46 protein-coding genes and 2 pseudogenes are annotated in these 57,671 nt (G+C 65.9%); 28 read left to right on the top strand and 20 right to left on the bottom strand.

The window, feature by feature from the left end; translation table 11 throughout:
* Positions 1-107 precede the first annotated feature (107 nt).
* From AC6CH3_RS21010 to AC6CH3_RS21000, 3 genes are all read right to left on the bottom strand, one after another.
* A complete protein-coding gene (locus AC6CH3_RS21010; RefSeq protein ID WP_494036633.1) occupies positions 108-257 on the bottom strand; it encodes a hypothetical protein in 150 nt (49 codons plus the stop codon).
* Between the two features lie 173 nt (positions 258-430).
* A complete protein-coding gene (locus AC6CH3_RS21005) occupies positions 431-3,136 on the bottom strand; it encodes an ATP-dependent RNA helicase (protein ID WP_498134262.1) in 2,706 nt (901 codons plus the stop codon).
* 62 nt (positions 3,137-3,198) lie between these two features.
* Complete coding sequence (locus AC6CH3_RS21000; RefSeq protein ID WP_498134261.1) at positions 3,199-3,579, bottom strand: VOC family protein; 381 nt, start codon at positions 3,577-3,579, stop codon at positions 3,199-3,201.
* A 259-nt stretch (positions 3,580-3,838) separates the two neighbouring features.
* Between AC6CH3_RS21000 and AC6CH3_RS20995 the strand changes: the two are divergent.
* The 4 genes and pseudogenes from AC6CH3_RS20995 to AC6CH3_RS20980 all read left to right on the top strand — a co-directional run bounded on the left by AC6CH3_RS20995 (position 3,839) and on the right by AC6CH3_RS20980 (position 7,927).
* Positions 3,839-4,836: pseudogene (locus tag AC6CH3_RS20995) on the top strand (IS481 family transposase).
* A 145-nt stretch (positions 4,837-4,981) separates the two neighbouring features.
* A complete protein-coding gene (locus AC6CH3_RS20990) occupies positions 4,982-6,325 on the top strand; it encodes an HNH endonuclease (RefSeq protein ID WP_498134265.1) in 1,344 nt (447 codons plus the stop codon).
* 156 nt (positions 6,326-6,481) lie between these two features.
* Positions 6,482-7,066 (top strand): hypothetical protein, encoded by a 585-nt coding sequence (locus AC6CH3_RS20985; protein WP_498134260.1) that lies wholly within the window; start codon positions 6,482-6,484, stop codon positions 7,064-7,066.
* A gap of 42 nt (positions 7,067-7,108) precedes the next feature.
* Entirely contained in the window at positions 7,109-7,927 is an 819-nt protein-coding gene (locus AC6CH3_RS20980) for an alpha/beta fold hydrolase (RefSeq protein ID WP_498134259.1), read from the top strand.
* 12 nt (positions 7,928-7,939) lie between these two features.
* Here AC6CH3_RS20980 and AC6CH3_RS20975 read toward each other — a convergent pair whose 3' ends face one another.
* A complete protein-coding gene (locus AC6CH3_RS20975) occupies positions 7,940-10,429 on the bottom strand; it encodes a PEP/pyruvate-binding domain-containing protein (RefSeq protein WP_498134258.1) in 2,490 nt (829 codons plus the stop codon).
* 211 nt (positions 10,430-10,640) lie between these two features.
* Between AC6CH3_RS20975 and AC6CH3_RS20970 the strand changes: the two genes are divergently transcribed.
* Positions 10,641-11,225, top strand: a complete 585-nt coding sequence (locus AC6CH3_RS20970; RefSeq protein WP_498134257.1) for an alpha/beta fold hydrolase — start codon at positions 10,641-10,643, stop codon at positions 11,223-11,225.
* 32 nt (positions 11,226-11,257) lie between these two features.
* Here the strand turns inward: AC6CH3_RS20970 and AC6CH3_RS20965 are convergent, their stop codons facing one another.
* Together AC6CH3_RS20965 and AC6CH3_RS20960 are read right to left on the bottom strand one after the other, a co-directional pair.
* On the bottom strand, positions 11,258-12,457 hold the full coding sequence (locus tag AC6CH3_RS20965) for an amidohydrolase (protein ID WP_498134256.1): 1,200 nt from the start codon (positions 12,455-12,457) through the stop codon (positions 11,258-11,260).
* The gene (locus AC6CH3_RS20960) at positions 12,454-13,875 is read right to left on the bottom strand and encodes an MFS transporter (protein WP_498134255.1); all 1,422 of its coding nucleotides are present in this window, start codon (positions 13,873-13,875) and stop codon (positions 12,454-12,456) included. Before AC6CH3_RS20960 ends, AC6CH3_RS20965 begins: the two co-directional genes overlap by 4 nt.
* Before the next feature lie 86 nt (positions 13,876-13,961).
* Here AC6CH3_RS20960 and AC6CH3_RS20955 point away from each other — a divergent pair, with 86 nt between their 5' ends.
* Complete coding sequence (locus AC6CH3_RS20955) at positions 13,962-15,005, top strand: Lrp/AsnC family transcriptional regulator (protein ID WP_498134254.1); 1,044 nt, start codon at positions 13,962-13,964, stop codon at positions 15,003-15,005.
* Positions 15,006-15,142: 137 nt separating this feature from the next.
* On the opposite strand, the gene AC6CH3_RS20950 is transcribed toward AC6CH3_RS20955, so the two are convergent.
* A complete protein-coding gene (locus AC6CH3_RS20950) occupies positions 15,143-16,477 on the bottom strand; it encodes a phosphoribosyltransferase family protein (RefSeq protein WP_498134253.1) in 1,335 nt (444 codons plus the stop codon).
* 136 nt (positions 16,478-16,613) lie between these two features.
* Between AC6CH3_RS20950 and AC6CH3_RS20945 the strand changes: the two genes are divergently transcribed.
* Complete coding sequence (locus AC6CH3_RS20945) at positions 16,614-17,633, top strand: CapA family protein (protein ID WP_498134252.1); 1,020 nt, start codon at positions 16,614-16,616, stop codon at positions 17,631-17,633.
* 13 nt (positions 17,634-17,646) lie between these two features.
* Here the strand turns inward: AC6CH3_RS20945 and ggt are convergent, their stop codons facing one another.
* The 3 genes from ggt to AC6CH3_RS20930 all read right to left on the bottom strand — a co-directional run bounded on the left by ggt (position 17,647) and on the right by AC6CH3_RS20930 (position 21,263).
* Complete coding sequence (ggt, locus tag AC6CH3_RS20940) at positions 17,647-19,473, bottom strand: gamma-glutamyltransferase (protein ID WP_498134251.1); 1,827 nt, start codon at positions 19,471-19,473, stop codon at positions 17,647-17,649.
* A 110-nt stretch (positions 19,474-19,583) separates the two neighbouring features.
* Entirely contained in the window at positions 19,584-20,858 is a 1,275-nt protein-coding gene (locus tag AC6CH3_RS20935; protein WP_498134264.1) for an MFS transporter, read from the bottom strand.
* 120 nt (positions 20,859-20,978) lie between these two features.
* The gene (locus AC6CH3_RS20930; RefSeq protein WP_498134250.1) at positions 20,979-21,263 is read right to left on the bottom strand and encodes a hypothetical protein; all 285 of its coding nucleotides are present in this window, start codon (positions 21,261-21,263) and stop codon (positions 20,979-20,981) included.
* A gap of 266 nt (positions 21,264-21,529) precedes the next feature.
* Between AC6CH3_RS20930 and AC6CH3_RS20925 the strand changes: the two genes are divergently transcribed.
* Positions 21,530-23,689, top strand: coding sequence for an amylo-alpha-1,6-glucosidase (locus AC6CH3_RS20925; RefSeq protein ID WP_498134249.1), 2,160 nt, complete (start codon positions 21,530-21,532; stop codon positions 23,687-23,689).
* Here the strand turns inward: AC6CH3_RS20925 and AC6CH3_RS20920 are convergent.
* A complete protein-coding gene (locus AC6CH3_RS20920) occupies positions 23,686-24,867 on the bottom strand; it encodes an acyltransferase family protein (RefSeq protein ID WP_498134248.1) in 1,182 nt (393 codons plus the stop codon). The genes AC6CH3_RS20925 and AC6CH3_RS20920 overlap by 4 nt on opposite strands.
* A gap of 193 nt (positions 24,868-25,060) precedes the next feature.
* Between AC6CH3_RS20920 and AC6CH3_RS20915 the strand changes: the two genes are divergently transcribed.
* The 8 genes from AC6CH3_RS20915 (at position 25,061) to AC6CH3_RS20880 (ending at position 36,124) form a co-directional block, all read left to right on the top strand.
* Positions 25,061-25,327 carry a DUF1876 domain-containing protein gene (locus AC6CH3_RS20915; protein WP_498134247.1) on the top strand — a complete coding sequence of 89 codons (267 nt, stop codon included), beginning with the start codon at positions 25,061-25,063 and terminating at the stop codon, positions 25,325-25,327.
* 103 nt (positions 25,328-25,430) lie between these two features.
* On the top strand, positions 25,431-25,970 hold the full coding sequence (locus AC6CH3_RS20910; protein ID WP_498134246.1) for a dihydrofolate reductase family protein: 540 nt from the start codon (positions 25,431-25,433) through the stop codon (positions 25,968-25,970).
* 61 nt (positions 25,971-26,031) lie between these two features.
* Complete coding sequence (locus AC6CH3_RS20905; RefSeq protein WP_498134245.1) at positions 26,032-27,339, top strand: SWIM zinc finger family protein; 1,308 nt, start codon at positions 26,032-26,034, stop codon at positions 27,337-27,339.
* The gene (locus AC6CH3_RS20900; protein WP_498134244.1) at positions 27,336-28,790 is read left to right on the top strand and encodes a DUF5691 domain-containing protein; all 1,455 of its coding nucleotides are present in this window, start codon (positions 27,336-27,338) and stop codon (positions 28,788-28,790) included. Before AC6CH3_RS20905 ends, AC6CH3_RS20900 begins: the two co-directional genes overlap by 4 nt.
* Complete coding sequence (locus AC6CH3_RS20895) at positions 28,787-29,893, top strand: ATP-binding protein (protein ID WP_498134243.1); 1,107 nt, start codon at positions 28,787-28,789, stop codon at positions 29,891-29,893. The genes AC6CH3_RS20900 and AC6CH3_RS20895 overlap by 4 nt, the downstream gene beginning before the upstream one ends.
* Positions 29,894-29,897: 4 nt before the next feature.
* A complete protein-coding gene (locus AC6CH3_RS20890) occupies positions 29,898-32,222 on the top strand; it encodes a DUF5682 family protein (RefSeq protein WP_498134242.1) in 2,325 nt (774 codons plus the stop codon).
* A complete protein-coding gene (locus AC6CH3_RS20885; RefSeq protein ID WP_498134241.1) occupies positions 32,204-33,418 on the top strand; it encodes a VWA domain-containing protein in 1,215 nt (404 codons plus the stop codon). Before AC6CH3_RS20890 ends, AC6CH3_RS20885 begins: the two co-directional genes overlap by 19 nt.
* Before the next feature lie 546 nt (positions 33,419-33,964).
* Positions 33,965-36,124, top strand: coding sequence for an amylo-alpha-1,6-glucosidase (locus AC6CH3_RS20880; RefSeq protein WP_498134240.1), 2,160 nt, complete (start codon positions 33,965-33,967; stop codon positions 36,122-36,124).
* Here the strand turns inward: AC6CH3_RS20880 and AC6CH3_RS20875 are convergent.
* Positions 36,121-37,389, bottom strand: coding sequence for a multidrug effflux MFS transporter (locus AC6CH3_RS20875; protein WP_498134239.1), 1,269 nt, complete (start codon positions 37,387-37,389; stop codon positions 36,121-36,123). The genes AC6CH3_RS20880 and AC6CH3_RS20875 overlap by 4 nt on opposite strands.
* A gap of 116 nt (positions 37,390-37,505) precedes the next feature.
* A pseudogene (locus tag AC6CH3_RS20870) lies at positions 37,506-37,613 on the bottom strand (dihydrofolate reductase family protein); the annotation flags it as partial.
* A 44-nt stretch (positions 37,614-37,657) separates the two neighbouring features.
* Between AC6CH3_RS20870 and AC6CH3_RS20865 the strand changes: the two are divergent.
* The gene (locus tag AC6CH3_RS20865) at positions 37,658-38,305 is read left to right on the top strand and encodes a hypothetical protein (protein ID WP_498134238.1); all 648 of its coding nucleotides are present in this window, start codon (positions 37,658-37,660) and stop codon (positions 38,303-38,305) included.
* Here AC6CH3_RS20865 and AC6CH3_RS20860 read toward each other — a convergent pair.
* The 4 genes from AC6CH3_RS20860 to katG form a co-directional block, all read right to left on the bottom strand.
* Positions 38,302-39,627, bottom strand: a complete 1,326-nt coding sequence (locus AC6CH3_RS20860; RefSeq protein WP_498134237.1) for an adenylosuccinate synthetase — start codon at positions 39,625-39,627, stop codon at positions 38,302-38,304. The genes AC6CH3_RS20865 and AC6CH3_RS20860 overlap by 4 nt on opposite strands.
* 59 nt (positions 39,628-39,686) lie before the next feature.
* Positions 39,687-40,661: a hypothetical protein gene (locus tag AC6CH3_RS20855; RefSeq protein WP_498134236.1), complete on the bottom strand. Its 975-nt coding sequence runs from the start codon at positions 40,659-40,661 to the stop codon at positions 39,687-39,689.
* A 16-nt stretch (positions 40,662-40,677) separates the two neighbouring features.
* Complete coding sequence (locus tag AC6CH3_RS20850; protein ID WP_498134235.1) at positions 40,678-41,787, bottom strand: protein kinase family protein; 1,110 nt, start codon at positions 41,785-41,787, stop codon at positions 40,678-40,680.
* A 176-nt stretch (positions 41,788-41,963) separates the two neighbouring features.
* Positions 41,964-44,165 (bottom strand): catalase/peroxidase HPI, encoded by a 2,202-nt coding sequence (katG, locus tag AC6CH3_RS20845; RefSeq protein WP_498134234.1) that lies wholly within the window; start codon positions 44,163-44,165, stop codon positions 41,964-41,966.
* Positions 44,166-44,371: 206 nt separating this feature from the next.
* Here katG and AC6CH3_RS20840 point away from each other — a divergent pair, with 206 nt between their 5' ends.
* The 5 genes from AC6CH3_RS20840 to AC6CH3_RS20820 all read left to right on the top strand — a co-directional run bounded on the left by AC6CH3_RS20840 (position 44,372) and on the right by AC6CH3_RS20820 (position 49,629).
* A complete protein-coding gene (locus AC6CH3_RS20840) occupies positions 44,372-44,986 on the top strand; it encodes a dihydrofolate reductase family protein (protein ID WP_498134233.1) in 615 nt (204 codons plus the stop codon).
* Between the two features lie 153 nt (positions 44,987-45,139).
* Positions 45,140-45,580: a CBS domain-containing protein gene (locus AC6CH3_RS20835; protein WP_498134232.1), complete on the top strand. Its 441-nt coding sequence runs from the start codon at positions 45,140-45,142 to the stop codon at positions 45,578-45,580.
* A 176-nt stretch (positions 45,581-45,756) separates the two neighbouring features.
* On the top strand, positions 45,757-46,698 hold the full coding sequence (locus AC6CH3_RS20830) for a LysR family transcriptional regulator (RefSeq protein ID WP_498134231.1): 942 nt from the start codon (positions 45,757-45,759) through the stop codon (positions 46,696-46,698).
* A 145-nt stretch (positions 46,699-46,843) separates the two neighbouring features.
* Positions 46,844-48,145 carry an aminotransferase family protein gene (locus AC6CH3_RS20825; RefSeq protein ID WP_498134230.1) on the top strand — a complete coding sequence of 434 codons (1,302 nt, stop codon included), beginning with the start codon at positions 46,844-46,846 and terminating at the stop codon, positions 48,143-48,145.
* Positions 48,142-49,629 (top strand): NAD-dependent succinate-semialdehyde dehydrogenase, encoded by a 1,488-nt coding sequence (locus AC6CH3_RS20820; RefSeq protein WP_498134229.1) that lies wholly within the window; start codon positions 48,142-48,144, stop codon positions 49,627-49,629. Before AC6CH3_RS20825 ends, AC6CH3_RS20820 begins: the two co-directional genes overlap by 4 nt.
* Before the next feature lie 367 nt (positions 49,630-49,996).
* On the opposite strand, the gene aztA is transcribed toward AC6CH3_RS20820, so the two are convergent.
* Entirely contained in the window at positions 49,997-50,659 is a 663-nt protein-coding gene (gene aztA / locus AC6CH3_RS20815; protein WP_498134228.1) for a zinc ABC transporter ATP-binding protein AztA, read from the bottom strand.
* 56 nt (positions 50,660-50,715) lie between these two features.
* Between aztA and aztB the strand changes: the two genes are divergently transcribed.
* From aztB to aztD, 4 genes are read left to right on the top strand one after another with little or no spacing between them, the layout of a single operon-like run.
* Complete coding sequence (gene aztB / locus AC6CH3_RS20810) at positions 50,716-51,660, top strand: zinc ABC transporter permease AztB (RefSeq protein ID WP_498134227.1); 945 nt, start codon at positions 50,716-50,718, stop codon at positions 51,658-51,660.
* Positions 51,641-52,861: a hypothetical protein gene (locus AC6CH3_RS20805; protein WP_498134226.1), complete on the top strand. Its 1,221-nt coding sequence runs from the start codon at positions 51,641-51,643 to the stop codon at positions 52,859-52,861. Before aztB ends, AC6CH3_RS20805 begins: the two co-directional genes overlap by 20 nt.
* On the top strand, positions 52,858-53,775 hold the full coding sequence (gene aztC, locus AC6CH3_RS20800) for a zinc ABC transporter substrate-binding protein AztC (RefSeq protein ID WP_498134225.1): 918 nt from the start codon (positions 52,858-52,860) through the stop codon (positions 53,773-53,775). The genes AC6CH3_RS20805 and aztC overlap by 4 nt, the downstream gene beginning before the upstream one ends.
* A gap of 38 nt (positions 53,776-53,813) precedes the next feature.
* On the top strand, positions 53,814-55,034 hold the full coding sequence (aztD, locus tag AC6CH3_RS20795; RefSeq protein WP_498134224.1) for a zinc metallochaperone AztD: 1,221 nt from the start codon (positions 53,814-53,816) through the stop codon (positions 55,032-55,034).
* Between the two features lie 85 nt (positions 55,035-55,119).
* On the opposite strand, the gene AC6CH3_RS20790 is transcribed toward aztD, so the two are convergent.
* Together AC6CH3_RS20790 and AC6CH3_RS20785 are read right to left on the bottom strand one after the other, a co-directional pair.
* The gene (locus AC6CH3_RS20790; RefSeq protein ID WP_498134223.1) at positions 55,120-55,419 is read right to left on the bottom strand and encodes a hypothetical protein; all 300 of its coding nucleotides are present in this window, start codon (positions 55,417-55,419) and stop codon (positions 55,120-55,122) included.
* A gap of 33 nt (positions 55,420-55,452) precedes the next feature.
* Positions 55,453-55,743 carry an ArsR/SmtB family transcription factor gene (locus AC6CH3_RS20785; protein ID WP_498134222.1) on the bottom strand — a complete coding sequence of 97 codons (291 nt, stop codon included), beginning with the start codon at positions 55,741-55,743 and terminating at the stop codon, positions 55,453-55,455.
* Positions 55,744-56,078: 335 nt separating this feature from the next.
* Between AC6CH3_RS20785 and AC6CH3_RS20780 the strand changes: the two genes are divergently transcribed.
* Positions 56,079-57,005 carry an ABC transporter substrate-binding protein gene (locus AC6CH3_RS20780; RefSeq protein ID WP_498134221.1) on the top strand — a complete coding sequence of 309 codons (927 nt, stop codon included), beginning with the start codon at positions 56,079-56,081 and terminating at the stop codon, positions 57,003-57,005.
* A gap of 45 nt (positions 57,006-57,050) precedes the next feature.
* Positions 57,051-57,671 (top strand): amino acid ABC transporter permease (locus AC6CH3_RS20775; protein ID WP_498134220.1); only part of this gene is annotated, 621 nt, incomplete at its 3' end.

Below are 57,671 nucleotides of genomic sequence, written 5' to 3'. Positions count from 1 at the left end.
CGGCCTTGGTAAGTCGATTCGACACCCTGAGACGGCCGGACAGCAATAGGGAGAGGCGTGCCGTTGTGGAACCGGGGGCCGCAGCGGGTCACCTGACCTGTACAGCCCTAGGCGTCGTCGTGCCACCACCCTTCCCAGGCGCTGGACGTCAGCTGGCCGCTGGGAAATTCGGTGGCACTCCTGCCGGCATGTGCCTGGGGCTCGTCGTCATTGGGACGGAAATCGAGAAGGAAGCCGAGGTTACTCCAAAGCATCATCGTTGTGTCCTTTCATGGGGTACCGAGACCACGGTGTCTCAGTACGCATAAGGGTAGCCGGGCAATGTTTCACCGCTTCGACACAACGTTTCGGGTTTGTATCCGGGATCTATCCGGACCTCTCCGGCAGCCGTGCCACCGCCTCCGCCGCCATGGAAAAGGGTGTCCGGGGGTTACATCCGGGCTTTTGTCCGGGCCGTGGCCGGGGCAGACCACGGGTCCTCCGGCCAGGGATGCTTCGGATAGCGGCCCCTCATCTCGGCACGGACCTGTGCGTATGGTCCGGACCAGAATGATGCGAGGTCATCGGTCACCGCGAGCGGACGCCGCGCCGGCGACAAGAGGTGGAACAGCACCGGAACTGCCCCGTCCACCAGCCGCGGCGTCTCGGCCCAGCCGAAGCATTCCTGGAGTTTGACCGCCACAACGGGCCGGCCGCCGTCGTCGCCGACGTCCGGATACTCGATCCGCACGCGCGAACCGCTCGGCACGTCCAGGCCTTCCGGCGCCAGTTCGCCCAGCCGCGCTGCCTCCGGCCACGGCAGCAGCCGGCGCAACGGGTCAGTCAGCTCGATCCTGTTGACCGGCGCTCCTCCGGCCATCGCCTCAAGCTCCGGAGCAAGCCATTCCTCCAGCCGGGACAGCAGTGCCTGCTCGGAGACGTCCGGCCAGGGCGCACCGAGTTCCCGGTGCAGCAGGGCGAGCCGGCGGCGCAGGGCCTCAGCCGCCGTCGACCATCCGATGGTTCCCAGCCCTTCCCGCTCCAGCGCCCGGGCCACGGCGGCCCGCCCCTCCACGGGCGTGGGCCGCACCGGGGTTGAAGAAAGGACTATCGCTCCGAGCCGGCGTTCCCTTCGGGCGGTGACCTTTCCCTGGCTGAACCCGGCTTCCACTGTCTCGCCCAGCAGGTTCCGGGCGGCGGCTTCAGCTGTGCCGGCCGTGAGCGGCGCCGCTGCGCGGATGACGGCGCCGGTCCCGGCGGCATCCCGCCCGCCAGCCCGCGACACCTCGGCGACCGCCAGCCACTCGTGCCCGGACAGCGGGCTGCCGGACGGCAGCCCGGCACGCGTGCCGGAAGTCAGCAGGTAGCGCTCAGGCCCGGGTCCCGGAACGCGGCGCGCAACCCTGTCCGGAAACGCGAGGGCGACGACGAACCCTGGGGTTTCCGCCGACGTCACCGGTGTGGCGGGCCGGGACTGCGCGGTGCCGGCCCGCAGGCCGGCAGCCTCCTGGCGTGCAATAGCCTCCATGCGGCGGGTTTCCTCCGCCCAGCGGCCGGCGGCCGGATCCTTGCCGCCACGGAGCGTGCCCAGCAGGCGCGGAAGGTCTGCGCCCGGCGCACGCTGGTCTCCGGAAACGACGGCGACTGTCTCTGCCGCCGCGCGGGGACCCACGGTGGCGGCACCGTCCAGCAGGGCGCGTGCCAGCCGCGGGTCGGCGGGAATCCTGGCGAGAATCTTGCCGAGCGGCGTCGCATGGCCGTCGGGTTCCACCGCCCCGAGTTCCCGCAGCACTTCGACGGCGTCGTCCATGGCTGCCCGGGGCGGTGCGTCCGGCAGAGCCAGCCCCTGGCCACCGGGCGCACCCCAGCACGCGAGGATCAAGGCGGCGCCGGTCAGGTCGGCCGCAGCGATCTCCGGCGTCGGATGGGCCGGGGCGGCTCCAAAGGTCTTTTGGTCATAGCAGCGGACCACTGTTCCGGGGCCCTGGCGAGCCGCCCGTCCGGCCCGCTGCTCGGCGGATGCCCGGGAACAGGAAACGGTCACCAGCCCTGACATGCCGCGGCTGGCGTCGCGGCGCAGCTCCCTGGACAGGCCCGCATCGATGACCAGCCGGACGCCGGGGACGGTGAGCGAGGATTCTGCCAGTGCCGTGGACACGACAATCCGCGCGGGGCCTCCCGGGTCACGACCGGAGACGGCGCGGTCCTGCTCCGCGGGGCCGGCCTGGCCGTGCAGCTCCAGCACTTCGGCCTTGACCCTGCTGCGCAGGCGGGCTGCTACCTGGGACACCTCCCAGGCGCCCGGCAGGAACACCAGGGCGTCAATGCCAGGATCTGCCTGGAGTGCCTGGGAGTGGGCGGCGGCCGCGGTGTCTGCCACATGGTCGAGGAACGGGCGGGTCACGCCCCGGCTGTCCAGCCTCGGCACCGCCGCGGGCGCCCAGTCCACCGTGAGGGGGTACAGCGCCGAAGGGCAGTCGACGACGGGAGCCGGCCCGCCGCCGTCGTGCTCCCCCGCCGGTGCCTGCTCCACTGGCGCCTGGCCGGCGGGTGGCGACCCGAGGAGGGCGGCGAACCGCGGCGCATCCAGCGTGGCCGACATCGCGACCAGGGTGAGGTCGCCGCGCAGCAGGCGGACCTCGGCGAGCATGCCGAGCAGGAGATCGGTTTCCAGTCCACGTTCATGGACCTCGTCGAGGATCACGGCACCGGTGCCCTCGAGCCCGGGATCCGCGAGCAGGCGGCGCATCAGGATGCCCGGCGTGACGAACTCGATCAGGGTCCCGGCGCCCGCCTGACGCTCGCCGCGGACCGTGTAACCGATGCGGTCCCCGAGCCGGCTGCCGTCCAGCGCGGCAAGCCGCCGCGCCGCGGAGCGGGCTGCGACGCGGCGGGGCTGGGTCACCACAGTGCGCAGAACCGTTCCCCGAGCCTCCGGCTGCGATCCGCCGCAGAGGAGGTTGGCGACCAGCGGGGGAACCAAAGTGGTTTTACCTGTGCCCGGCGGGGACTGCACCACCGCGGTCCCGGCCGGGCTTTCGCTGCGCAGCGCGGCGGCGAGCTGACCCAGTGAGCCAGCAAAGACCAGGCCGGCACCGATGGCCTCCAGGTCGAAGGGATCAGAGGTGCCGGCGGGGTCCAGGGGAACGGTAGTCACCCGTCCATTCTGCACGGATCAGCGGGCTGCCGACGGGTCAGCCAACCGGGCCGGTCACAGAGCTACGGCATCTCGAACAGGCTGAGAATGTTGCCCTCGGTGTCCAGGAACCAGGCAGCCTTTCCGGCGCTGCTCGTGGCGATGCCGTTCTCGGTCTTCAGTCCCGGGAAATCATAGTCCTCAAAGACAACACCCCGGCTCCGCAGCTCCTCAACCTCGCCCTCGAGATTGTCGGTGGCCCAGCTCAGCTGTGTGTTCTTCGCTGTTCCCGCGTTGTCGGTCAGGTACAGCAGGAAAGACGTTCCGTTCCCGCAGCGGTAGACGAGGTTCTCCTCGTCCAAGGTATCCGAGGGTTCCAGGCCGAGGACGTCGCGATAGAAATTCCTGGCCCTGGAAATGTCCTTCGCGGGAAGGACAGCCATAACTTCACGTTCTTTGAGCATGATGAATTCTCCTTCTCACCAGGTCCCCGGGGAACTGCCCGATAGGCACAGCGACATACGGAGGCGTGCCGGAAGGTCCTGTGGGCACCATCGTAGGCTTCAGCGTCTGGGAGTCAATGCCGAAATGCAACGCTGCCCCCTGGCGATGACGGGCGCTGGGCGCTAGTTGTACTGAGTCAGGACGTTGGTTACATCGTGAATGGGTGAAGACCTCTTAGGTTGGTGGTTACCACACACAGCCAACGACTAAGAGGTCTTCATGTCCCACCGTAATGCCCGGCTAACCCCGACCGGTAGGCGGATCATCATCGAGCGTGTCCTGTCCGGCCGGCCGGTGGCGCACGTCGCCAAGGAAATCGGCGTCTCGCGCACCTGTGCCCACCGCTGGCTTAGCCGTTACCGGGTTCACGGCTGGGCCGGACTGGAAGACCGCAGCTCCAGGCCGAAGTCATGCCCGCACGTCACCCCGAAAAAGGTGGTTGCCGATGTCCTGGCCCAGCGAGTGGAGCATCGCGAAGGCCCCATGGATCTGGCACTCCGATGCAGCACCAGCGCCCGGACCGTGTCCAGGATCCTCGCCCGAGCCGGCATGCCCAGGCTGTGGGACCTGGACCCGGTCACCGGAGAACGGATCCGCTCCTCCCGTGCGACCGACCGCCGCTATGAACGCGACGCCCCTGGGGACATGATCCATATCGACGTCAAGAAACTCGGGCGGATCCCTGAGGGTGGCGGCTGGCGGGCCGACCCCGAGCAGAGCCTGGCCAACCATCGCACGTCACACCAGAAACTGGGTTTCGACTACGTTCATGTCGCCGTCGATGACCACTGCCGCCTGGCCTACGCCGAAGTGCTTCCCGATGAGAAGGGACCGACCTGCGCCGGGTTCCTCACCCGGGCAGCGGCCGCCATGGCATCCAATGGAGCACCCGTGAAACGCGTCATGACCGACAACGCCTTCGCTTACCGGCTCTCCCGCGACTTCCACGCAGCGCTAGCAGCACTTGGCGCCAAACACATCCTGATCAAACCCCGGCATCCCTGGCAGAACGGAAAAGCAGAACGCTTCAACCGCACCCTGCAGGAAGGCTGGGCCTACCGGCAACCATTCACCTCCAACCAAGCCCGCACTGATGCCCTGCAGCCATGGCTAGACTTCTACAACAACCACCGGCCCCACGGCAGCCTCGGAGGCAAGCCACCCATCAGCAGATGCAACCAACGTACTGGCTGAGTACAGCTAGTCCCGGATTTTGATTTGCATGCTAATAATGTCTGACCCCTCTGGAACACTGTGTGTATGGACGGCATTGGGGAATCCGATCTGATACTGGCAGCGGCGCCACCCGGCGCCGGCCTTGCCGGCGCCGTCGCTCCGGATGCCGCCGCCCCCAATGCCGAGATGTCCTGTGTCACTGTGGAGGACCTACTCGCCGCGGCGGGGTCGCTGCAGCTGGCCGCCGACGGTGCCGGGCTGATCGACCAGTTGCGCGGGCTGGAGGAGCTGAAGTCTGCGGTCGCCGGTTTGCAGGCGAGGATCGCTGTGGCCTTCGATGCCGCCCAGCGCCGCGCCCAGGCCGAGCAAGGGATCCCAGTTGCGGAGCAGGGCCAGGACGTCGCCGCGCAAATCGCCCTCGCCCGGCACGAATCCCCGGCCCGCGGCTCCCGGCTGCTCGGCCTGGCCAAAGCCCTACTGACCGAGATGCCCCACACCCTGGCCGCCTTGGAGACTGGCCGGCTGAACGAATGGCGCGCCACCCTGCTAGTCAAAGAAACGGCCTGCCTGAGCGCGGCTGACCGGTGCGCCGTCGACGACGAGCTCGCCGCCGACACCGGAACCTTCACCGGTTCAGGCGACCGGGCCATCGTGGCCGCGGCCAAGGCTGCAGCGTACCGCAGGGATCCCCGCTCCGTGACCCAGCGGGCCAGCCACGCAGCGACCGAGCGGTGCGTCAGCCTGCGACCTGCCCCGGACACCATGACCTACCTGACCGCGCTGCTGCCCGTCGCCCAGGGCGTCGCCGTCTACGCCGCGCTCAGACGCCACGCCGACACGCTGCGCTCGAATGGCGACTCCCGTTCCCGCGGCCAGATCATGGGCGACACCCTTGTCGAACGGACCACCGGCGCCCCGGGTGGGATCAGCGGGGTCGAGATCCAGCTCGTCATGACCGACCGCACCCTCTTCCAGGCCGACAGCGAACCGGCCCGCCTCACCGGCTACGGCACCGTCCCGGCAGGCTGGGCCCGCACCCTGATCCAGACAAGTGAGGCTACCGGCGGTCAGGAACCCAACGATGGCGGGAGCACCGCGGGCCAGGAACCCGACCCGGGCGGGGCCACCAGCCGCCAGGCACTCAAGGTGTGGCTCCGGCGCCTCTACACCGCCCCCGGAACCGGTGAGCTGGTAGCGATGGACTCCCGGGCACGGCTCTTCCCGGCAGGATTGCGCCGGTTCATCCAGGCCCGCGATGACACCTGCCGCACCCCGTACTGCGACGCCCCGATCCGCCACCACGACCACATCATCCCCTGGCACACCGGCGGGACCACCAGCCTGGCCAACGGCGCGGGCCTGTGCGAAACCTGCAACCACACCAAAGAAAAACCCGGATGGAAAGCCATCCCACGGCCCGGCCCCCGGCACACTTTCAAACTCCAGACACCCACCGGCCACACCTACCACTCCACGGCACCCCCGCTCCCCGGAACCAGCCAATCGGAACGGCTGCCGCGCGCCTCCTAACCCCGGTCACCGGCGCCCACACAGCCTAGCGTCGTCTCCCGCTTCGGCGATCCGGCGCGCCATGAAGACGATCAATCACACGCGGCAGGGCGCAGGAAATCATGCCGAGGAGGATAATGACACCGGGGTCAACTGCCAGCGCTGAGAGGGGTCCGCATGCATGGGCTTCCGCGGATCACGGTAGAGGTTCCGGTAACGGCCATCGGACCCGGTCCCGCCGCCTATGAGGAGCTGGGCGGTTATGTCATCGGGCTGCGCAGGCAACAAGGCCTGCACCTCACCCTGCTGCACATCGGCATCCTGGCTGACTTCGCACAGGAGATCAGCGAGTGGACCCAAGGGTTCACGAGCGCCGAAGCGGCCACGCGCAGGACGGTCACGTGGCTGAGGGGGCTGCCCATACTGGATGGGTTCTCCGGCACCGCCACACGGCTGATCGTCCTGGGCGGCGGCAATGTGTGCGGACTCGAAGTGGACGTGCCCCAAAAGGTCCGCGACTTTCAGGTGATGCTCGTACAGGCGCTGCACGGGCTGCTGCAGGACCTCCTCGTGGACAACGTCGACGACTTCATTCTTAGCTCGCGCGCACTGGGCTTCCGGTATCCGCGCTGGGTACCCCATGTGGCCATGGGCCGTCCAAAGTCGCGCACCGGCTACTGGGAGATCCAGCCGCTGACGATCGAGTTCGGCGAATCACGGATCAGGAACGGCCAGTACCTCCCGGCTGTCGACGCCGAATAAGGCGCCCTTCCGCTGGAAAACACCGGCACCTAGGCTGGTGGTATGTCCAGGCTCAGCGTCAACGGCGTGGATCTCTACTACGAGGAACACGGTGATGGAATCCCTCTCCTCGGTGTGCACGGGACGCCCAGTTCGGCGGAGCTGTGGGCGGACGCCGCCGAAGAACTGGGCCGCCACGGCCGGTGCATCGTCTATGACCGCAGAGGATTCCACCGCAGTGCCCCGCCGGTACCGTTCGGCACTCTGGACCTGATAGACCACGTCGACGACGCCGCCGGCATGCTGGCCGCATTGCACGCGGGGCCGGCCGTCGTGATCGGGCGCAGCACCGGCGGCCTCATCGCGATCGAACTGGCGCGCCGGTTTCCCGACAAAGTCAAGGCGCTCGTCCTCCTGGAACCGGCCTTGTTCACCCTCGATCCGGATGCCGACGCCTGGGCACGCAGCCTCCGCCTCAGGGTGCTTGGGCAGTCCGCCGGGCAACCGAACCGGGCTGCGGAGGCGGTGATCCGGGAGGCACTGGGCGATGCCGCCTGGGAGTCATTCCCGGAGAACAACAAGCAGATTTTGGCCGAGACCGGGCCGGCCGTCCTCGCTGAGATCAAGGGCCATGGCATGGACCTCAGCGAGGACGCGCTGGTACTGGACGAGGACGAACTGGCAGGGATCCGCCGCCCGACGCTCATCGTCACCGCCGAGGATTCGATCGAGCCCTGCAGGCTGGTGAACGCCAGACTGTCGGGCGCCCTGCCCTATACCCAGACCGTGCTCGTGGCCGGCGGCCATCTCATCAACCCGGCGCATCCTGCGGTCCTGGACTTTGTGGACCGGATCGCCGCCAGCGAAGACGCCTGGGCGTAGAGGTCTCCGGCGTTACCCGGCATCCGAGGCGACCGGAAAGACCCGCCCGGTGGTCCCGTCCACCCTGACCAGGTCTCCGTTCCGGAGCACGCTCGTCCCGGAGCCGGTGCCCATCACGGCCGGTATGCCATACTCCCGGGCCACGATGGCGGCGTGCGAACCGATGCCGCCGGCGTCCACCACCACCGCGGCGGCCCGCTGGAACAGTGGAGTCCAGGACGGGTTGGTGTACGGGCACACGAGGACCTCGCCGCTGCGCAGCAACCCGAAATCGGCCGGGCCACGGATAATCCTTACCTCTCCCGTGGCCTGGCCCCGGCTTGCAGGCACACCGGAAACCAGCGCTCCGGGCGGCCGCCGGCCCGGCGCGAACAGCACAGCCGGGTCCAGCAGCGGAATCCCGTCCAGCTCACGGCGCTTCGCCGCCCTGTCCAGCACCAGCCGGCGGTACCGGTCCCGTTCCGAAGCCGCGAGGGTACCGGCGTCGGCGATTGCCGACAGCTCTTCGTACCGCAGGTGGTGGATCTCCTCCGGATTCGCCAGCACACCGGCCGCACAAAGCCTGCGGCCCAGCTCAAGCAGGGCCCTCCGCAGCGGCGGCAGAACCATGGTGGCGTAAAAGTGGCTGTCCTCGCGGAAGGCCATGCCTGCCTTGGCGGCGTCCACGACGGACAGAAGATGACGGCGCACCGGCGTGAACCGAAGGGCAGGATGCCTCAACAGTTCCGCCAGCGCCGCTCCGGTTTGATCCACTGCGGCCCGGCGCTCCCCCAGCATCGAGGTGATGAGCCCGACGACCACCTCGGGTGCATCGGACCAGGTCGGGGCGCTGCTCAGCACCACACTGACCGTTTCGCGGTGTCCGTACTCGGCAAGGAACGCCCCCAATGCCGCGCGGAACTCTCTGAATTCCTCCTGATCCTCCAGCTGCTTCAGCAGTTCAGCCGGCGGCTGCCCTGTGAAGGCGCGTTCCAGGTTCGGGCTGGACCGCACCTGTTCGGCCAGGGCCTCAAGAGCCCGGTTCGCCTGGCTCGTGCGGGTTTCGGCGCCGGCGATCAGGGCGGAGGCCAGGCGCGGCTTCCCCAGGAGCAGCAGCATCAGGCGAAGTTTGAGCAATGGGACAAACACGCCGGGCAGGTAGGATTTTCTGAGCTCAGTGATCCCCTGCATCGCGTCAAAGGAACCGTCGGCGAGCGCTATGACTTCGCGCCAGGGCAGGGACCTCGGGTCCTCGTCATTGAGCCTCCGGACGCTTTCCAGGAATGCGGCGAACCTTCGGTCCTCCGTCCACCGGGCCGGATGGAACTGCCGTGCCCGGCGTGCCACCAGGAGCGGAGCCCCGAGAGTGCGAAGGGTGGGCCTCGGCACTGGCGGCACGAGCCGGACCACCACACCGTCCTCTTCCGGAAGGATCTCCTCTACCGAGGGAAAGACGACACCGACGCTGCCGGCCATGCCATGGAGCATCGCCAGAATCCCGCGCTGCATCCAGCCCGATACGTCCAGGGGATACGGGCGCTCCTGGAACATCTCAACGAAGAACGGTCCCACCAGCCGCTGGAAGCGGCTGAGCCGCAGAGGCTGCGGCGGAAGGGCCGTCATTGGCCTGGCCTGCAGCAAGTAGAGGCGTCCCCCGGCGATGGCCCACTCCATGTCCTGGGGCCTGCCAAAATGGTCCTGCACCCGGCGCGCCAGCCGCGCCAGCTCTGTGAGCTGCCGCCCATTGAGGGCAGGGCCGGCGCTGTCGGGGCCGGTGCTCTCCTGCGTCCCGCCGGCGGCAGCAGCCCGAATGGCAACTTCCCGGCCGCCTGGGGTGAACGCCCTGACCCGGCCGCTGCCGTCCAGAACATAGTGATCCGGCGTAACGCGTCCCGAAACCACTGCCTCGCCCAGTTCCGGGCTCGCGTCGACGACGATGTCGCCGCGCTCGCCGGTCACCGGATTGGCGCTGAACATGACACCGGCGGTGTCCGCCGGAACCATCTTTTGGATTACGACGGCGATCGTCGCCTCGCGCGGTTCGATGCCCTCCCGCTCCCGGTAAGCAATGGCCCGCTCTGTCCATAGGGACGCCCAGCAGTCAGTGACCGCAGCAAGTACCGCTTGCTCGCCGATCACGTTCAGGAACGTGTCATGCTGTCCGGCGAAGGCTGCACCGGCCTGGTCCTCAGCGGTTGCACTGGAGCGGACCGCCACGGGACCGCCACCCAAGGAGGCGTACGCCGCAGCGATGTCCGCCCTGATCCGCTCCGGCAAGGCGATGCTGGCAAACGAGTCCCGGATCCGGGATCCGTCAGATCCGGATTCGAGCAGCTGGTCCAACCTTCGGCCCAGTCCGGTTTCCTCCAGCACCGCTGCGTAGGCGGAGGTAGGGAGGACGACGCCGGGCGGCACGGGGAAACCGTGGCGCACCAGTTCGCCGAGATTGGCTCCTTTGCCGCCGGCCTGCGGCACGTCTTCCGCACCGAAGTCGGTGAGCGCGCCGGTTATCTTCTCAGTCATCTGCCGCTCCTGGCCCGCGCGAGGGTTTCCTGATGGGGAGAACTGCTTACAGGCTACCCCTCGTCGCCGTGGCGGATCGCGGCACCCCACGGGGATGGCCATGGGACGGGCGCTACAAATAGGCTTTGACACGACCGCCTCCGGATGGAGTCCCGGCAGCCGGTCGCGGAAAACCACCTACACCCAGGGCTATCAAGGGACGGCAGGGGCGATGAGCTACGACGCTGAAGCGGTGCTGCATGACGGTACCAGCATTCCCATCGCTGTGACCGGTTCGGGCCGGGCGCTCCTCATCCCCACGAGGGCGGAGCCCCGTCCCGAGCCAGAGGCAGCGACGATGCGTGCGTGGGGCGCAGACCCGGACCTCGGGCCCAACCTTGTCACGGCCCTCTGCCGGTCGTACCGGGTCATCGCGGCGGATTACGAAGGGCACCGGATGGCCCACCCGGCCCCGGACACCCTCACCCCGGAGAACATCACCGCGGATTTCCTCGCCATCTCTGATGCGGCAGACGCCGGCACGTTCGGGTACTACGGATACTCATGGCTCGCCCTGTGCGGCCTGCAGCTGGCCATCCGCACCGACCGTCTCTGGGCACTGATCATGGGCGGCTACCCGCCCCGCGGCGGACCATACGGGAGCATGCTCGCGGTCACCAGGGCTGCGCACTCCATGGCTGCCAAAGCCCGGGCGCAAGCACCATCGGCGGACGAGGCTCCCGAGCCGGGCGACTGGGAGCGCCGTGGTCGTTCCCCTCATCACGGCCTGGCTCGAAACTGCAGCGCAAAGAAGTAGCTGAGTCTGTCGCGCCGGGGCAGCCCGTTCCATCAACCAGGGCTGCTGCCAAGCAGGCGTGCCCGCTGCCTGGGATCGATTGCCGCCGCGGCAGCGGCCGCCGCCAGACCGAACGCGCCGTCCAGCACGGCCCTGTCGGCAGATGCGGAGGACCCGTAGGCGGCGAACTCCGCCGTGTGATGGGCTGCGCCGCCCACGTCGTAGCCGAGCAGCGGATGGATGCTGGGCACCAGCTGCGAGACGTTGCCCATGTCCGTTGAAGCCACCCGATCCTCGTTGAAGTCGACAGTCCTCCCCCGGGCGGCCATCGCCTCGCGGTACGCCTCAGAGAGGAAACTGTCCTGCCTTAGCTCGGCATATGCGTTGCCGGTAGGGGTGACCTTGACCGTGGCCCCGCTGGCGAGGGCGCCGGCCTCAAGGCAGCACCGTACGCGGTCCTCGATCACCCGCAGCGTCGCCAGGTTGGGCGAGCGCATCTCCACGCTGGCCCGGGCCCGCTCCGGAATGACGTTGACGGCGCTTCCGCCTTCGGTGACGATCAGCGACACAATGGATTCGGACGGAAGCTGCTGCCGGGCCAGGGCAATCGCGGTTTGTGCGACCACAAGCGCGTCCAATGCGTTGATTCCCGCAGCCGGTGCCGCCGCTGCATGGGACGGACGCCCCTCGTACAGCACATCCCACATGCACATGGCCAGGGAGGAACCGCCGATGGCGTCCTCGGCGGCGGCATGGGCCATCATTGCCAGAGACACGTCATCGAAGAAGCCTTCCTTGATGAGATCCGCTTTGCCGCCGGTGCTCTCCTCGGCTGGAGTGCCAAGCACCTTGACGGTGATGCCGAGGTCATCCGCCACGGCGGACAATGCGAGCGCCGCCCCGACGGCACTGGCGGCGTTCACGTTGTGCCCGCAGGCGTGTCCAATGGCCGGCAACGCGTCGTATTCGACGCAGAGGGCCACCACGAGTTCGCCGCTTCCATACCGGGCACTGAAAGCAGTCGGGAGCGTCGGCTGGGCGCCGTCCAGGCTGAAGCCGCCGGCGCGCAGCAGCGTGCTGGCGCGTTTGGCGGCCCGAAATTCCTGGCCGCTGAGCTCCGGATCGGCGTGGATAGCATGGCTCAGGCGAAGAATTCCAGGCTGCCAGCGTTCCACTGCCGAGGAGATGCGGCCCCGCATACCGGCCTCGACAGCAGGGGCAGGGCACGCCTGCAACCGCATTGCCGCTTTCATGCCGCCACCTCCGCGGCCTGCCGCTTCGGATAGCGTGCAGAAGCTGCTGCCGCAACCAGGGCAGCTACCGCGAGCGCTCCCCAGATGGAGACGAGGCCGGCTTCAGTGATGCGCCCGGACGAGGCCGATGACGATGAGAGGAGCTTGACGACGGCGGCACCCACCGCGATGCCGACCGAGAGGGCCAATTCGTTGAGTCCGGCCGCCGTCGAGGTCTCCTCCAGGGGAACACCTTCAACGGACAGCGAGCGCGTCCCGGCCTGGTACATGCCCAGGCTGAGGTTGAACATGGCAAACCCGACACAGTACCCGGCCAGCGATGCGTGCGCCGCGATCATCACCATGAATCCTCCCGCCAGCAGCAGGCCCGCAAAGACCAGCGTGGCAGGCTCGCCGAACGCCCTGAGCGCCCGCGCGGTCAACAGCGAAGACGCGAGTGAGAGCACAGATGCGGCGGCGAGGACAACGGCGATCATGAGCGGGCTGAGGGCAAATCCGTAGCCAGCCTTGTCGGGGTTGGCATGCAGGAAGATGCCGTTGGTGCCGAAGTAGCTGATGGACGCGAAGCCGAAAAAGAAGGTGGCCAGCGAAACGGCGCGGATACGCGGGTTAGCAAGCATGTGCAAGTCCACGAACCTCTTTCCGCGCTCGGGGCCGCCGGCGTCGATCACGGCCCAGACGACCAGCAGCGCCAGGCCCAGCAGCCCGGATCCGAGTGTCCGGGCGTCGAGCCAGCCCCAGTCCGGCCCCATCGAAAGGGCCACGACGAAGCCGATCAGCCCCAGCGAACACGCCATCAGGGGCACCAGGGCGAGTCCCTCGCGGGTGGGTGTTCCGGCGTCGGGCAGCAGGAAAGAGCACACGAGGGCCGCGACGGCGAACGGAACGGCCACCCAGAAACCGAGGGTGGGGCTGCTGACGCCCACGATCCCCGCCAGCAGCCCACCTGCGCCGACCGTGATCATCAGCATGCCGATCATCACGCTGACGCCGGTGCGCGTGTGGGCGGGGCTGCTGACACGCAGGATTCCCATCATGAGCGGGATGAAACCGACAACGCACGTGAGCAGCACGACGCCCACGGTCACCGACCACAGGGACGGCCAGAGTGCCATCATGAGCACGCCCGCAGCCACGGCGGCAGTTGATGAGCGGAGCACCAGCCGGTAGCCGTAGCTGTCTCCGAGCCGGGAGATGATGGGTGTGAGCACCGCAAAACTGACATTGGCAACAAGGAAGATGCCGTTGATCGTCGGATCATCTATCGAAAAGACAGGTCCGAGGGCGGGCAGGATGGGATTCAGGTATCCCTGGGTGACGCCGCTGAGTGATTCGATCACGGCCATGGCCATGATCATCCCGGTGATCGTCCTGCGGGTGACGGCCGCTGTCTCGGGCGGGGCTGTTTTGCTTGTCATATGCTTCCTTGGGATTCGGGGCGCTCGCGCCCGGGGTGAGGCGAGTCACAACGTTAGCCTCGGCCCCATCCGCACCGGGGATATTGATGGAAATCGCCTTTGCATCGCTGAATCTGAAAGAATCAGCCATGATCGCCGAACTGGATCTCGAAATCGTGAATGCCCTGCAGATCAATCCGAGGGCCGACTGGTCCCGCGTGGGCGACGTCCTGGGCCTGTCCGGGCCCACCATCGCCCGCCGCTGGCAGGCGCTCGCGGAGCAGGGACTCGCTTGGATCACGCCGTCTCCCGGGCCGCGCTACCTTAGTGCCGGCTGGTCCGCATTCATCCACTTGTCCTCGGTGCCGGGCCAGCACGAAGCCCTCATCCGGCGTCTCTGTGCCGAGCCCGCTTTCGGGACGGTGTCCTTGGTCTCGGGACCCCACGACCTGTTCGTGGACTGCTTCGCCTCGAGCCATGAGGAACTCATGGCGATTGTCACGGGCTCTTTCGCGGACCTGCCGGGGGTAACGCGCAGGGAGGTCGTCTTCGTCACGCAGCTCTACCGGCAGGCCTCGGAGTGGCGCAGCGGCACCCTGGAACCAGCGAGGGCAAGGCTCATGGCGAAGGAGTCCGCACCCCCACCGCCTGCCTACTCCCCGGACCGGCTGGACGCCTCCCTGCTGGAGGAGCTGGCCCGCGACGGGCGGGCCAGCTGGGCAGAGTTGGGCTCGGCCTCCGGCGTCTCGCCGCAGACTGCACGACGGCGGGTGGAGCGGTTTCTGGCGTCCGGCTACATGACGATGAGGTGCGATACGTCCGTCGCCGTCCAGCAGGGCCTGCGGGAGGTGAGCCTGAGCCTCAACGTTCCCGCGACCGATGTTGACTCCATCGGCCGCTACTTCGCCGGCCTGCCGAGTTGCCGCCTGAGTGCCCAGGTTCTGGGTGCCCAGAACCTGGTAGTGACGCTGTGGGTCCATGACTATCTGGAAGTCCAGGGGCACGAGCGGGAGCTGGCATCCCGGGCACCGGGCAGCACCGTAATCTCGCGGCAGGCAGTGGTGCGAACCTACAAGCGGCTCGGCCACCTGCTGGATGAGTCAGGGCGCAGCCGGGGCGTGGTCCCCTTGCCCCTGTGGCGGGAGGCCTAGCCTGTCTCTCGACCCGAGTCACGCCTGGGATCTAATCACGCGGGCGGCGCCGGCAGAGGCGTGGGCCGGGTGAAGTGCCTCGTCGTACTTCTCGTCCCGCGGTTCGTCGTACGGGAAACCACCGGGCAATTACCGACCTACGTGTCCCGTACATCCTGTTCCCGCCGAAGGTGCTGCACAAACCAGTCCCTGGCCAGTACTGCAGCCTGCTCCAGCGTTCCGGGTTCTTCGAAGAGGTGGGTGGCCCCCTGGACGAGTTCCAGGCGGTTGGGGCAGCGCATCCGCTCTTGAGCCTGGCGGTTGAGCTCCAACACCTGATGGTCTGCGCTGCCGACAATCAGGAGGGTCGGGGCGAGGACACGGGCAAGCCACGGGCCGGCCAGGTCCGGACGGCCTCCCCTTGAGACGACTGCGCCGATCTGCTCTCCCTGTTCGCCCGCCGCCCACAACGCGGCACCTGCCCCTGTGCTCGCGCCGAAGTATCCCACCCGGCACGGGGCCGTATCCGGCCGGCCGGCAAGCCAGCCCGTTGCCGCGGTTAGTCTGCGCGCCAGCAGCTCGATGTTGAACACGTTGGCGCGATCGAGCTCCTCCACGGGGGTGAGCAGGTCCAGCAGCATTGTGCCGAGCCCAGCCTGCTGGAGCATCGAGGCAACGAACCGGTTTCGCGGGCTGTGGCGGCCGCTGCCGCTTCCGTGGGCGAACACCACCACTATGTCCGCCGCCCGGGGAAGATTCACGTGGCCCTGGAGCCGCACCCCGTCGGAGTCGATCTGCACGTCCTCGTCGAGCTGGCCGGGTGCAGGGTCACTGCGGGCTGCCGCCGCTCTCTGTGCACGCTCGGCGGCAGCGTCGAGCAGCCACGCCACTTCGTCGTCGCTCGTCGGGGTGAAGTCACGGTAGTGGTTGCTGACCGCCGTGAGTTGCCGGGGCGTGGCGAGGCACACCACCTCGTCCGCCTCCGGCAACTTGCGGAGGACGTCGGGAGAGGCAACAGGAACGGCCAGAATCACTCTCGCGGCCCCCAGTTTCCGTGCGATGCTGCAGGCAACGCGGGCAGTTGACCCGGTAGCGATGCCATCGTCGACGATTACGGCAGTGCGGCCGTTCAGATCCAGTGGGGCCCTGCCGGCCCGGAATCGTGCCACGCGGTCATCCAGCAGTCGCCGTTCCCGTTGTTCGACAGCCCGCAGGTCTCCCTGTTTGACCCTTGCGAGCGAGAGGACGCGTTTGTCCAGGGCGGCTTCCCCTTCTTCCCCGATCGCTCCCATCGCGAGCTCCGGCTGAAACGGTACTCCCAGCTTGCGCACGACTATCACCTCGAGGGGCGCGTCGAGTGCCGCCGCAACTTCGAAGGCCACCGGAACTCCGCCGCGGGGCACACCCAGAACGACGGCGTCCCCTCCACGCAGGTACTCCAGCCGCACCCCCAGCTGCCGCCCTGCATCAGACCTGTCCGCAAAAATGCCCATCTACTGCTCCTGTTCCAACTATCCCTCACGAATCCGGGCCCCGCGAGGCCTTTTTGGGCAGGGAGCCGGACCACTGGCACCATGCCAACGGGCGGTGCATCCTGATAGCAAAGGCCTGGCAGGTTGGAGGTGGAGCATGCAGATCGCGCTCCTGGGGGACGTCATGCTGGGCCGGCTCGTCAACGACCGGCTGAGGGTGGCCGATCCCGCCTTTCCCTGGGGCGATATCCTGCCCATCCTGAGACAGGCCGACATCAGGTTCGCCAACCTCGAATGCGTGCTGGCGGAGGACGGAACACCTGTGCCCGGCAAAGTGTTCCACTTCCGCTCGGACGTCAAAAATGTGGAGTGCCTGAAGTCCGCGGCGATCGATGTGGTGGCGTTGGCCAACAACCATGTGCTGGACTTCGGAGTTGAGGCGCTACGGGAGATGTTAGCGGCGCTCGATCAGCACGGGATCCTGCGGGCGGGGGCAGGGACCGACCTGGCCGCGGCCCGGCGGCCTGCGGTCCGGCGGGTGGGGCCACATGCGGTCGGCTTCGTCGCCTTCACTGACAACCAGCCGGACTGGGAGGCCACCGCCCGCGCTCCGGGCATCCACTACGTCCCCGTGGATGACCCTGGGGACCGCCGGGCCACGGAATTGCTGGACTTGGTCCGGCGGACGAAGGCCCGGGTCCAGTTACTGATCGTTTCGGCGCATTGGGGCGCCAACTGGGGATCCGAAGTCCCGCCCGGGCATCAGAGTCTGGGGCGGGCCCTGATAGAGGCGGGCGCCGACGTCGTGTTTGGGCATTCCGCCCACATTTTCCGCGGCGTCGAAATTTACAAGAACAGGCCCGTTGTCTACAGTGCCGGCGACTTTGTGGATGACTACGCCGTGGACCCGGATGAACGCAACGACCAGTCATTCATCTTCCTCCTGCACACCAGGGGCAGCATGCCCCACATGTTGCGGCTGCATCCGACGGAAATCACCCGACTGCACACCGGACTTGCCCGACGGAACGCGCGGAAAATCGCGGACCGGATGCAGTGGCTGAGCGCACAGCTCGGCACGCCCAGCAAGTGGATCGAGGACGACGACGTCCTGGAGATACCGATCGGCACAGCCCCGGCGCCCGGTGCAGAAGGGCTGGGCAGCCAGGGCACCTGATGCCTGTCGGGCCTCACCTCGACGGATGGACCACCATGGCCGAGCCGCCACCACGCCTCGCGGGCTCTGCCGCGGCGACCATCCTCCCGTCGGCCTTGAATTCGATCGCTGTGGCCGCGCCGATCTCCGCCGCCGATGTGAACGCGTCACCCGCGGGCGTCAGCTGATGGCCGTACGGCGCCAGCCGTTTTTCATAGGCCTTGATGAAGTCCGGCTCGGCGGTGACGTTGGCTGTATTCCGCTGCGCGGCCCGTGGTGCGGCGATGGCCTCGGAAATGCTCATGCCCCGGTCCACGCGGTTCATGATCGTCTGCAGGACGGTGGTGATGATGGTTGACCCGCCTGGTGATCCGAGCGCGAGGAAGGGATCCCCGTCCTTGAGGATGATGGTCGGCGACATCGAGGAGCGCGGACGCTTTCCCGGTTCGATCCGGTTCGGATCCTTGGGGTCGAACACGGTCGAGAAATCGGTCAGCTCATTATTAAGCAGGAAGCCCCGGCCGGGGACCACGATGCCGGAACCGCCGGTCTGCTCGATGGTGAGCGTGTACTCGACCACGTTCCCCCACTTGTCCGCGACCGTCAGGTTGGTCGTCGAGATATTCTCGGTGTCCTTCTCGTGGGCGGGCGCTGCGGCGGCAGCCGGGCACACGCCGTCGTAATTGGACACGTCACCGGGGGCGACGGGCTTAGCGGCCGCGCTCTTCGGGTCGATCCGGCATGAGCGCTCCTTGCCGAACAGCGGGTCCGTCAGGGCGTCCGTGGGAACGTCGACAAAGGCGGGGTCGCCGAGGTACTTGCCGCGGTCCGCGAACGCGAGGGCGCTGGTCTCGAGGTAGTGGTGCAGGGCGTCGGGCGTGGACATTTCGGAAAGGTTGAACGTGTCCAGGATGTTCAGCGACTCGCCCACCGTGGTGCCGCCGCTGCTGGACGGTGCCATGCCGTAGACGTCCAGGCCCCGGTACTCCACGTGCGTGGGCGCCTGGTTCAGGGCGCTGTAGGCGGCGAGATCCGCCGTCGTCATGTGTCCTGTCGGGACGGGCAGTTCTGTGGTGGCAGTCTTGGGCGGCGCCTTGACTGTGGCCACGATCTCTTCAGCGAGCGGGCCGTGGTAGAAAGCGCGGGTGCCCTTGTCCGCGAGGAGCCGGTACGTCTTGGCAAGGTCGGGGCTCTTAAAGACGCTTCCGACGGCGGGTGCGTCACCGCCCGGGAGGAAGAGTTTGCTCGTGGACGTGAACGCCGCAAAGCGGATCTTGTTATCGAGGGTCTGCTGGCGGAACGTTTCGTCGACCAGGAAGCCGCGGTCCGCCACCTCGATGGCAGGCTCCAGGGCATCGTCAAGGTCCAAAGTGCCCCAGCGCTTGAGGGCGCGCTCCCAGGTGGCCGGGGTGCCGGGCACGCCTACGGAGACTCCGCTCGTGACGAGATCGGGCGTGAACTTGTAGGGCTCTCCGGTCTCCGGGTCGATGAACGCGTCGGTCGGCATTTCGGCCGGTGCAGTCTCGCGGCCGTCGATCGTGCCGACCTTGCCGGTCTTGGCGTTGTAGAACAGGAAGTAGCCACCGCCGCCGATCCCGGCACTGTACGGCTCAGTCACGCCCAGGGTGGCGGCGGCGGCGACGGCGGCGTCGGCGGCGTTGCCGCCATCGCGGAGGACCTCGATCGCTGCAGCGGACGCCTCCGGGTCCACGGTGCTCACTGCCCCGCCGTATCCCGTGGCGGTCGCGGTCTTTTTAGTCACCGGCGGATCGGCGAATGCGGGGCTGATGACGGCTCCGCTGGTCACACTCATGGCCACGGCCGCCGTAACGGCAGCCAGGCGACGTCTCACATTAGGCATGGTCGCTCCCGGGTTGGGGTGGTGCTGATTGACGGTATTGCCACGCTACTCCGCCGCGGTAGAAACTCTCAATACCGAAGTTGTCCGCAGAATCGACCCCTCGATACCGTCTACGACGGCCGGGATTCCGGGTTTGCCGCGCTGGGCGCTGCGCTGGCCAGATCTGCCGGCGGGCCCTGCCGCCGGCTCGCCAGCAGGAACGGGACGGCGACAAGCTGGATGACGCCGCCAAGCGCCAACGAGGCGGGGTAACCGTATACATCGGCGGCCCGGCCGAGCAGCGGCTGGACCACAACGCCGCCGCTTGATCCGATAAGCGAGTCGAAGCTGAGGACCGTTGCCCGCTGCTTTGAGGCGATCATGTCGTTCAGGTAGGCCTGCCGCACCGGGACGCCCGCTGCGTCGACCAGCGCCCAGAGGGCCAACAGCACCAGCGCCACCCAGAACACCTGGGTGAAGCCGAGCACCACCAGGATCACTGCGCTCACGCCGCCACTCAGAATCAGCACCGTGGTGCGTTTGCGGACACGGCGCCGGATGCGGGGCGCCACCCATCCGCCGAGCACTTCGGCCCCGGCCACGATGGCGGCCGCGAGACCCGCCACGGAGTACGCGCGCGGGTCGCCGAAGAGCTCGAGCAGATAGGGCTGCAGGGCGTAGAACACATAGATCCCGACGCCGGCGCTGAACGGAGCAGCCAGCATCACATAACGTACGGGCGGATTCTTCAAACCGTTCTCGATCGAGGCAGAGAGTACGGCACGGGTCGCCCGAAGAGGGTGGGTGGACCGCTCCGGCGTGAACCCGACGTCGTGCATGAGCCAAAAGGCAACCATGAACATGGCCAGCAGCACACCCACGCGCAACAGAAACGGCACACCGAGATCGGTGACCTGCGCGATCACGCCGCCGGCCACAGAGCCGATGAGCATCGCGATGCCCGACACCATTACTCCACGCCCGAGCACTGCCTCCAGGCCGCCTTCATACCCCGAGAAGCGCAGCGCATCCACAAGCCAGGCCTCGACTGCACCCGAGAAGAAAGTGAATCCCAGACCGAGCAAAACCGACACCACCGCCCAGGTCCAGAACGGGGCGGAAAACTGCCAGAGCAGGTAGTAGAGATAGGTCGACCCGGCCAGGGTTACAGTGCCGAGCAGGAATGAAACGCGGCGCCCCCACCCGTCGGCAATCACTCCGGTTGGCACCTCGAACAGCACCATGCCTGCCGTAAAGAATGCATTCGCTGCGAAGGCCTCGAGGTTGCTGAGCCCGGCATCCAGGAGAAAAAGTGTGTTGATCCCCCAGATGAATGAGGCCGCAAGGGTATTGCCCAGCGTCAACGTGAGATAGGTGCGCTGGATCTTTCGGGCGTCGGCGTTCATCGCGTCTACGTCCCCGCGGGGGCGACGAGGGTGCACCAGCCTATTGTCGCCCCACTGGTCGGAGCCCGCCAGAGCAGGCTGCTCGCGGGCGCTTATTTCGCTGGGAGGCGCGAAGCCCGTCTACTCCTTGTGTCGCTCGGTCAGAACTTCAAATTCCTCTACGTTAAGGATCTCCATTTCCTGTTCCCGGCTGGTTTCGGAGCGGATTCTTCCCGCGGGCTCCTGGCTTCCGACGAGGGCTTCCTGCGTATTCCACAGCGTGATGGACAGGGACTTGTCGTCATTGCCTTTCAGATAGTAGAGGCCGGTGCAGCCGGGCAGGTCGAGCACGCGCTTAACGGTTTCGTCCGAGGGTTTCCCGGTGGTGCCGGGGCTGGTTCTGTAGGTGCTGACTCGAGCAAACATGGTCCCTCCGCATTCGGTTGTTGCAGTATGGCGGCGCCGATGGGACACCTGGCCACCGGCATCTCTGCCTGTTTGGCCGGACCTCCCATCACCTAGTAACTACCGGCAACGGCACTGGCGCAAGACCAAATGCTGCCTGGCATCAGAGTCCCTAGCATCAAGCGGAGCGCAAGCGTAGCCTCAATCACACAGAGCAAGGCGGCAATCCACGTGGACGCGGATTCACACTGTGCCGTCTCGGTCTTGGGCCGTTGAAGGAGGCGGTGATGACTGGCTGGAACGCTGACACGGCAGCCGGGCCGGTGGGGTCCGGCACGGTCACCTTGGTGGAGGGCTCATCCTTCTGTATTTCATTGGCGAACGGGGACATTCATCCGGAATTCCCACACGGCGTATTCCATGAGGACACCCGCATCCTGTCCCGCTGGAATTTGAGTGTCAACGGCCAGCCCCTGGAACCGCTCACGGCGGCCATCAAGGAGCCCTATCGGGCCCTGTTCATTGGCCGGGTTCCCCGTTCGGATGGCTACGCGGACAGTCCCCTGATCGTGGAACGCCTGCGCGAAGTAAGTGCCGGGCTCCGGGAGGAGGTCAGCATCCGGAACTACTCCGGTGAGGCCGCCGAATGCGTGGTTTCCCTCAACGTCGAATCTGACTTCGCGGACCTGTTCGAAGTCAAGGAAGCCCGTGTCCAGCGGCGCTGGGAAGAGTCGCGGCAGCCGGACGGCGACTCGCTGGCCATTAGGGCCGTCTGGCAGGGCGTCCGAAAGGGCGTCATCGTCAAGGCCGACGGCGCCGACGTCGCCTCCGATGCCCTGACCTACCGGACCGTTGTACCGGCCCACGGGCAGTGGACCACGCTGCTGAGCGTGGTGCCCGCCGTCGACGGCGCCGCCGTGCCGGCGGTTTCGTTCGTTCGTCCTGCGCCCGGTGAAATGTCCCGGAGCGACCGCCGCCGCCAGGAGTGGGTGGCGAAAATTCCCAGGCTGCATATGGGCAACCGCTCCATCGAACGGACCTTGCGGCGCAGCTACGACGACCTGGGAGCACTGCGCATCGAGGACCCTGACCATCCGGAGCGGATCGTGGTGGCCGCCGGCGCGCCGTGGTTCATGACACTGTTCGGCCGGGACTCTCTCTGGGCCTCGGAAATGGCGCTGCCGGTGGACCCTTCCCTTGCCCTTGGCACCCTGCAAACCCTCGCTGACCGCCAGGGGAAGATCGTGGATCCGATGAGCGAGGAGGAGCCGGGCAAGATCCTGCATGAGGTGAGGCTTGGCGTCTCCAGCGGCCTGGCCTTGGGTGGAAAGTCCGCCTACTACGGCAGCGTGGACGCCACCCCGCAGTTCGTGATGACGCTCGGATCAGTGAGCCGCTGGGGCTTTGCCAAGGACACCATCGCCGCGCTGCTGCCTCATGCGGACCGTGCACTGGACTGGGTCCGGAACTACGGCGACAAGGACGGCGACGGGTTTGTCGAGTACGAGCGCCTCAACGACCAGGGGCTGATCAACCAGGGCTGGAAGGACTCCTGGGACGGCATCAACTTCGCTGACGGCACGCTCGCCAAGCCACCGATCGCACTCTGCGAAGTCCAGGCCTTGGCATACTCGGCCTTTCTGTCCCGCGCCTGGATGGCGTACGACGCCGGCGACACGTCTTTGGCCTCCCAGCTCGCCGATGAGGCGGCACGCCTAAAGAAACGCTTCAACGACGAGTTCTGGCTGCCGGACCGCGGCTATTACGCCGTTGCCCTGGACCGCGACAAGCGGCCTGTCGACGCGTGCGCGTCCAACATGGGCCAGTGCCTGTGGCACGGCATCATCGACGAGGACAAGGTACCGTTGGTGGCCGAACGCCTGATGTCCCCCGAGATGTTCAGCGGCTGGGGCGTGCGGACCCTCGCCAGCGACATGGGTGCATACAACCCCGCCAGTTACCACAACGGGTCCGTCTGGCCACACGACAACGCGGTCATCGCGGCAGGCCTGCTGCGCTACGGCTTCGTGGAGGAGGCGCAACGCATCGCAGATGCCCTGCTGGAAGCGGCGGACTACACCGACGGCCGCCTTCCGGAGCTGTTCTGCGGCTTCAGCCGGGACCAGGTCCCCCAGCCTGTGCCGTATCCGACGGCATGCTCGCCCCAGGCCTGGGCAGCGACTACACCGATCATGCTGGTCACCAGCCTCATGCGGTACGACGCCCACATTTCCCGCGGCGGTCTCTGGATGGACCCCGTGCTTCCGAAGTCCTACGGCGACCTGCACATCACCAATGCACCGATGGGCAACGGCCGGATCACCATCGACATCGCCGGTTCCGAACCAACCGTGCAGGGGCTGCCCGACGGCATCGCCTTCCACCGGGAGCACCGGCCCTGGCTGACCGAACTGCTGGAAGAGGCCGAACTGCCGGGCAAGCCTTAGGGGCACCGCGCTCTATTGCTGCCTGACCGCTGGTCCGGATAGCGACTGTCGAAGCGTTCGCGCGCGACTCGTCCCAGCCTTTCCACGGTGTGCCAGCTGATGGCCGCCATGAGCAGGGTCAGCAGGATGGCCGATACGGCCACCAGCGGCGGCAGGTCTGCGGTCGATCCGCCGTTGAGCCAGAGGATGACGATGTAGTTCCAGAGGTAGGCGGCATAGGAAACTGTCCCCAGCGCCTGGAACGCACGGGACCATTGCGGCATTGCGCCGGTACGGGAGGCCGCCAGGACCACCAGGACAGCCGCGGCAACCATGGCCAGAGGGCCTCCGACGAAGAAGAAGGCCGGGGATTCGTTGGCCTTGGGGAAGAAGACCAGGGCGGTAAGGACAAGGATCGAGACGGTCAGGGCCGCCAGTCTGAGCCGGCGGCCGGAGAACCAGCTGAACACGTGGATCCTGTAGAGGCGCAGTGCCGAACCGATGATCAGCCCGAGGCCCCACGTCGTCGGCAGCGCGTAGACAAGCGAGTGAAGGTGCGGAGCAAGGATGAGCATCGCCAGGACACTCGCCGTCATCAAGGAAAGGACGACGGCGGCTGACCACCAGATTAGTCGCGCCTGACGGTTCCACCGCAGGGCGAGGACCAGCAGTGCGGGCCAGACGAGATAGAACTGTTCCTCCACGGCCAGCGTCCAGAGCGGTCCGATGGCCATGCTGACATCGAATGGCAGCGGGAGGTCTTTGAGGTGGCCAAGACCGGCGAGGAGGGTATAGCCGATGATCCCCTTGGACCGGTCCCCGAGGACGTCGGCCGTCAATTCAACTATGGCGTACACGCCAAGAAAGGCGACGAGTGCCGGCACCAGGCGGAAAGCCCGATGGGCGTAAAAACGGCCGTAGCGAATTTTGCGGTGCCGCTCAATGTCCCTGAGCAGCACGCCAGTGATCAGGTAACCGCTCAGCACGAAGAAGACGATGACTCCCACAATGCCGGCACCTTGAAATATCCCGGGCCAGGAATGCCCCAGCAGAACGGCACCAACGGCAGCACCGCGAAGAACATCCAGGCCGCCAAGCCTTGGGCGTTCTGCAGTTTGCCTGACGGCCATTCCACCAGCCAGCAACGTCACGGTACCTCCGGAGCCTGTATCGGCCGGTTCCGTCGTCAGGTGACTCACGGAAACGGCCCTTGCGTGTCGACATGAAGGTGTGGTGGGAGGGTCCCAATCACACGCCGTATCCCAGTCTGCCAAACTTGGCTGGACGAAACCTGACCCCCGCACAGCCTCCTGAGTAGAGGGTAAATGCGGACCCTTGACGGGTTGCAGCGAGCTTGACATTGTTGAATTCTCATCTGAGGAGGCGACCACCATGCGTGAAAAAGGTTGGTCCGTGAACATCATCATCGACGAACACGAAGGCCAAACACGGGCGAAGGCGCAGTTGAACGCCGAAAACCGCTCCGACCTGGTAGGGATGGGTCTCGCCAGGCTGAATCCGAGGGACTCGGATGTCCCCCTGATCGGTGACGAACTGGCGACGGCACGGGCACTGGCGGACTTGGCGCATCAGCTCATCGAGGCCACCGCTACCGACATCGAGAGAGTCACTAACGAAACGGCGCATCTCCGCGCTTAGCCTGTATACCGATCGACTAGTGGCGATGTGGCACATCGCCAGGGACCACTGCGCGACTTTCCGGCCTTGACCCTGACGTCAGGGCTGGATAGCGTCTGCGGTCATGAGCACCGTTTTCGGTGGTATGGCGGTCAGCCTCGACGGATACATCCGTTCTGAGAGCGGGGACCTGTCCTGGCTGAACGATGCCATGGCGGAGGATGAGGACTACGGTTTTGAGGCCACTGAGCGCAGAACCGGAGCCTACGTCATGGGGGCCAATACGTACCGCGAAGTGGCGGGAATGGGCAGCGGGGGCTCTGCCGTTCCGACCCACGTTGTCACCCACGACGAAACGCTGGCCACCTCAGGGAAAACGGAGCTGTTCTCGGGCGATCTGGGCGAACTTGTTGGCCGCATCAGATCCTCCATCCCGGCCGATAAGGATATCTGCGTCTTTGGCGGTGGCCAGCTCATGACCGAATTCATCGAGCTGGGCCTGCTGGAGGAGCTGGGCGTGGCAGTCGTGCCGGTCATCCTCGGTGGCGGAGTGCCTTTCTTCGGCAGGATCAGCCGGTGGAGCAAACTGGCGCTCCTGGAGTGCCGCCCGTTCCCCTCCGGCATAGTGCTGCTGACATACGGACTGAAACGGCTTCCCGCCTGAACACGTTGCCCGCCGCCACACCTGCCCTGCCTCTCTTGCGGCCCCCGAGGCATCGGGCACAATGAGCATCATGGTGCGCTGGAGCGAGGAGAGAGTGATCGGCGCCGCCCCCGACGGACCTTCCGTGGCGGCTGCCCGCAAGCTGGCACGTCCGGGTCCGTGGTCCGATACCGGCAGCAACGACGTCCTGGTCTGGGGCAAATGTCAGGGCAGCGGCAAGACCCCGTATCAGGTGAGCGTCGACATTGCCGCGCCGGCATACCGGTGCTCGTGCCCAAGCCGGAAGTTTCCTTGTAAGCACGCGCTCGCGCTGCTGCTCCTGTGGTCCCGGGGCGAGGCTGCAGAGGACGGCGTGGAGACCGCCGATTTCGCGCAGGAGTGGGCGAACCAGCGGGAGGACCGCTCCGCAGCCCGGGAGCGGCGCCAGGCAGAGCAGCCGACGGACCCTGTTGCGCAGGCCAAGCGGCTGGCCAGCCGGCTTACGCTCATGGATGCGGGCATCTCCGACTTTGCCCGGTGGCTGACGGATCTGGTGCGGACTGGGCTGGCTGCCGCCCGCAGCCAGCCCTATACCTGGTGGGACGGTGTAGCTGCCCGCCTGGTGGACGCCCAGCTCCCGGGTCTGGCCGAGCAGGTGCGGGCGATGGGATCGGATGTGCACGCCCGCGCCGACTGGGCCGACCATCTGCTGCTGCACGCGGGCCGCTGGTGGGCCTTGACCAAAGCGTGGGGCAGGAGGGACGAGCTGACTCCAAACGAACTTGCCGATGTCCGGGCGGCCGTAGGCTGGCCGATGGCATCGGCCGATGTCCAGGGCACCGAGGCTCTGCCCGGTCCATGGCTGGTGCTCGGCGCCTACCGCGGCGATGACGGGCGGCTCCAGCAACAACGCACCTGGATTCGCGGACCCGACGGAACGGTCGCGGTCGTCCTCGATTTCGCTGCCCGGGGTGAAGCGCTCGCGACACCCCAACTGGCCGGGGCGGAGTTGGACGTTACCGTGGCGCGTTATCCCGGCTCCGCGCCGCAGCGGGCGATGTTCACAGGTCCTGTTGCCCCGCGCGGGCTCGCCCGGAGCCTCGGTGAGGGTTGCAGCATCGCCCAGGCGCTGGAACTGGAGTCGGCTGGGGTCGCTCTCTCGCCCTGGCGCGAGCGTCACCCGGTGCTGTTGGGCGGCGTCCGTGTCCTCCCTGGCGATCGTGGCTGGCTGCGGGACGGTTCCGGTGATGCCCTCCCCATTGTCGACGCGCCCTTAATCTCGCTGCTGGCACTGACCGGCGGCCATCGTGTCGACCTGTTCGGAGAACTGGAGGAGGGCCGCGTGCGGCCCCTGACCGTCGTCGTCGGCGATGCGGTGGTGACGCCGTGACGTGGCTGGCCGACCTCCGAACCTCGGCGCTCCTCGGAACGGGACGGCGCGCAGCGCCACTTCCGCCCACGGATCTGGATTTTCGCCCGCCGGATGGCCTGTCCCGCGAGGAGTCCCTGCTGGACCAGGCGGCCCTGGCCGACGTCGTTACGCGCGCTGTCCGCCGCCCGCGCATCCTGGACACCGCTGACCTGCCTGATCCGGCCCCAGCGGACGACGCCCCGGAATCCCGCGGTGAGGCGGCCCGGCTCCTGGACCTGCTGCTTACCCAGCCCCCGGTCGGTGCGGAGCTCCGCTCCCAGCTTGTGACGGACTGGCTGCAGCTCGCCGGAGCGTCCGGACTGCGGGTTCCGCACCGCTCAATCCCGGCGTTGCTCGCCTTAGCCGACACACATCGGGGCATGGCTGCGCATTTACATCCGGCCATCGGAGCCCGCGGTCGCTGGCTCCAGTCCCTCACTGGGCCCAGGGATTCCGGTCCGCATCCGGAGACGACGATCGACTGGACCGGGCTTAGGACGGCTGAGGCCACAGCGGAACTGGAACGGCTCCGGCGCAGCGACCCGGCGTCCGCCCGTGACCTGCTGGCCACGCATTGGGATACGCTCAGCGCCCGGGAACGCGCCGCCTATCTGGGCGTCTTCGGCACCAACCTCCAACCCGCCGACGAGGATCTCCTGGAACGTGCACTGGACGACAAAGCCAAGAGCGTGCGGGACGTCGCGGCCGCCCTGCTGGACGGACTCCCCACGAGCGCCCGCGCCCAGCGGATGGCCGCCCGGCTGAAGCCTCTGGTCCGTGTGAAGGGCCTGCTGCGCAAGCAGTTCGAGATCGACCTGCCGCCGGATCCGGACCCCGCAGCCGTGCGCGACGGGATCGCCCCGGCTCCCCGCGCGAGCGAGCCTGACCGGTTGGGGCGGCTGGAGACGATCATCCGCGGCGCGCCGCTCGACGTGTGGGAAAGCATCGCCGGCCGCAGCCCCGCCGCCACGCTGGCGCTGCTTGACGGCGAACCCCGTGTGATCGACACGATGCTGGCCGCCGCGGTCCTCCGGGCCGATGCCAGGTGGGCCCGCGCGCTGCTGGATGTCCGCACTGATGCGCGGCTGTTGAGTTGTTTACCGACGGCGGAACGGGAGCAGGCGCTTCTGCGCCACATCCGCGGCGGCACGGCACAGCCCATGGCGCTGGTCCCCCTGCTGCGGGACGTGCCGAGGCCGTGGGGCCTGGCATTGGCTGACGCGGTCCTAGAGCTCATTGCCGCTAAGAACGGCGGCCCGTTGGCGGGAATGGTTGCAGAGTTCCTGCCCATGGCGCTGCCGCTCGACTCGGCAGATCGCTGCCGCCGCTTGCTGCAAAGTTACGACGACGACGCCCCGCGGCGCCGCGTGTTTCGTGATGCGGTGCAATACCAATCGTTCCGACAATCGCTGACGGAGGCCTTCCGATGACCGATGCCCAGACCGCCCCGGACATTCTCCGTGCCCATGCGGAAACCGCGTACGCCGATGAACTCCAGGCACTGGCCGCCGTCGACGACCGTCCCCGACCGCCCAGCTGGCGGCTGTCTCCCTGGGCCGTCGCCACCTACGTCCTTGGCGGCACGCTGCCGAACGGCACGCAGATCAGCCCGAAATATCTGGGATCGGCCAGGCTGGTGGAAATCGCCGTTGCGTCACTTGCCACCGATCGGGGGCTGCTGCTGCTCGGCGTGCCGGGAACGGCGAAGACCTGGCTCGGGGAGCATCTGGCAGCAGCCATCTCGGGCACGTCCACGTTGGTAGTGCAGGGCACCGCAGGCACGCCGGAAGAGGCGCTGCGGTATGGCTGGAACTATGCGCGGCTGCTCGCCGAAGGCCCGTCCCGTGCAGCCTTGGTCCCCGGACCGGTGATGCGTGCCATGGAGACCGGCAGCGTTGTGAGGGTGGAGGAGCTCACCAGGATCCCGTCGGACGTGCAGGATTCCCTGATCACCATCCTGAGCGAAAAGACACTGCCGATCCCCGAACTCAACACGGAAGTGCAGGCGCGCAAGGGATTCAACGTCATCGCCACAGCGAACAACCGCGACAAGGGCGTCAACGACCTGTCGTCTGCCCTGCGCCGCCGGTTCAACACCGTGGTGCTGCCGCTGCCGGACAGCCTGGACCAGGAGGTGGAAATCGTCACCATCCGGGTGCGCAGCCTCGGCGCGGCACTCGAGCTTCCGGCCGATCTTGCGGCCCTTTCGGAGATCCGCCGGGTGGTCACGGTGATGCGCGAACTGCGCGCCGGCCTCACGCAGGATCAGCGCACCACCCTCAAATCCCCGTCCGCCACCCTGTCGACGGCAGAAGCGATTTCGGTGATGACGAACGGCCTGTCTTTGGCAGCCCACTTCGGAGGCGGCAGCGTCCGCGCCGATGACGTGGCGGCCAGCCTGGTCGGGGCGGTGATTAAGGACCCCGTCCAGGACCGGGTGATCTGGCAGGAGTACCTGGAGACCGTGGTCCGCAACCGGCCAGAGTGGAAGGACCTCTACCGGGCCTGCCGCGATCTCGACACATCGAACTGATCCAATGACAGACGTCCACGTCCTCGGGATCCGGCACCATGGGCCCGGTTCAGCACGCTCGGTTGCCGAGGCCCTGGCGTCCATCCGGCCGGACCTGGTGCTCGTTGAGGGCCCGCCCGAGATCGAGCAGGTTCTCCCGCTGGTTGCCGATGCGTCGATGACTCCGCCGGTGGCGGCGCTGATCTACGCCGCCGATCAGCCGAGACTGGCCTCCTTCTACCCGATGGCGGGCTTCTCCCCGGAGTGGGTGGCGATGCGCTGGGCTGTTTCGACGGGAATCCCGGTGCGTACAATCGACCTTCCCGCGGGGAACAGCTTCGCACTGCAGGCCGCCGCGGCCTCCGCAGCGTCGGCGTCTCCCCCGGAAACGCCGGATGAGCCGGACGATCCGGAGACGGGCGGGGAAGATACGGCCGGGGAAGAGGCGGAACCCGTTGCGCCCGAGCCCTACCGGCCAGATGCGATTTCGATGCTGGCCCAGGCTGCCGGGTACAGTGACGCCGAGCGCTGGTGGGAGGACGCCGTCGAGCACCGCAATGCCAGCCCCATCGACAGGTTCGCGGCCATCAGCGATGCCATCGCAGAGATCCGGGCCGACGACGTGCGGCCTGCCGGGCACCCGGACGTCGTCGAGAACGGCCGACGCGAAGCCGCAATGCGGCGGCAGCTGCGTGCCGCGATGCGCGAGGGGCACGCAAGCATCGCGGTGGTGTGCGGGGCCTACCACGCCCCTGCGCTCGCTCCGGCGAACTTTCCCCCGGCGTCGGCGGACAACAAGCTTCTGACCGGTTTGCCCAAGACCAAGGTCGCTGTCACCTGGGTGCCGTGGACCTCGGACCGGCTTCGCCTTCAGACCGGGTACGGGGCAGGCGTCACAGCGCCCGGCTGGTACCAGCATCTCTTCGCCCACTGGACTTCCCGGGATCCCAAGGCTGATGTGGCTACCACCTGGCTGGTCCGCGTTGCACAAACCCTGCGCCGGGAACATCTGGATGCGTCCACGGCCTCCGTTGTGGAGGCCAGTCGGATGGCGGCGGCTCTGGCTGCACTCCGCGGCCGCCCCAGCCCTGGCCTAACGGAGCTGGACGACGCCGCGCAAGCTGTTCTCTGTGATGGCTCACGCCTGCCCCTGGCGCTGGTGCATCGGGAGCTCACGGTTGGATATGAGCTGGGAAGCGTGCCGGAGTCCGCACCGACCGTCCCGCTGGCCGCCGACCTCGCCGCATTCCAGCGCCGCCTGCGCCTGCAGCCCAGTGCGATGGAGGAGATTCTGACCATCGACCTCCGCAAGCCGAACCAGCTGGCCCGCTCAGTCCTGCTGCACAGGCTGGCACTGCTCGGCGTGAACTGGGGAACGCCGAGCGACACCGGACGCACAACGGGCACGTTCAAGGAGGCATGGAGCCTCCTGTGGCGGCCGGAACTGGCCCTCGCCGTGGTGGACGCCAGCCGCTACGGCACCACCATCGCCGCGGCAGCGGCGGCATGTGTAGCTGAACGCGCGCAGGGGGCCGGCAGCCTGGCTGATCTCAGCGATCTGCTCGCCGCTTGCCTGCTCGCAGATCTGCCCGACGGAATCAGCGCCGTCGTGTCGGTACTGGCCGAGCAAACAGCCGCGCAGCAGGATGTGGCCCCGCTGCTGGAAACCATAGCCCCGCTCGCCCGGACCTGCCGCTATGGCAATGTGCGCGGAGTGGACGTCACAGGAGTGCAGGGGATCCTGGACGCCACGGTGGTGCGGGCCTGCGTAGGCCTGCCGACTGCTTGCGCCGGGCTCGATGATGAAGCCGCAGCAGCGATGCGGCGGGCCATCAACTCCGCCCAGCACGGTCTGTCACTGTTGCCGGAGCTGCCGCTGGACGACTGGCACGCGGCGCTCGCCGCCGTCGCGGGTTCAGATCGGATCCACGGATCAGTCGCAGGGCGTGCCACAAGGCTGCTGCTGGACGCTGGGCTGGTCGACAGGGATGAGGTCGCGGCCAGACTCAGCCGCCGGCTGTCCCTTGCAACTCCTGCGCCGGAAGCCGCCGCCTGGCTGGATGGGCTGCTGTCCGGAGACGCCGTGCTGCTGGTTCACGACCGGCGCCTGCTGCAGATCGTCGATGATTGGGTCGCCGGGGTGCACGATGAGGTCTTCGATGACGTTCTGCCCCTGCTGCGCCGGACATTCTCGCTGTTCAGCCCGCCGGAGCGGCGGGAGATCGGCGAACAGGTAAGCCGCGACGGCAATCTCGCGCAAACCCCAACCGCTACGACGTTTGACCTGTCGGGCGCCGGTCCGGCCATCCGTGTGATGGCCAGGTACCTCGGATGGGAGGCCAAATCGTGACCGGCGTGAACCCCGAGGGCCGCGACCGGCTCAGCCGCTGGCGCCTGGTGCTCGGCGGGCACGAGGCCGACGGCATCACAACGGCCGAGGGCCAACCTGTGGTCCTCTCAGCCGCTGACCATCGCAGGGACCAGGCCCTGCAGGACTTGTATGAAACACCAAAAAGCGGCCGGGGAGGCCTCGGCGCGTCGAGCCCGCGGGTAGCCCGCTGGCTCGGCGACATTCGCGGTTACTTCCCGTCCACGGTCGTGCAGGTGATGCAGGCCGACGCCATGGACCGGCTCGGCCTGCGGCAGCTGCTCCTCGAACCCGAGATGCTCCGCACGGTGCAGCCCGATATCGCCCTGGTCAGCACACTCGTCGGACTGGGCCGCGCCATCCCCGAGCGTTCCCGTGAGACCGCCAGGGCGGTGGTCCGGCAGGTGACCAGGGAGTTGGAGGATCGCTTGCGGGCCAAGACGATTCAGGCCGTTTCCGGGGCGCTGAACCGCGCCGCGCGGACCCGGCGTCCCAAGCACCGTGACGTTGACTGGAACCGCACGATCGCCGCCAACCTCAAGAACTACCAGCCCGACTATCGCACAGTGGTGCCTGAGCGGCTCGTCGGTTACGCCCGGCGCAGTACCGAGGTGCAGCGGGAGATCATCCTGTGCATCGACCAGTCCGGTTCCATGGCCGAATCGGTGGTGTACTCGAGCGTGTTTGGCGCGGTGCTCAGCTCGCTGCGGTCTGTGCGCACGCGGCTGGTGGTCTTCGACACCGAGGTTGTTGATCTTACGGATGACCTGGAGGATCCCGTGGATGTGCTCTTCGGCGTGCAGCTCGGGGGCGGCACGAACATAAACCGCGCACTGGCCTATTGCCAGGACCAGATCACCCACCCGACCGAAACGATCCTGGTGCTCATCAGCGATCTTTACGAGGGTGGGATAGCCGAGGAGATGCTGCGGCGGGCCGCCACCATCGTCGGATCGGGAGCAACCCTGATCGCGCTGCTGGCGCTGAGTGACAGCGGTCATCCCACGTTCGATTCACACCATGCCGCTGCCCTGGCCGGAATCGGCGTCCCGGCCTTCGCCTGTACGCCTGATCTGTTTCCGGAGCTGATGGCCGCGGCGATCGAACGCCGGGACGTGGGCGAATGGGCGGCATCGCACGACGTCGCGACGAGTCACGAGACGTTGGCAGGTCAGTGAGTCAGCAGTGACTCCGGGACAGATCCGTGGAGTCGCTTTCCCCTCTGCAGCTGGAGGGTCCACTCTGTTGGCATGCCGTTCGCCGCAGGCATCACGTCGCCCTCGGAGATGAACCTCGGCTCCAGGTCTTCAACCGAACGCCACCAGCCAGTGATCGGGCAGTGATGCCCCGTGCTGGACGTCAGGGGGGAATAGTAGCTCGGCAGTGTAGCAATCGGCCTTTTCTTCATTTCATTCCTCCAAGCGAGTACTGACCACAGGCTGCGCCCTGTGCTGCTGTGCCTGCCGTCATTGGAAGAGCACGTTCTCATCCTACAGATTGTAAACAATCTACGATAGACCCAATTTTGCGGCCCCTGCGAGATCAGTCCGGAACACCCTGCGCCGCAACAGCGTGGGATGCCACAGGGGCCATGAATCCTGCCCCCACCGAATCTCTGGCGCCATGGGCGGAGCGGGAGTAGTTTCTATGGCAGGCGGGCAGCACGAGCCACGGAACGGCCATCGTTACGGGCGCGCTGCCGGTGTCTTCTTGAAGGAGCCAGGATGGCTGGATGGAACGCTGACACTGCTGCCGGACCCGTGGGGGCCGGAACTGTAACCCTGGTGGAAGGAACATCCTTCTGCATCTCCCTGCCCAATGGAGACATCCATCCCGAATATCCGCACGGCGTTTTCTTCCAGGACACGCGCATCCTGTCCCGCTGGTGCCTAACCGTTAACGGGCAGCCCCTTGAATCGTTGGCGGCGGAAGCAAGGGAACCCTACCGGGCGCTGTTTGCCGGGCGTGTTCCCCGCTCGGATGGATATGCGGACAGCCCACTGATCGTGGAGCGCCTGCGGGAAGTCGGGGCGGGCATCCAGGAGCAGGTCACCATACGCAATTACTCCACGGAACCGGCTGAATGCGTGCTCTCGGTGACGCCTGAGGCGGATTTCGCCGATCTTTTCGAGGTTAAGGAAGCACGGATAAAGGGGCGTTGGGAAGAAACCCGGCAAGTGGACGGCGATTCCATGACGATTCGCGGAGCTTGGCAAGACGTCCGGAAGGGCATTGTGGTCCAGGCCCCTGGTGCCGACGTCACGCAGGACGCGTTGACATACCGCATCTCTGTCGGACCCCACAGCCAGTGGAGTACGGTCCTTACAGCCGTGCCCAGCACCGAGGCGGCGAGTCCTCCCCCGCCGTCGTTCATCCACACCGAAGGGGAACAGTTGTCACCCCGGGATCGCCGCCGGCAGGAATGGGTTGCCAAGATTCCCAAGCTTCAAATGAGCAACCACTCCATTGAACGAACCCTGCGGCGCAGCTACGACGACCTGGGCGCCCTTCGCATCGAAGACCCGAACTATCCGGAACGCGTCGTGGTGGCAGCCGGCGCGCCGTGGTTCATGACCCTGTTCGGCCGGGACTCTCTATGGGCATCGGAAATGTCCATGCCGGTCGATCCGTCCCTGGCACTGGGCACATTGCAAACCCTGGCGGACCGCCAAGGCCGCGTGGTGGATCCGTTGAGCGAGGAGGAACCGGGCAAAATCCTGCACGAAGTAAGGCTCGACGTCTCCAGCGGACTCTCCCTGGGCGGTAAGAACATCTACTACGGCAGCGTCGATGCGACCCCGCTGTTCGTGGTCGTGCTGGGCTCGGTGAGCCGCTGGGGCTTTGCCGCCGAAACCATCGCCGAGCTGCTGCCCCATGCAGACCGCGCCCTGGACTGGATCCACAACTATGGCGATAAGGACGGCGACGGATTTGTCGAGTATGAGCGCCTCAACCCCCAGGGGCTCATCAACCAGGGTTGGAAGGACTCCTGGGACGGGATCAACTTCGCCGATGGCCGCATGGCCGAGCCCCCCATTGCGCTCTGCGAAGTCCAGGCCTATGTCTACGATGCCTACATGGCGCGCGCCTGGATAGCGTACGACGCCGGCGACACCGCGTTGGGTGCCCAGCTCTCTGACCAGGCGGCACAGTTGAAGAAGCGGTTTAATGAGCAGTTCTGGATGCCGGACCGCGGGTATTACGCGATCGCCCTGGACGGAAAGAAACGGCAGGTCGATGCCTGCGCGTCCAACATGGGCCACTGCCTGTGGGTCGGCCTCGTGGATGAGGACAAGGCACCGCTGGTGGCCGAAAGGCTGATGTCCCCGGAAATGTTCAGCGGCTGGGGCGTCCGGACGCTCGCCAGCGACATGGGCGCCTACAACCCCGCGAGCTACCACAACGGGTCCGTCTGGCCGCATGACAACGCGGTGATCGCTGCCGGTCTGCTGCGCTATGGTTTCGTGGCGGAGGCGCAGCGCATTGCCACGGCACTCCTGGACGCGGCCGAGTTCTCGGACGGGCGGCTGCCAGAGCTTTTCTGCGGCTTTGACCGGGAGCAGTTCGCCGAACCCGTCCCCTATCCGACGGCATGTTCGCCCCAGGCCTGGGCGGCAACCACGCCGATCCAGCTGGTGACCAGCCTCATGCGGTACGACGCGCACGTATCCCAGGGCGGCTTCTGGATGGACCCGGTACTGCCGGAGTCCTACGGCGACCTGCACATCAGCAACGCGCCTATGGCAGGCGGCCGGATCACCATCGACATTGCCGATTCCGTCCCCGTTGTTCAAGGCCTCCCGGACGGGATGGTCTTCCACCAAGGACACAGGCCCTGGCTGACCGAACTCGTGAAACAGGCCGAACAGCGCCGAAAGGGCTAGAGCGCTCCAGATGAGGTGCGCGATAGTGCCGGGGCATGGGCCACTGCAGGATTGCTCGGCGTCCGCGCGATGACCAAGCCGATGAACGTGAGGAGCGTGCCGACGACAATCATGACGGCCATGGGCACGGCGGTATGGCTGCCGCCAAGGCCCGCGACGGGCGCGGCGATCCCTGCGATGACCCACTGCGTCATGCCGAGGACCGCCGAGCCCGTTCCCGGATGATCCGGAACAGCGGCTGCGGCGAGCGCTCCGCCGTTGGCGCCCAATAGCCCTTGAGCCACCATCACGGCCAGGAAGCACCCCAGGGCCGCCCACAATGGGGTGCCAAGCCACAAAGCGCTGGCAAGCATCACCACCCCCGCAACGAGGTCGATGATCAGGCCGGCCACGATGACCTTCCGCGTTGAAACACGGCCGGCGAGACGGGCAGACACGAGGGCGGCGATGGCTGCCGCGCCGGCGTTGGCCGCGAACACCACCGAGTAAACCAGTGGCGAGAGCCCGTTCATGGACTGAAGGACGAACGCGGACGTCGCAACGTAGGCGAAAAGGGCGATCATCGCGGCCGCGCTGACAATCATGTATCCGAGATATTCGCGATTCCCCAGCACATGATGGGCCGCTCGGATGAAGGTGCGCATCCCGCCTCCATGGCGCCGTTTCGGGGGCAAGGATTCGGGGACAACGAACACCACGCACAGCGCCATCACAATGCCCGTGGCCGCAAGCACCCAGAACGCCGTCCGCCAGTGGGCGACCTGCAGGATTCCGGCCCCAAGCAAGGGACTGATCACGGGGGAAATCCCACCGACGCCGGCGATGATGTTCAGCACCCGCACAAGCTGGGATCCGGACACCAGATCGATGATGATTGCGCGGCCAATCACCATCGCCCAGCCGCCGGCGAAGCCCTGGACAAAGCGGGCGGCCATCATCGCCCCGGCGGTCGGTGCCAGCGCGCACAGAATGGAGGCAACAAAGACCAGGACCGTGCTCGCCAGCAATGGCCAGCGGCGTCCCCGCTGATCGGAAAAGGGACCGCCGACAAGCTGCCCCAGGCCCATTCCGGCAAAGAAGGTGGTCAGCGTGAGCTGGACCTCGGTCGCACTCGCCCCGAGATCGCGGGCAACCATTGGGAAAGCGGGGACGTACATGTCCGTCGCCAAAGGGGCGATCGCGGTGATGAATATGACGCTGGCGACCAAGGCAGCCGAGACCACATTCTTCTTGTGTTGACGGAGAGGACGAATTAAAGCCGGCATTACCGTCCGGTCTCATTTGGCTGTGGAATGTCTCGCATGACTACCAACAACACCACGCATCTGCGGCCGGAGGGAGTCCTCCTCGAGAGGGGTACCCGGAGGGCCTCCTTACGTGAACGGCTGCCCGGCGGACCGCTGAGCACGGTGGGGACGTACTCGAGCAGCTGGAACCTGCCGTCGAAGATCCTGCTGTCCACCGTCTGCAGCGAGACGTCCGGAAAGCCGTGGCTGCATTTTTGCCGCAGTTCTAGTCCACTAGAGTAGAACTATGAGTGAACAGGCGCGGCAGCATGAGTCGTCCCTCGTCTCTGTCGACGTCCTCGGTCTGCGCCTGCAGCAGGACAGGGAGAGAGTTCAGCTGCTCGCCCATGAGCGCCCATTCGAGCCGTTCGCAGGGAGTCTTGCGCTTCCCGGCGTCCTCCTCGGCCGAGGCGAAAGGATCACTGGAGCAGCCATCCGCGCCCTCCTTAAGGCTGGCCTGGAGGAAGGTGACGTGCTCGGCCTTGGGCAACTGGTCACCTTCGACGAGCCGAACCGAGACCCGCGCGGACCAACCCTCTCCATCGCCGTGTGGGCCGGCATCCGTGCTGACGGCCACATCCTGGAGACCGCCCAATGGGTGGACATCGATGCTCCGCCACAGCTGGCGTTCGACCACAACCGCATCGTCCACGACGCCCGGCCGCTGCTTGCCCGGATGCTCTGGGATGACCTGAACTTCACCCGCGCGCTTACCGGGCCGACGTTCCCCGTTCGGGCCGCCGTCCGGATTACCGCCTCGCTCACCGGGAGGGAGCCAAACCGCGGCAACCTCAACCGCCGGCTTTCCGCCCTCGAAGGGCTCGAGCAGGTTGACGGGAAAACCGCCCCCAGCCATACCGGCCGCCCTGGCGCCGTGTGGGCGTGGACCGACTAAGGCGTCCTTCTGTCCTCCCGGCGCGGTCCATGGGCGACAATGCATACCGGCGCGCCGAGCACATCCTGCACCAGCCCGAGTACTTCCGCTGGGACCAGAGGCTCCAGCACCGGGACCGCGGTCTGGGCGAACATCATCAGTTTCTCCTGGTGTGCCAGGTCCTGATAGTCCCCGAGGGGGAACGGTTCGGCGATGCCGTCGTACCGGAGGGCAACCTGCACGTCCCCCTCCTGCGCCGCGAGCGTGTCCAAGTGGGTCAGGGCGAGGGCGTCCAGTCCCCCGTGCTCCCGGCAAACGTCAGCGGCGTAGCGCAGCGCCACAAGGTCGAGGTGGCCGGTTCGCCATGCTCCTTGGTAGCGGCCATCGCCGTTGTGCGGCTCCGGCAGAGCTGCCTCCAGGGCTGGGTCTTCAGTCGGGAACGGCCCGGCGCCGTGACGGGTGCCGTACGCGCGCAGGACCCCGATCACCTCGGCCCGTGGCTGTCCTGCCTCGGCAAGGAGCGCTTGGGCGTTAAGCGGCAGGGTGGAGCTCCAGGTGGTGTGAGGATGGAAGCCCCGCCACTCGTCCAGGAGCACACCCTGCGCCCCTTCGAAGACCAGCGAGCCGTTCAGCGCCAAGGCACGGATGTGCCCGGCGTCGTCACGGACCTTCACGGCCCTGACGAACTCAATCAGGTCGAGCGCCATTTCCCGCACCGTGGGGTGCCCGTGACGACCTTTGGCGATCAGCGGGGCATAGAAGGCGGTCAGGGCCATGAGCCGGTCCCGCAGGGTCTGCGGGTTGAAGCAGTCCTTCACCCGCAGGGCTGGCTCGGTGGTCGGCACCATGGCCATGATGTCGAAGAGGGTCGCCCCGGCCGCCAGTCCCTGCCGGGTGGCGAGGTCGTACCAGACCGTCTCGCCGATCCCGAGCCCGCAGGATCCATGGCGGTCGGCACTCCGGAGATCCTCCCGGGCCCGGTTTGCGGCGATGTGGACCGGGGTTACCACGAGGGCCTCGGGGCTGACTGTGATCAGGCCGAGCGGGTCGACGACGCCGAGTCCGCCGAGATCTTCCGACTCCGCGGCCAGCTGCCACGCGTTTATGAGGAAGAAGCGGCTCAGGAAGGTGGGGACGCCGGCGAGGGTTCCGGAGCCAAACTGCCGGAAGGTGTGGTGCTTGCCGTCGACAATCACGTTGTGGGCTGCCTGGCCGCCCCCGTTGAAGCGCACCACACTGGAGACACCGCCAAGGGAGCAGAGGTAGTCCACGGTGCTGCCCTTCGCCTCGTCCCCGAAACCGAGGCCTACGACGATCCTGTGCCGCTGCTCATGCCGGCGCATGTGTTTCCTTCCGCAAGGGCTGGCGGCCGGGACAGTCCGCCCGGCGCCGGTGTGGGCAGTCAGGCGAGGTCGTCGTCGCCGTCGAGGTCGCCAGGGAGAACGCTGAGCGCCGCAGCGGCCCTGCTGGCGCCGACTGTGGCAAGGGCCTTGCCAACGGCGCGGCTGCTCGTGCTGCCGATCTCCTTCAGGTCCTCCAGGCCCTCATCGAGGTCAATGGCCTCTTCGAGGAGCCCGATGGTGACCCCAATGAGATCGCAGACCGCGGCCGGATCTTCCAGCTTGAAGAAGCGCTCTCCCAGGATGCTCCGCCAGTGGGCGTTCACCTGTTCGTCGTCATAGTAGGAGGTCTTGCGCGGGAGAATGAAGAAGACCTCCCATCGCTCCTCCAGTTCGCGGTAAATCGAAGCGACGTCGAGGTCCTCGTACACATCATCGCCGATGATCGACCGGATGTGGGCGGCCTTCAGCCGGGGCTTGTTCAGTTCGTCGCCCACGATGAACAGGTATCCCTTGCGGCCCCGCTTCTCCCACGCGTCGGTGGCGGTGTGCCGGGCCATGAAGTATGCCGCCAGCTCGTACGACTCGGACTTCTGCCCGCCGCCATTTCCCTCCAGGAAAATAGTGCGCAACTGCTCGTCCATGCGGTTGTCGGACTCGAACTGGCCGACTTGGAGCGGAACGAAATCCGTGTCCGCGTCTCCGATGGCGCCAAAGAGGATCTGCGGGTTCTTCACATAGCCCTTGCGTTGGATGAGGCCGTGCAGCTTGGAGAGCTGCCCCTGCATAATCTGCGGGACTTCGCCCATGGAGCCGGTGACATCGAACAGGACCGCGATGGGCATGCTGTTGGGGTGCTCGTCCGAGTCACGGGACTCGCGCATCTTCACGCCCTGAGGGTCGAGTGTCGGGTCGGCCTTCCACTCGCTGCGCGGGCCCGAGCGGAGCTTGCTGTCATAGGCGAAGGCATCCACACCCTGCTTGGCACGGAAAGTCGCCGCGCGGTACGTCTGATCGCTCCAGCTTCCAGCTCCCATGATTGGTTCCTTTCGTTCAGGCCGACGCGCGGGCGGCAGCGGGGACATAGGGGAAAACGCGGAAGGTCCGCTTCCCATATAGGTCCTCCAGGAGGTCGTCATACTCCTGCAGGAGGCTTGCGGCGTCAGGACGCATCCGTGGTTCTCCCTGCATGCAGCCGTCGGCGAATGCCCGCTGGCGCCGCTCCCCAGGGGCCAGCATCGAGAGCATGAGCGCGTGAGCCATGTAGATGTCCGACTCGGGGAAGACCGGACCGCAGGCCGCTTCGGGCGGGTAGAAGTCCTTCCCGCTCCGGACGCGGCCTTCGAGCGTCCCCCCGGGCTTGGTGGCGAAGGACCACCCCGCCAGAACCACGCCGTGGCCTTCGGGATGGATCAGGACGTTTTCCGGCAGGATCGCGCCATGGACCACTCCGGCGAGGTGCGCTCCTGCGATTGCAGTGAGGAGGCGGCGGTGAATCCACGCCCAGTCGCGTCCATCGAGGCCGTCGGGGCTGGCCTCCCTGACCTCGGACAGGGTGAAGAACCCGGCCCCACGGCTCAGATCATCCAGGACGTTGACCGTGCGCTCTTCGGACGTGCCCTCGGCACGGTGAGTCATGCTGTCCAGCAGCCGCGGGTAGTAGGGACCCAGCCAGGCGTTGCCGTCAGCCACCATGGTCTGCAGTGTGGCGAGTGCGGTGCGCTCGGCTTCGATGAACTTCGACGAGGAGGCCTTACGGGGCATCTTCACGACAACGGGGCCCGTGGCGGACTCGGCCCGGTATACGTTGGCCAGAGTGCCCTTCGCGATTAGGTCTCCGAGGATGTAGGCGCGAGATTTGGAGGCCAGGGTAATCCTCGACGGAGCCTTCATGTTCCTGACCGTCGCGCGGGATGCGGAGGCAGCACATGCCGTGGCCCACCTCTCGTAGAGCAAGCCGAGCTTGGCGAACGCGTCTGTGGCGCGCGTTTTGTCGATCCCGCACTCCCCCGCGCGATCGGGGTGAAGGTGGTTCGCGTAGGCGCGGTGGAGGCGCTTGGCAGAACGAAGGGCCTTGTCCTCAAGCGTCACGGGCCCGAAGAGGTCCTCGGCGATCGAGGCGGTCTCGACCTGCTCCAACAACTCGTCTGCGCTCGTAAACATAGTTTTACTCTATGTGAGTAAAACTCGTCGGGCAAGTCATTCGCGATGATTTCCTGACAGGTTTTGCACAACAAAGAACGGCCGCGCCCCTACCAACGGGACGCGGCCGTTCCTTCGCGCCACAAACCTTCCGAACCGAGGTTTAGGCTGGCGGCCGGGAGTGCATAAGAACGGACTCAGGCGGCGGCGAGGTCGAACCGGTCGAGGCTCATGACCTTGTCCCATGCCTGAACGAAGTCGCGGGCGAACTTCTCCTTCGCGTCATGGCAGGCATAGACCTCCGCGATAGCCCGCAGCTGCGAGTTCGCCCCAAAAACGAGATCAGTCGCTGTCGCCGTCCACTTGGGCTCGCCCGTGGTGCGGTCGCGGCCCTCGTAGACGCTTTCCTCGGAGGTGGATGCTTTCCACTCTGTGCTCATATCAAGCAGGTTCACGAAGAAGTCGTTGGTGAGCGCCTCCGGCCGGTCGGTGAAGAGGCCGTGGTCGGACTGCCCCGAGTTGGCCTTCAACACCCGCATCCCGCCGACGAGAACCGTCATCTCAGGTGCCGTCAAATTCAGCATGAAGGCACGGTCCACCAACAGCGTCTCGGGTGGCAGCACCTGCCCGGCGCGGACGTAGTTCCGGAAGCCGTCCGCTTTTGGTTCGAGCATTGCGAAGGACTCGACATCCGTCTGCTCCTGGGACGCGTCCGTTCGCCCCGGTGCGAACGGGACCGTGACCTCGACGCCGGCGTTCCTTGCCGCCTGCTCGACGGCGGCGCATCCGCCCAGGACGATGACGTCGGCAAGGGAGACTTTCTTCCCGCCTGACAGGGAGCTGCTGAAGTCCTGTTGGACCCGCTCGAGGGTCTGCAGCGCCTTGGCCAGTTCGGCCGGCTCATTGACCTCCCAATCCTTCTGCGGCGCAAGGCGAATGCGCGCCCCGTTTGCCCCGCCACGCTTGTCCGTGCCGCGGAAGCTCGACGCCGACGCCCACGCCGTGGAGACCAGCTGGGAGATGGACAGCCCCGAATCGAGGATCCTGGCCTTGAGCGCCGCGACGTCATCCTCGCCGATCAGCTCATGGTCGACGGCGGGAACGGGATCCTGCCAGAGCTGCGGTTCCGGCACCCAGGGGCCGAGGTAACGTGTCACCGGGCCCATGTCGCGGTGCAACAGCTTGTACCAGGCCCTGGCGAACGCGTCGGCGAGTTCCTCGGGGTGTTCGTAGAAGCGCTTCGAGATCGGCCCGTAGATTGAATCCTGCCGCAGGGCCAGGTCTGTGGTCAGCATCATGGGGGCGTGCCGCTTCGACGGGTCGTGGGCATCGGGAACCGTGCCCTGGGCCTCGGGATTCGCGGGCTTGAACTGCTTCGCGCCTGCGGGGCTCTCGGTGAGCTCCCAGTCGTACTCGAACAGGTTCTCGTAGAAACCGTTGTCCCACTTGGTCGGCGCCTTGGTCCACGCGCCTTCGAGCCCGCTCGTGAGCGTGTACTGGCCGTTGCCGGTGCCGGCGGAGTTCGTCCAGCCGAAGCCCAACTGCTCGAGGGGTGCAGCCTCCGGCTCGGGACCGAGGTTCTCCGCCGGGACGGCGCCGTGTGTCTTGCCGAATGTGTGGCCGCCTGCAATGAGCGCCACCGTCTCTTCGTCGTTCATCGCCATCCGGCGGAAGGTCTCGCGGATGTCGTGGGCGGCGGCCAGCGGATCGGGGTTGCCCTGAGGCCCTTCCGGGTTCACGTAGATGAGGCCCATCTGAACGGCGGCGAGAGGGCTCTTAAAATCTCCCGGCGCGCTGTAGCGCTCGTCCCCCAGCCACGTGTCCTCAGGGCCCCAGAAGACCTCTTCTGGTTCCCAGATGTCCTCCCGCCCGAAGCCGAAGCCGAAGGTCTTGAACCCCATCGACTCCATGGCGACGTTGCCCGCATAGACGATCAGATCGGCCATGGAAATCTTCCGGCCATACTTCTGCTTGATCGGCCAGAGCAGTCGGCGGGCCTTGTCGAGGCTGGCATTGTCCGGCCAGCTGTTGAGCGGAGCGAAGCGCTGCGCGCCGCTGCCGCCACCGCCGCGGCCATCCTCGATGCGGTAGGTGCCGGCGGCGTGCCATGACATCCGAATGAAGAGCGGACCATAGTGGCCGTAGTCCGCGGGCCACCAGTCCTGTGAAGTGGTCATCACCTCGATGAGATCCCGCTTCAACGCCTCGAGGTCCAGGGACTTGAACTCCTCGGCGTAGCTGAAGTCCCCGTCCATGGGGTTGGCCTGGGGCGACTGCTGATGCAGCACCTGCAGGTTGAGCTGATTGGGCCACCAGTCCTGGTTCGTCCTGGGCCGACTCGGCTTCGGAGTCGGAGAGGGAATTACCGGGTTCTCACTTTCGCTGCCACGCTCAGACACGTCAGTCTTCTCCTATCCCGCTGTTTGCTTCTATCGCTAGTCACTATTGCAATCAATAAGACGACAGCCAGCCCCGAGATCTGAGGCTTGGTTGTTGGTGCTTGGCACTCCATGCTCCACTCTCCCGCTCCAGCGTTGGAGGTGCAAGGGTGGAGTTGCACGGGCAGAGGCGGCATCCGGCCGCCGTTCACGCGAAGGAGCACACCATGGGAATCCTCTCCGTCGACCTGTTCATCACCCTCGACGGCGTGTACCAGGCGCCGGGCGGTCCCGACGAGGACCGCGAGGGCGGCTTTGAGTTCGGCGGCTGGCAGGGGGCGTATTTCGACGACGAGACCGGCGAGGCGATTGGCGCCGGCATCAACCGCATGGACGCGCTGCTGCTCGGACGCAAAACCTACGACATCTTCGCGGGGTTCTGGCCCCTGCGGGGCAACGACGACCCCATCGCGGTGACGTTCAATGCCCTGCCCAAGTTCGTCGTGTCGCGCTCCCTGACCGAACCGGAATGGGAGGGCACCACGGCACTGTCGGATGTCGCGGAGGTGGCCTCGCTGAAGGACCGGTTCGACGACATCCACGTCATCGGCAGCGGCGGCCTCGCACGGTCGCTCCTGGAGGCAGACCTCGTCGACCGGCTGAACCTCTTCCTATACCCGCTCACGTTCGGTTCTGGCAAGCGGCTGTTTGCCGACGGCGCCGGCGTGCCGGCGGCGTTCCGACTCGCGCAGCCGCCGCAGGCGTTCCCGAAGGGCGCGGTCTCGCTTGTATACGAGCGCGCGGGAGCGCCGATCACGGGCGTCGACATCAGCCAGGCGTAGGGGCGGGATAGCGTCCGCGGCATCGCCGCGTTCCCGTCCCGGAAGGAGCGGAACCGCCGTCGACATCGGCGCTGGCCTCGGCGTAGGCTGGCAGCATCGGCGCATGTGCCCGGTGGACTCTGCGTCGATACCTCAATCGATGAAGGAGGACCAATGAGTGCTGTACGTGAATTCATGACTACGGATGCACGGTGTGTTACGGAGAACCAGTCCCTCGTAGATGCCGCACGGATGATGATGGACCTGGACTGCGGATCCCTGCCGATCTGCGGGGACGACGGCAAGCTGAAGGGCATGATCACTGACCGGGACATCGTGCTCAAGTGCGTTGCTGTGGGCCGTGATCCACGTGAAATGATGGCCCGCGACCTCGCCACGGGCACGCCCCACTGGATTGACGCCGATGCGAACGTTGACGCCGCGATCGAAATGATGGAGAAGTACCAGGTCCGGCGGCTCCCGGTTATTGCTGACCACAAGATGGTAGGCATCATCAGCCAGGGTGACATCGCGCGCAACTACTCGGAGGAGCGTGTGGGCGAACTGGTGGAGCACATTTCGGAACGCAAACGAATGCAGTCGAGCACTTCGTAACGAAGGACAAATTCATCAGCAAACAAGCGCCACGGAGTTCTCTCCGTGGCGCGATCTTGTGCCCGCTCGTGGGACGCTGCTTTCTGCTGCGGAATACGATAGACAGCGTCGGATAGATTTCGAACAGCTGGTCGGATAGCTCTGGGAAAACCCACGCGGGGCCAACCTGGCCACGCATGCCCACAGCGCATACGGCAGCAGATAGCCAGGAAGCAAGCACAATGCTAGATGTTCACCGCCTCACGCTGCTGAGGGAAGTCAAACTGCACGGCAGCATGAGCGCAGCAGCACGGGAACTCGCGTATAGCCATTCCGCCATTTCGCAGCAGCTGGGTGTCCTGGAGAAGGAAACCGGCGTGATACTGCTGGAAAAAGTCGGCCGCAACGTCAAGCTCACTCCGGCCGGCGAGGAACTGGTGCGGAACACAGAAGCGATCCTGGCCGCCATTGAGCGTGCGGAATCTGATTTGGCAACATCGCACCAGCGGGCCCAGGGCGTAGTTACCGTCGCTGCCTTCGCAACGATCAGCCGCAGCGTTATGCCAACGGCTATGGCGGAATTGGCTAGAAACTTTCCGGGCCTGGATGTGCGTCTCCGGCGCGAGGAACCGGAAATGGCTGTCATGCAACTGATGTCGCGACAGGTAGATGCAGTAGTAACTGACGCATTTCCCGGCACGCAAGGGGCGCCACATGGCGGCATCCACACCACCGTGATCGGTCAGGACCCCATTCGGGGCTATCTCCCCCGCGGCGTGGCCTTTGAGGACTTTGACCAGCTCCGCAACGCGCGCTGGGTCGTCGAACCCCTGAGCTCGGCGTCCACGCAATGGGCCTTACGGGTATGCCGGGAGCGGGGGTTTGAGCCCGTGGTCGCACACGTCTCCTCGGACCTCCTTTTTCACCTCAGGATGGTCGAACAAGGGCTGGCCGCAGCATTTTTGCCGGACATGGTCGTGCGCGAGGCAGGCAGCGACGTCGTGCCGAGTCCCTGGCTTCCCTCTGACCAGCAGCGAAGCATCCAGTATCTGGTCAGGTCCGGGTCGGAACACAGCGTGGCACTGGTGGCCGTGCGGGAAGCAATCGTCCAGGCGTTCCAGCTGAATTCCAACCTGTAAGTAACAGTTACAGGTAAGCGTCAAAAACATTCGCTTTTGTTTACCGGCTTGCTTAGCTACATTTGCTACTACGCCGGAATCCCTTGCAATCACGCGGTAGTTCCTGCAGAAAACCATGGCCGCGCCTGGAAGGGAGCGAATTCAGATGTCCCTCAACGACATTTCATCTCCGAGCGATTCCTCCTCAAGGCTGCTTGAAGGGCCCGCTCTTTGGCCTGCCCAGGCGCACACGCCGACAGTGCTCGGCCGGCAGCTCGTCATCGACCGCGGCGAAGGATCCTACGTCTTCACGAACGATGGCCGCCGCCTGTTTGATGGAACAGCTGGCTTGTGGCACGCCAATATTGGGCATTCGAATCCGGAGCTGGCTGAAGTCGCATTCGATCAGATGAAGCGGCTTGAGACCTATCACATCTTCGCCCGCTTCACGAACGATAAAGCCCTTGCCCTCGGTGAGCGGCTTGCTGAAATCTCGCCGATTGACCGTTCGAAGGTGATTCTGAACTCGGGCGGCTCCGATGCCATCGACGTCGCCTGCAAACTGGCCCGCCGCCACTGGCAGCGTGAAGGCCGGGCCAGCAAGATGGTCATCCTCAGCCGCGAGTTCGCCTACCACGGCCTCCACGCCTACGGCACGAGCATCGGCGGCCTTGACTTCAACCGCGAAGGCTACGGCACCGATTCCCTCGTCCCCGAAACGGCCCGGGTCTCCTACAACGACCCGCAGCATGTCGCGGCCGTGGTCGCGGAAGTGGGGCCGGAGAACATCGCGGCGATTGTCACCGAACCTGTCCAGGGCACAGGAGGCGTGAATCCGCCTGTACCGGGCTACCTTGAAGCCATTCAAAAGATCTGCCGCCAGAACGACATCCTCTTGCTCCTCGACGAAGTGATTACCGGCTTCGGTCGTCTCGGAACGATGTTCGCAGCCGAACGCTACGGCATCGAACCCGATCTGGTGATTTTCGCCAAGGGAGTCACGTCCGGTTACGCACCCCTTGGCGGAGTCCTGGTAAGCCCGCGGGTGTGGGAACCGTTCTACGTCGACTCACCGGATACGCCCGTCTTCCGTCACGGGGCGACATATGCCGGGCATGCAACAGCCGCTGCAGTGGCCCTGCGCCACCTCGAAATTCTGGAGCGCGACCAGCTGGTTCCTCGCGTCAAGGAACTCGAAACAGTGCTGCGGACAGAATTCGACAAGCTGGCCCAGCGACAGGCGGCAGTTGCCGACGTGCGCGTGGCTGGACTGCTCGGGGGTATCACCCTCGCCGACCACCTGAAGGCTGAACAGGTCTGCGACGACCTGATCGAGCTTGGATACATCGCCAGGTCCCTGCGCGGCAACACCATTCAGGTCAGCCCGCCGTTCATCATCAGCGACCAGGAACTCACGCTATTTGTCACCGCCATCGAGCAAGCCATAACCGAAAGAGAGAACCGATGAGCCTCACAACCAACGTCGCTACGCCGCTGATCACGGCGGACGCCGACAGCCTCCGGCACGCGGATGCAGTCATCCAATCCATCAACCTCCCCAGCTCTGGCATCGCAGTACAGGACCCTGCCACGGCCGAGACCATAGCCCACGTCCCCGACGCTGATGTCGAGGCTGCACTGGAGGCTGTTGGAAAGGCCGACGCGGCAGGAGCCGACTGGGCCAACAGCTCCCTCCGTCAGCGCGCCGACGTGCTGCACGCCTGGTACGACAAGCTCGTAGCCCACACCGAAGATCTTGCACACCTGATCTCGCGCGAAATGGGCAAGCCGCTTGCGGAGGCCCGCGGCGAGGTCAAGTACGGTACCGACTTCGTTCGCTGGTACGCCGAGGAGGCCGTGCGTCCCGCAGGGAACTTCCGGGAAACGCCGGACGGAGGCGCGAGCCTTCTGACACGCCGCTCCCCCGTGGGCTTGGCGGTGCTCATTACGCCATGGAACTTCCCCCTTGCCATGGCAACCCGGAAAATCGCACCGGCGCTGGCAGCAGGATGCCCCGTAGTTATCAAGCCTGCCACCCTTACCCCCCTCACGACGTACTTTGCTGTGCAGCTCGCCATTGAGGCAGGGGTGCCTGAAGAACTGATCCAGGTCATCACCACGTCAAAGTCAGGGGCCTTTAGCGAAGCCGTCCTGCTTGACCCAAGGGTCCGGAAGGTTTCGTTCACCGGGTCGACGCCGGTAGGCCGCCAGCTCCTGAAGCTTGCCTCCCAGAATGTCCTCCGCAGCTCGATGGAGCTGGGCGGTAACGCACCGCTCATCGTCTTCAACGACGCTGATCTTCAGCGGGCTGTGGACGGAACGTTTGCCGCGAAGCTGCGCAATGGCGGACAGTCCTGCATTGGAGCCAACCGCATCTACGTCCAGGACGGGATTGCCGATGACTTCGTGTCGGCGCTCACCGAACGTTTCGCCCAGGTCGCCGTCGGAAGCGGCCTCGGACAGCAGACCGGACTGGGTGCGCTGATCGACGACCGCGCAGTAGCCCAAATGCAGGCGTACACCGAGAATGCCGTGAGCCTGGGTGCCACACTGCTGACCGGCGGCCACGGATACGACTCGGCAGGCAACTTCTTTGCCCCGACCGTCCTGGACCGGGTCACGGAAGATTCCGACGTTGCCCAGTCCGAGATTTTCGGCCCTATCGCGGCGATTCAGCGGTTCAGCACAGAAGCCGAGGCAATCACCCGGGCCAACGCGACGGAGTTTGGCCTCGCCGGCTATGTGTTCACTGAGAACCTCGACCGCGCTCTTAATGTCGCCGATCGCCTCCAGACAGGCATCGTGGGTATCAACCAGGGCGTACCGTCCAATGCTGCCGCCCCGTTCGGAGGCATCAAGCAGTCAGGCCTCGGACGCGAAGGAAGCGCCGAAGGCCTCGAAGAATACGAGAACATCCGCTTCTACAACGTGGCGCGACGCGCCACTGCCTAGTTCTCACTCTGGGAACGCGTCAGCCTGCCGCCAGCTGGGCAGCTGAGCTTGTTCGCAGCAATAAATAGCACGTCCCACTTGGGACCGGCGCCGGTATTGGCGCCGGTCCCAAGTGCGTGGTGCCGGACTGTGGCTGTCCCCCAACCCTTGACGGGAACTGTCCTGAAAGGTCCGACGTCGACGCCAGGTGTGCCCCCACGTCACCAAGGTGCCGCAGCAGCGGAAGTCAGGCGCCGCCGTCGTGAGCGCCCAAAAAAACCCTGCCGACTGGGTGAAGTAGGAGCTGCACACGCGGGCAGCTCCCCTAGTCGGGGAAGGCGGCTACTCAAAGCGGTCAGCCGAGGGTGAGCTGGAACTGCATGGTCCCTCAGGGTCCAACCGGCGTCACACCCTTCGGCGGTGCGTCGGAGCTGACACGTCCCCTATCCAGCGTGATGACCCGGTCCGCACGTTCGATATCTCCAAGGTCATGGGTTGACTCGATGACTGTCACTCCGCGCCTCAGTTCTTCGGCAATCGCTGCTCGAATCAGTTGGTGCGCTGCCATGTCCAGGCCTGCCGTGGGCTCGTCCAGAATGAGGATGTCCGACTCCTGCGCCAGCCCTTGCGCGATGAGCGTGCGCTGGTGTTGACCGCCGGAAAGTTCGCTGAGCTGGCGGCCGGCCAGGTCCTCAATCCCCATCCTCTCCATCGCCGCCGCGACCACCCGCCGATCCAGGGCACGCAGTGACAGCAATCCCCGCCGGTGCGGCCACCTGCCCATCTCCACCGCTTGACGAACAGTGCACGGCATGGACTCAGGTGTCCGGGCTTGCTGGATGACGAAGGCAGGGCGGCCGGCGGTGACGGCTACCGCTCCCTGCGCCGGCTGCAGCACTCCTGCTGCCAGGGCGAGCAGTGTCGACTTCCCTGACCCGTTCTTGCCCGTCAGCACTGTGTGCGTCCCCGACTCGAAGGTCAGCGAAACATCCGCCAATGCCTGTCTGTCCGGATAGGCATATCCAGCCTTGCTGAAGATTACCGATGACACTGCGTCTCTTCTCTTGTTGCGAATAAGTCTCATTAGCTAGTGTACGATGAAGCGCGATGGAATGGTTACTTGATCCCCTAAGCGCTTCGTTCGTCCAACGCGCCCTGCTCGGCGGCGGCCTTGTCGCAATCGTCTGCGGCGTCGTCGGAACCTGGGTAGTCGTGCGAGGAATGGCCTTCCTTGGCGACGCAATGTCGCACGGGCTGCTGCCCGGCATTGCCATTGCCTCACTCCTCGGCGGCAACCTCATCATCGGTGCAGCCGTGAGCGCCGCGGCGACCGCGGCCGGCGTTTCAGCCATCACCCGGAACCGTCGCGTCTCCCAGGACACCGCCATTGGACTGCTGTTTGTCGTCATGTTGTCGCTCGGTGTAATCATCGTGTCCGCCTCGGGCTCTTTCGCCGTGGACCTCACCGGCACGCTCTTTGGCGACGTTCTGGCCGTCGAGACGAAGGACATCACGGTGCTGTGCGTCGTCGGCGTCGTCGTCCTGGCGGCCGCTGCGATCTTCCACCGCGCGTTCATGGGGGCAGCGTTCAACCAGCAGAAGGCGGCAACCCTAGGGCTGCGCCCCCGACTGGCCCACTTCGTGCTGCTGTGTCTGATCACGCTTGCCGTGGCCGCGTCATTCCAGGTGGTCGGAACACTCCTGGTCTTTGGCCTGCTCATCGCTCCGCCCGCGGCCGCCCTCGTCTGGGCAAAGTCGGTCCGGACAGGAATGATCCTCGGCTCCGTGATCGGCGTCGCCAGCGTGGTCGTCGGCCTCTGGATCTCCTGGTACGCGTCAACCGCCGCCGGCGCCACCATCGCCCTCGTTGCAGCCCTGTCCTACTTCGTCTCCGCCCTTGCCCGCTCCATGGTCCGCAAAGATGCCATGGTCCCCCGCACCACAGTCCTCAAAGACGGCCCGGCCACGCCTGCTGCCGAGTCCGCGCCAACCCGAACGCCCGCATCAGAGCCAGAATTGGAGCCCCTTTCCAGTGCACCGCACCACCGCTAAACTCCCTATCCTCCTGCTTGGCCTGCCGCTACTGCTGTCCGCCTGTGCGGACACCAGCACAGGCAGCCAAACTGCTCCGACCTCGGACACTACGCCCCATGGCTATGTCGCCGGCGCGCAGGAGAACCCCGAGCCGCAGAATGGTCTGCTCACCTTCGATCGGGAGACCGGGAAATCGCAACTGCTTTCCCTCCTGACCGATAAGACAGTCGACGCCGGGACGTTTGGCCCCCTCGACGCCGTTCAGCAGGATGGCCGCTACGCCCTGGTCACCACACAGGACGGCGTGAAGGTGTTTGATACCGGTGCCTGGACAGTGGACCACGGGGACCACATGCATTACTACAGCTCCGGGCCTCGTCTGCTGGGCAGCATCACCCTGCCGGACGCTGGTGCTGTAGCTGGAGACGGCCACTCTGTAGCGGTGTTCTCTGAAACCGGTGGTTATGCATCAATCTACAAGCACAAAGACCTGGACGCAGGGCAAGTGGTTGAATCCGCCCGCATCACCACCACACCGCACACGGGCATGGTGATCCCCTATGAAGGGCACTTCATAGCCACCACTGCCGGCGAAGGCGCCGCTCCCGGAGCCGTGGAGGTCCGCGACGCCGAGAACCACACGGTGCTCAGTGGGCAGCCCTGCGCCGGTTCCTCCGCACACGCCACTACCCGGGTGGGTGTGGTGCTGGCGTGCAAGGACGGTGCCCTGCTCATTACCGAGGACGACGGCAAGTTCGCCGCCGAGAAGATCCCGTATCCAGCCAAAGCCGGCGGCATTCCACCCGCAACAAGCCTTGAGCACCGCCCCGGCTCCAACGAACTCGCCGCACCCGCGGGCGACGGCGGCATATGGCACCTGAACGTGTCAAAACGCACCTGGACTTACCTGAAGACGGCCGTTCCGATTGTCGCTGCCTCTGCGGTCGGCGACACCAAGCGTGTGCTGGCCCTCGGCGTCGACGGTTCCCTGATGACGCTCAATCCGGCCACCGGCAAGGTGACCGCCAAAGCCACAATGCTCCAGCCCCTTTCGGCAAGTGCAGACAACATCCCGCAGCTTCGCATCGACACCGCGCGTGCCTACCTCGGGGATCCTGCCGGTTCAAAAGTCCATGAAATCGACTACGCGGACGGGCTCCGGGCCGCCCGGACCTTCAATGTCCCGGCCGCCGACATCGTGCTGGAGACCGGGCTGTGAAGCGCGGGGCAGCAACGAAGCTGGGCGGTGCCCTCCTGGCGCTCACCCTCGCGCTGAGCGGGTGTTCGGCGGCAGCGGCTGAGCGGCCCACCGTCGTCGTCACCACCAACATCCTGGGCGACATCACACGCAATCTGGTGGGCGACCAGGCGGACGTGGTGGTGCTGATGGAATCGAATGCCGATCCGCACTCCTTCGGCATCTCAGCAAAGCAGGCTGCGGTCATCGAAAACGCGGATCTTGTCGTCCATAATGGGGCGGGCCTGGAAGAAGGCGTCCTCAACCACGTGGAGGCCGCCGCGGCGGAAGGTGTCCCCACACTGGCGGCGATGGACGCCGTCGAGCCCTTGAAGTTCACCAAGGACGACGGCGACGGCGCCGTGGACCCGCACTTCTGGACCGATCCCTCCAGGGTGGAGCTGGCCGCTGAAGCGATCGCCGAGAGCATCGTGGAGCACGTGGACGGGCTGGACAGCACGAACGTGCGCTCCAAGGCGGCTAACTACAAGGCAGAGCTGGAGAAGCTTGAGGCCTCTATGGAGAAAAGCTTCGCGGCCATCGACCCGGGCAAACGCAAGCTCATCACCAACCACCATGTCTTCGGCTACCTGGCACAGCGGTTCGGTTTCGATGTCATCGGAGCGGTCATTCCCAGCGGAACCACACTCGCCTCGCCCAGTTCAGCAGACCTCAACGACCTCACCGGAAAAATCCGGGCAGCGGGCGTCGTGGCCATCTTCGCGGACTCCTCACAGCCTGAACGCCTGGCCCAGGTGCTAGCCGACGAGGCGGGACAGGACATCGCGGTGGTCCCTCTCTTCACCGAATCCTTGGGAACAGAAGGCTCCGGCGCCCACACCTACCTCGAAATGATGCGGACAAACACCGACCGCATCACCAAAGCATTGTCCTAAAACACCACTCACCAGCCCCACAAAAAAGGAAAACGCATATGCATCACCGCACCAGACCCGCCCGCCTACTCACGGCACTGGCCGTCACCGGCCTGATGCTCGCCGGCTGCGGCGCCAACGCCACCCCGGCCGGCAGCAGCGCCACGAGCCCGTCAGCCAGCGCCTCCGCCGTTGCCGAGGCGCTCCCGCGCCTCGTGACCACCTACGACGGCGGCATCAAGGTCCTGGACGCCAAGTCGTTCGAGGTCCTCGGGGACTTCCCGATGGAAGGCTTCAACCGGGTGAACGCGGCCGGGGACGGCCGCCACGTCATCATCTCCGCCGCCGAAGGCTTCAAAGTGCTCGACACCGGCGTATGGAGCGAGGGCGACAAGCACTACGCCCAGGACCCGGCCATGACGGACATCAATTTTCCCGCCAGCAAGCCTGGCCACGTAGTCCGCCACGACGGCAAGACCATCCTGTTCAGCGATGGCACCGGTGAGGTCACTGTCTTCGAATCGAGCGCCCTGGCCAACGGGCAGCCCAAGACCGAAACGCACAAGGCCAAGGAAGCCCACCACGGCGTCGCCGTCGAACTCTCCAACGGCGAACTGGTCCTCACGCTGGGCAACGAGGAAGAACGCCCCGGCATCGTTGTCTTGGACAAGGACGGCAAGGAAATTGCCCGGAACGAGGACTGCCCCGGCGTGCACGGCGAAGCCACCGCCGCAGCCGAAACCGTGGTCATCGGATGCCAGACCGGCGTCCTGATCTACTCCGCTGGAAAGATCACCAAGCTGGACAGCCCCACCAAGTACGGCCGCATCGGCAACCAGGCCGGTTCCGAGGAATCCGAGGTGACCCTGGGCGACTACAAGAAGGACCCGGACGCCGAACTCGAGCGCCCCGAGCAGATTTCCCTGATCAACACCAAGACCAAGAAACTCACCCTGGTAGATCTTGGAACCAGCTACAGCTTCCGCTCCCTTGCCCGCGGACCCCACGGCGAAGGGCTGGTGCTCGGCACTGACGGCGCGCTGCACGTGATCGACCCGGACAAGGCAACCGTGACGAAGAGCATTCCCGTGGTTGCACCTTGGGAGGAGCCGCTGAAGTGGCAGGAAGCGCGGCCCACGATTTTCGTCCATGGCCACACAGCCTTCGTCACCGAACCGAAGACCAAAACCGTCCACGCCGTGGACATCGAGTCCGGGAAGATCAACGGCTCCGGCAGGCTGGAAGTGACACCGAACGAATTCACGGGCGTCAGCGGATAAAGGGACTCTTCCCCTGACATGTGAGCCTGATACGCAAGGGACCGGCGGCTATCGTAGCCGCCGGTCCCTTGCGTTTCTTGTGTCCCTAGTGCTCGTCGTAGTGGCCTTCGTGTTCGGCGTGCCGGTGGCCGTCGTGGACGTAATCCACGTGGTCTCCATGCTGAACCGTCTCGTGCGTGCAGTCCGGCCCACCATGCTGGTGCTGGTCCGGAGTGTGTTCTGCCGGGTCATCGTGCTCGTCGTAGTGGCCTTCATGTTCTGCATGCCGATGGCCGTCATGGATGTAGTCCACATGGTCCCCATGCTGCACGGTGACGTGATCGCAGTCAGCTCCCCCGTGTTGATGCTCGGCGAGGGTGTGTTCGGCCTGGACTTCCTCGGTCATGATGTCTCCTTCGCGGACACTGGGAGGCTTCTCCTAGCGTTCCTGGCTATGTTCGATGGCATCTTGAATGACATTGGCCACGTGGTCATCGGTCAGGGAGTAGATAATCTCCCGCCCTGACCGGGCGGCAGTGACCAGATTGATCCCCCTCAACAGGCGCAGGTGTTGGGAGACCAGGGGCTGGGACAACTTCGTTGCCTCAGTCAGCGCGCTGACCGTCGACGGTTCGTGAGCCAGCGCGGACAGGATGAGGAGCCGGGAAGGGGCGGAGAGGGCCTTGAACAGCTCAGCTGCCCCCGCGAGGGATTCCTCATCAGAAAACACATAGTCATATAAGCATTCTCTTATGCTTCGGACAAGAGCCTGGGCCGAAGGATTCTCCCGGCGAGTCCAAATCTGAGCGCGGTCGACTCTAAGGCACATGAGGAGGATCTGTCAACAGTTTAAAAGCTGAGCTGCTCAACAGTTGAAGTAGAACTGTTGAACTGTTGACATTTGGCGATTTTCAGGGTTCTATTGCTGAAGCAGAACGAGATCTAAGTCACTCAGGTGCCGACGCCCTCCCCGCCTGTCGTCTCATGATGTCGAGAGGGAGGCATCGGAAAGCCTGCCACCGCTTTAGCCGGCCTTTGCGGCTGAAATCATCGAAGGGAACCACCATGAAAACCATTAACAAGATCCAGACTGCGGCTGCCGGGCTTGCTGTCCTGCTGTCCCTGAGTGCCTGTGGCGGCGCTGCCACCGGCACTCAGGGAGCGGACATTCCCAAGACGCAGAACACCCGGGACATCTCCGAGGGTGTCCAGCCGGATGCGGCCGCGGTGGCGCTGCTGCCGGAGTCCTACAAGGCCAAGGGAGAAATCACGGTGGCGATGGATCTGAGCTCCCCGCCGATGACGTTCCTCGCCGAAGACAACAAAACCCCCATTGGCGTGAACCCCGACCTCGCCCGGCTGGTGGCGAAAAAGCTGGGCCTGAAGCTGAAGTTCGAAAACACGGCGTTTGACACGATCATTCCCGGCATCGACGGCGGCCGCTACGACTTCACCGCCACCACCATGTCCGCCACCGAAGAGCGGCTGAAGGTCCTGGACATGATCAACTACCTCAAGGGCGGCTCGGCCATTGCGGTGCCCCATGGCAACCCGAACAATCTGGCCAACGACGCGCTCTGTGGCAAGAACATCGGCGTGACCAAGGGCTCCACCCAGCAGCTCAAGCACCTGCCGAACGTCTCGAAGTGGACCTGCGAGGAAAAGGGCAAGCCGGCCATCAACGGCGTGACGCTGCCCAACGTCCAGGAAGCCCTGACGCAGCTGGACTCCAAGCGGATCGACGGCGTCTTCTACGACGCCAGTGCCCTGGCCTGGGCCGACGAGCAGCAGCCCAACCACTTCACCACCCTGGAGCCCAGGATGGATACCCGCACGAACACCAACGTCGCCATGGGGGTCAAGAAGGGCTCCCCGTTGACACCGGCCCTGCAGAAGGCCATCCAGTCCATGCTGGAAACCCCGGAATACAAGGAGTCCCTGGAGTACTGGGGCCTGGGCGAATCAGTCATCACCGAAGCCACAATCCGCTAAGGGGCGTCCATGCAGCAAACAACTATCGAAAGAAGTGGCCCCGGCATGAACGGGAAAGAGTCGCATCTGAAGCCACGGCTCCGGCGGCGCAGCACCTTTGAGTATGTCGCCTGGGTGGTCTGCAGCCTGATCGGCATCGGCATCCTGCTCTCGGTCTCGACCAACCCCAACTTCAGGTGGGGTGTTGTCGCCCAGTACTTCACGCATGAATCCATCCTGCGTGGCCTCATGCTCACCATCTTCCTCACGCTTGCCAGCATGGCCCTGGGAACGCTCCTGGGGCTGGGGCTGGCGATCATGCGGTCCTCCAGCATCAAACCGGTTGCCGCCACGGCCAGTGTTTACATCACGATTTTCCGGGGCACCCCGGTCCTGGTGCAGCTGATCTTCTGGTTCAACGTCGCGGCGCTGTACCCGGACCTGTTCATCGGGATTCCGTTCACGGACATCGGCACCGCGATCGACGTGAACGCCCTGATGGCACCCATCACCGCGGCCCTGGTCGGCCTGACGCTGAACGAGGCCGCCTACATGGCCGAGATCATCCGCGGCGGGTTCTCCTCGGTCGGCAAGGGCCAGATCGAGGCCGCCGACTCCCTGGGCATGAGCGGGGCGATGAAGATGCGCAAGGTCATCATCCCGCAGGCGATGCCCTCAATCATCCCG

This window comes from Arthrobacter sp. GQ119, assembly GCF_059759125.1.
The sequence above is the reverse complement of the archived record's forward strand: the minus strand, read 5'-3'. Positions and strand labels throughout refer to the sequence as shown.

Bases quoted from the DNA above. Each gene is read 5' to 3' on its own strand.
- AC6CH3_RS20780 (WP_498134221.1), top strand. From the start codon at position 56,079: ATGAAAACCATTAACAAGATCCAGACTGCGGCTGCCGGGCTTGCTGTC.
- AC6CH3_RS20910 (WP_498134246.1), top strand. From the start codon at position 25,431: ATGAGCACCGTTTTCGGTGGTATGGCGGTCAGCCTCGACGGATACATC.
- AC6CH3_RS20960 (WP_498134255.1), bottom strand. From the start codon at position 13,875: ATGACAAGCAAAACAGCCCCGCCCGAGACAGCGGCCGTCACCCGCAGG.
- AC6CH3_RS20895 (WP_498134243.1), top strand. From the start codon at position 28,787: ATGACCGATGCCCAGACCGCCCCGGACATTCTCCGTGCCCATGCGGAA.
- AC6CH3_RS20880 (WP_498134240.1), top strand. From the start codon at position 33,965: ATGGCTGGATGGAACGCTGACACTGCTGCCGGACCCGTGGGGGCCGGA.
- aztD (WP_498134224.1), top strand. From the start codon at position 53,814: ATGCATCACCGCACCAGACCCGCCCGCCTACTCACGGCACTGGCCGTC.
- AC6CH3_RS20840 (WP_498134233.1), top strand. From the start codon at position 44,372: ATGGGAATCCTCTCCGTCGACCTGTTCATCACCCTCGACGGCGTGTAC.
- AC6CH3_RS20890 (WP_498134242.1), top strand. From the start codon at position 29,898: ATGACAGACGTCCACGTCCTCGGGATCCGGCACCATGGGCCCGGTTCA.
- AC6CH3_RS20975 (WP_498134258.1), bottom strand. From the start codon at position 10,429: ATGACTGAGAAGATAACCGGCGCGCTCACCGACTTCGGTGCGGAAGAC.
- AC6CH3_RS20965 (WP_498134256.1), bottom strand. From the start codon at position 12,457: ATGAAAGCGGCAATGCGGTTGCAGGCGTGCCCTGCCCCTGCTGTCGAG.
- AC6CH3_RS20925 (WP_498134249.1), top strand. From the start codon at position 21,530: ATGACTGGCTGGAACGCTGACACGGCAGCCGGGCCGGTGGGGTCCGGC.
- AC6CH3_RS20850 (WP_498134235.1), bottom strand. From the start codon at position 41,787: ATGTTTACGAGCGCAGACGAGTTGTTGGAGCAGGTCGAGACCGCCTCG.
- AC6CH3_RS20945 (WP_498134252.1), top strand. From the start codon at position 16,614: ATGCAGATCGCGCTCCTGGGGGACGTCATGCTGGGCCGGCTCGTCAAC.
- AC6CH3_RS20830 (WP_498134231.1), top strand. From the start codon at position 45,757: ATGCCCACAGCGCATACGGCAGCAGATAGCCAGGAAGCAAGCACAATG.
- AC6CH3_RS21010 (WP_494036633.1), bottom strand. From the start codon at position 257: ATGATGCTTTGGAGTAACCTCGGCTTCCTTCTCGATTTCCGTCCCAAT.
- AC6CH3_RS20905 (WP_498134245.1), top strand. From the start codon at position 26,032: ATGAGCATCATGGTGCGCTGGAGCGAGGAGAGAGTGATCGGCGCCGCC.
- AC6CH3_RS21000 (WP_498134261.1), bottom strand. From the start codon at position 3,579: ATGCTCAAAGAACGTGAAGTTATGGCTGTCCTTCCCGCGAAGGACATT.
- AC6CH3_RS20970 (WP_498134257.1), top strand. From the start codon at position 10,641: ATGAGCTACGACGCTGAAGCGGTGCTGCATGACGGTACCAGCATTCCC.
- AC6CH3_RS20855 (WP_498134236.1), bottom strand. From the start codon at position 40,661: ATGGGAGCTGGAAGCTGGAGCGATCAGACGTACCGCGCGGCGACTTTC.
- AC6CH3_RS20825 (WP_498134230.1), top strand. From the start codon at position 46,844: ATGTCCCTCAACGACATTTCATCTCCGAGCGATTCCTCCTCAAGGCTG.
- AC6CH3_RS20835 (WP_498134232.1), top strand. From the start codon at position 45,140: ATGAGTGCTGTACGTGAATTCATGACTACGGATGCACGGTGTGTTACG.
- AC6CH3_RS20950 (WP_498134253.1), bottom strand. From the start codon at position 16,477: ATGGGCATTTTTGCGGACAGGTCTGATGCAGGGCGGCAGCTGGGGGTG.
- AC6CH3_RS20875 (WP_498134239.1), bottom strand. From the start codon at position 37,389: ATGCCGGCTTTAATTCGTCCTCTCCGTCAACACAAGAAGAATGTGGTC.
- AC6CH3_RS20915 (WP_498134247.1), top strand. From the start codon at position 25,061: ATGCGTGAAAAAGGTTGGTCCGTGAACATCATCATCGACGAACACGAA.
- AC6CH3_RS20820 (WP_498134229.1), top strand. From the start codon at position 48,142: ATGAGCCTCACAACCAACGTCGCTACGCCGCTGATCACGGCGGACGCC.
- AC6CH3_RS20990 (WP_498134265.1), top strand. From the start codon at position 4,982: ATGTCCTGTGTCACTGTGGAGGACCTACTCGCCGCGGCGGGGTCGCTG.
- AC6CH3_RS20980 (WP_498134259.1), top strand. From the start codon at position 7,109: ATGTCCAGGCTCAGCGTCAACGGCGTGGATCTCTACTACGAGGAACAC.
- aztB (WP_498134227.1), top strand. From the start codon at position 50,716: ATGGAATGGTTACTTGATCCCCTAAGCGCTTCGTTCGTCCAACGCGCC.
- AC6CH3_RS20885 (WP_498134241.1), top strand. From the start codon at position 32,204: ATGGGAGGCCAAATCGTGACCGGCGTGAACCCCGAGGGCCGCGACCGG.
- AC6CH3_RS20930 (WP_498134250.1), bottom strand. From the start codon at position 21,263: ATGTTTGCTCGAGTCAGCACCTACAGAACCAGCCCCGGCACCACCGGG.
- ggt (WP_498134251.1), bottom strand. From the start codon at position 19,473: ATGCCTAATGTGAGACGTCGCCTGGCTGCCGTTACGGCGGCCGTGGCC.
- AC6CH3_RS20935 (WP_498134264.1), bottom strand. From the start codon at position 20,858: ATGAACGCCGACGCCCGAAAGATCCAGCGCACCTATCTCACGTTGACG.
- AC6CH3_RS20865 (WP_498134238.1), top strand. From the start codon at position 37,658: ATGAGTGAACAGGCGCGGCAGCATGAGTCGTCCCTCGTCTCTGTCGAC.
- AC6CH3_RS20790 (WP_498134223.1), bottom strand. From the start codon at position 55,419: ATGACCGAGGAAGTCCAGGCCGAACACACCCTCGCCGAGCATCAACAC.
- AC6CH3_RS20985 (WP_498134260.1), top strand. From the start codon at position 6,482: ATGCATGGGCTTCCGCGGATCACGGTAGAGGTTCCGGTAACGGCCATC.
- AC6CH3_RS20860 (WP_498134237.1), bottom strand. From the start codon at position 39,627: ATGCGCCGGCATGAGCAGCGGCACAGGATCGTCGTAGGCCTCGGTTTC.
- AC6CH3_RS20955 (WP_498134254.1), top strand. From the start codon at position 13,962: ATGGAAATCGCCTTTGCATCGCTGAATCTGAAAGAATCAGCCATGATC.